This window comes from Pseudomonas sp. Leaf127, assembly GCF_001423155.1.
Lineage (GTDB): Bacteria > Pseudomonadota > Gammaproteobacteria > Pseudomonadales > Pseudomonadaceae > Aquipseudomonas > Aquipseudomonas ovata.
Window position 1 is genome coordinate 115,344 of record NZ_LMOA01000002.1, and the last position, 57,007, is coordinate 172,350.

At 62.9% G+C, this 57,007-nt stretch carries 48 protein-coding genes and 2 pseudogenes (2 of these 50 only partly in view); 31 read left to right on the forward strand and 19 right to left on the reverse strand.

The features are described from left to right. Positions 1–5,478, reverse strand: partial view of an NEL-type E3 ubiquitin ligase domain-containing protein gene (locus ASF84_RS04210; RefSeq protein ID WP_056835562.1) — the 5' portion only. It extends 90 nt beyond the left edge of the window; only the first 5,478 of its 5,568 coding nucleotides appear in the window; the start codon lies at positions 5,476–5,478; its stop codon lies off the left edge, out of view. Between the two features lie 218 nt (positions 5,479–5,696). On the opposite strand from ASF84_RS04210, the gene hrpA reads away from it, so the two are divergent. Both hrpA and ASF84_RS04220 read left to right on the forward strand, forming a co-directional pair. After that, on the forward strand, positions 5,697–9,608 hold the full coding sequence (gene hrpA / locus ASF84_RS04215) for an ATP-dependent RNA helicase HrpA (protein WP_056835564.1): 3,912 nt from the start codon (positions 5,697–5,699) through the stop codon (positions 9,606–9,608). A gap of 317 nt (positions 9,609–9,925) precedes the next feature. Further along, on the forward strand, positions 9,926–11,047 hold the full coding sequence (locus ASF84_RS04220) for a beta-ketoacyl-ACP synthase III (protein WP_056835565.1): 1,122 nt from the start codon (positions 9,926–9,928) through the stop codon (positions 11,045–11,047). A gap of 126 nt (positions 11,048–11,173) precedes the next feature. On the opposite strand, the gene ASF84_RS04225 is transcribed toward ASF84_RS04220, so the two are convergent. Then, complete coding sequence (locus ASF84_RS04225) at positions 11,174–12,451, reverse strand: putative porin (RefSeq protein ID WP_056835568.1); 1,278 nt, start codon at positions 12,449–12,451, stop codon at positions 11,174–11,176. A 281-nt stretch (positions 12,452–12,732) separates the two neighbouring features. Here ASF84_RS04225 and ASF84_RS04230 point away from each other — a divergent pair, with 281 nt between their 5' ends. Then, positions 12,733–13,857, forward strand: coding sequence for a GNAT family N-acetyltransferase (locus ASF84_RS04230; protein ID WP_056835570.1), 1,125 nt, complete (start codon positions 12,733–12,735; stop codon positions 13,855–13,857). Between the two features lie 981 nt (positions 13,858–14,838). Here the strand turns inward: ASF84_RS04230 and ASF84_RS04240 are convergent. The 4 genes from ASF84_RS04240 to ASF84_RS04255 all read right to left on the reverse strand — a co-directional run bounded on the left by ASF84_RS04240 (position 14,839) and on the right by ASF84_RS04255 (position 19,138). Continuing rightward, on the reverse strand, positions 14,839–16,671 hold the full coding sequence (locus ASF84_RS04240) for an ABC transporter ATP-binding protein (RefSeq protein WP_056835574.1): 1,833 nt from the start codon (positions 16,669–16,671) through the stop codon (positions 14,839–14,841). Positions 16,672–16,750: 79 nt separating this feature from the next. Continuing rightward, complete coding sequence (locus tag ASF84_RS04245) at positions 16,751–17,314, reverse strand: peptidylprolyl isomerase (RefSeq protein WP_056835576.1); 564 nt, start codon at positions 17,312–17,314, stop codon at positions 16,751–16,753. A gap of 94 nt (positions 17,315–17,408) precedes the next feature. Beyond that, positions 17,409–18,200 (reverse strand): alpha/beta fold hydrolase, encoded by a 792-nt coding sequence (locus ASF84_RS04250; protein ID WP_056835578.1) that lies wholly within the window; start codon positions 18,198–18,200, stop codon positions 17,409–17,411. A 14-nt stretch (positions 18,201–18,214) separates the two neighbouring features. After that, the gene (locus tag ASF84_RS04255) at positions 18,215–19,138 is read right to left on the reverse strand and encodes a LysR family transcriptional regulator (RefSeq protein WP_056835580.1); all 924 of its coding nucleotides are present in this window, start codon (positions 19,136–19,138) and stop codon (positions 18,215–18,217) included. Between the two features lie 60 nt (positions 19,139–19,198). On the opposite strand from ASF84_RS04255, the gene ASF84_RS04260 reads away from it, so the two are divergent. The 3 genes from ASF84_RS04260 to ASF84_RS04270 all read left to right on the forward strand — a co-directional run bounded on the left by ASF84_RS04260 (position 19,199) and on the right by ASF84_RS04270 (position 21,386). Further along, positions 19,199–19,522 carry a hypothetical protein gene (locus ASF84_RS04260; RefSeq protein WP_056835582.1) on the forward strand — a complete coding sequence of 108 codons (324 nt, stop codon included), beginning with the start codon at positions 19,199–19,201 and terminating at the stop codon, positions 19,520–19,522. Between the two features lie 116 nt (positions 19,523–19,638). After that, positions 19,639–20,238 (forward strand): FMN-dependent NADH-azoreductase, encoded by a 600-nt coding sequence (locus ASF84_RS04265; protein WP_056835584.1) that lies wholly within the window; start codon positions 19,639–19,641, stop codon positions 20,236–20,238. A gap of 272 nt (positions 20,239–20,510) precedes the next feature. Next, the gene (locus ASF84_RS04270) at positions 20,511–21,386 is read left to right on the forward strand and encodes a carboxylate/amino acid/amine transporter (protein ID WP_056835586.1); all 876 of its coding nucleotides are present in this window, start codon (positions 20,511–20,513) and stop codon (positions 21,384–21,386) included. Positions 21,387–21,410: 24 nt separating this feature from the next. Here the strand turns inward: ASF84_RS04270 and ASF84_RS04275 are convergent, their stop codons facing one another. Continuing rightward, positions 21,411–22,502 (reverse strand): NADH:flavin oxidoreductase/NADH oxidase, encoded by a 1,092-nt coding sequence (locus ASF84_RS04275; RefSeq protein WP_056835588.1) that lies wholly within the window; start codon positions 22,500–22,502, stop codon positions 21,411–21,413. A 79-nt stretch (positions 22,503–22,581) separates the two neighbouring features. On the opposite strand from ASF84_RS04275, the gene ASF84_RS04280 reads away from it, so the two are divergent. After that, the gene (locus ASF84_RS04280; RefSeq protein ID WP_082481318.1) at positions 22,582–22,890 is read left to right on the forward strand and encodes an ArsR/SmtB family transcription factor; all 309 of its coding nucleotides are present in this window, start codon (positions 22,582–22,584) and stop codon (positions 22,888–22,890) included. Positions 22,891–23,010: 120 nt separating this feature from the next. Here the strand turns inward: ASF84_RS04280 and ASF84_RS04285 are convergent, their stop codons facing one another. After that, positions 23,011–23,433, reverse strand: coding sequence for a hypothetical protein (locus ASF84_RS04285; RefSeq protein ID WP_056835592.1), 423 nt, complete (start codon positions 23,431–23,433; stop codon positions 23,011–23,013). A 240-nt stretch (positions 23,434–23,673) separates the two neighbouring features. Here ASF84_RS04285 and ASF84_RS04290 point away from each other — a divergent pair, with 240 nt between their 5' ends. Together ASF84_RS04290 and ASF84_RS04295 are read left to right on the forward strand one after the other, a co-directional pair. Further along, on the forward strand, positions 23,674–24,189 hold the full coding sequence (locus ASF84_RS04290; protein WP_056835593.1) for a hypothetical protein: 516 nt from the start codon (positions 23,674–23,676) through the stop codon (positions 24,187–24,189). Between the two features lie 229 nt (positions 24,190–24,418). Continuing rightward, positions 24,419–24,865, forward strand: a complete 447-nt coding sequence (locus ASF84_RS04295) for a hypothetical protein (protein WP_056835595.1) — start codon at positions 24,419–24,421, stop codon at positions 24,863–24,865. 103 nt (positions 24,866–24,968) lie between these two features. On the opposite strand, the gene ASF84_RS04300 is transcribed toward ASF84_RS04295, so the two are convergent. Continuing rightward, positions 24,969–26,309 (reverse strand): mechanosensitive ion channel family protein, encoded by a 1,341-nt coding sequence (locus tag ASF84_RS04300; protein ID WP_082481320.1) that lies wholly within the window; start codon positions 26,307–26,309, stop codon positions 24,969–24,971. Positions 26,310–26,572: 263 nt separating this feature from the next. Here ASF84_RS04300 and ggt point away from each other — a divergent pair, with 263 nt between their 5' ends. The 3 genes from ggt to ASF84_RS04315 all read left to right on the forward strand — a co-directional run bounded on the left by ggt (position 26,573) and on the right by ASF84_RS04315 (position 30,425). Then, on the forward strand, positions 26,573–28,342 hold the full coding sequence (gene ggt, locus ASF84_RS04305; RefSeq protein WP_236709363.1) for a gamma-glutamyltransferase: 1,770 nt from the start codon (positions 26,573–26,575) through the stop codon (positions 28,340–28,342). 155 nt (positions 28,343–28,497) lie between these two features. Continuing rightward, on the forward strand, positions 28,498–29,838 hold the full coding sequence (locus ASF84_RS04310) for a DEAD/DEAH box helicase (RefSeq protein ID WP_056835597.1): 1,341 nt from the start codon (positions 28,498–28,500) through the stop codon (positions 29,836–29,838). A 191-nt stretch (positions 29,839–30,029) separates the two neighbouring features. Beyond that, positions 30,030–30,425, forward strand: coding sequence for a transcriptional regulator (locus ASF84_RS04315; protein ID WP_156684147.1), 396 nt, complete (start codon positions 30,030–30,032; stop codon positions 30,423–30,425). A 43-nt stretch (positions 30,426–30,468) separates the two neighbouring features. Here ASF84_RS04315 and ASF84_RS04320 read toward each other — a convergent pair whose 3' ends face one another. From ASF84_RS04320 to ASF84_RS04330, 3 genes are all read right to left on the reverse strand, one after another. Next, positions 30,469–31,335 carry a DUF6279 family lipoprotein gene (locus tag ASF84_RS04320; protein WP_056835601.1) on the reverse strand — a complete coding sequence of 289 codons (867 nt, stop codon included), beginning with the start codon at positions 31,333–31,335 and terminating at the stop codon, positions 30,469–30,471. Between the two features lie 64 nt (positions 31,336–31,399). Beyond that, on the reverse strand, positions 31,400–32,128 hold the full coding sequence (locus tag ASF84_RS04325) for a TorF family putative porin (protein ID WP_056835603.1): 729 nt from the start codon (positions 32,126–32,128) through the stop codon (positions 31,400–31,402). Positions 32,129–32,293: 165 nt separating this feature from the next. Then, positions 32,294–32,803, reverse strand: coding sequence for a hypothetical protein (locus ASF84_RS04330; protein WP_056835679.1), 510 nt, complete (start codon positions 32,801–32,803; stop codon positions 32,294–32,296). A gap of 177 nt (positions 32,804–32,980) precedes the next feature. Between ASF84_RS04330 and ASF84_RS04335 the strand changes: the two genes are divergently transcribed. Then, positions 32,981–33,817 (forward strand): CvfB family protein, encoded by an 837-nt coding sequence (locus ASF84_RS04335; protein WP_056835605.1) that lies wholly within the window; start codon positions 32,981–32,983, stop codon positions 33,815–33,817. A 159-nt stretch (positions 33,818–33,976) separates the two neighbouring features. On the opposite strand, the gene ASF84_RS04340 is transcribed toward ASF84_RS04335, so the two are convergent. Then, positions 33,977–34,609 carry a DsbA family oxidoreductase gene (locus tag ASF84_RS04340; protein ID WP_056835607.1) on the reverse strand — a complete coding sequence of 211 codons (633 nt, stop codon included), beginning with the start codon at positions 34,607–34,609 and terminating at the stop codon, positions 33,977–33,979. A gap of 88 nt (positions 34,610–34,697) precedes the next feature. Then, complete coding sequence (locus tag ASF84_RS04345) at positions 34,698–35,072, reverse strand: hypothetical protein (protein WP_056835609.1); 375 nt, start codon at positions 35,070–35,072, stop codon at positions 34,698–34,700. A 209-nt stretch (positions 35,073–35,281) separates the two neighbouring features. Between ASF84_RS04345 and ASF84_RS04350 the strand changes: the two genes are divergently transcribed. The 10 genes from ASF84_RS04350 to ASF84_RS04395 all read left to right on the forward strand — a co-directional run bounded on the left by ASF84_RS04350 (position 35,282) and on the right by ASF84_RS04395 (position 42,575). After that, positions 35,282–35,470 carry a CsbD family protein gene (locus ASF84_RS04350; protein WP_056835612.1) on the forward strand — a complete coding sequence of 63 codons (189 nt, stop codon included), beginning with the start codon at positions 35,282–35,284 and terminating at the stop codon, positions 35,468–35,470. 196 nt (positions 35,471–35,666) lie between these two features. After that, complete coding sequence (locus ASF84_RS04355) at positions 35,667–36,608, forward strand: YihY/virulence factor BrkB family protein (RefSeq protein WP_056835614.1); 942 nt, start codon at positions 35,667–35,669, stop codon at positions 36,606–36,608. Between the two features lie 63 nt (positions 36,609–36,671). After that, a complete protein-coding gene (gene def / locus ASF84_RS04360; protein ID WP_056835617.1) occupies positions 36,672–37,211 on the forward strand; it encodes a peptide deformylase in 540 nt (179 codons plus the stop codon). Between the two features lie 6 nt (positions 37,212–37,217). Then, complete coding sequence (locus ASF84_RS04365; RefSeq protein WP_056835619.1) at positions 37,218–37,760, forward strand: GNAT family N-acetyltransferase; 543 nt, start codon at positions 37,218–37,220, stop codon at positions 37,758–37,760. A 135-nt stretch (positions 37,761–37,895) separates the two neighbouring features. After that, positions 37,896–38,345 carry a hypothetical protein gene (locus ASF84_RS04370; RefSeq protein WP_236709364.1) on the forward strand — a complete coding sequence of 150 codons (450 nt, stop codon included), beginning with the start codon at positions 37,896–37,898 and terminating at the stop codon, positions 38,343–38,345. A gap of 29 nt (positions 38,346–38,374) precedes the next feature. Next, positions 38,375–38,812 carry a nucleoside deaminase gene (locus tag ASF84_RS04375; RefSeq protein WP_056835623.1) on the forward strand — a complete coding sequence of 146 codons (438 nt, stop codon included), beginning with the start codon at positions 38,375–38,377 and terminating at the stop codon, positions 38,810–38,812. A 132-nt stretch (positions 38,813–38,944) separates the two neighbouring features. After that, positions 38,945–39,763, forward strand: a complete 819-nt coding sequence (locus ASF84_RS04380; protein ID WP_056835625.1) for an alpha/beta fold hydrolase — start codon at positions 38,945–38,947, stop codon at positions 39,761–39,763. Then, positions 39,753–40,913, forward strand: a complete 1,161-nt coding sequence (locus tag ASF84_RS04385; RefSeq protein ID WP_056835627.1) for a PAS domain-containing sensor histidine kinase — start codon at positions 39,753–39,755, stop codon at positions 40,911–40,913. Before ASF84_RS04380 ends, ASF84_RS04385 begins: the two co-directional genes overlap by 11 nt. Before the next feature lie 130 nt (positions 40,914–41,043). Then, positions 41,044–41,361: a hypothetical protein gene (locus ASF84_RS04390; RefSeq protein WP_056835629.1), complete on the forward strand. Its 318-nt coding sequence runs from the start codon at positions 41,044–41,046 to the stop codon at positions 41,359–41,361. A 38-nt stretch (positions 41,362–41,399) separates the two neighbouring features. Next, positions 41,400–42,575 carry a PQQ-dependent sugar dehydrogenase gene (locus ASF84_RS04395; RefSeq protein WP_056835631.1) on the forward strand — a complete coding sequence of 392 codons (1,176 nt, stop codon included), beginning with the start codon at positions 41,400–41,402 and terminating at the stop codon, positions 42,573–42,575. Positions 42,576–42,672: 97 nt separating this feature from the next. Here the strand turns inward: ASF84_RS04395 and ASF84_RS04400 are convergent, their stop codons facing one another. Next, positions 42,673–42,981 carry a PepSY domain-containing protein gene (locus ASF84_RS04400; RefSeq protein WP_056835633.1) on the reverse strand — a complete coding sequence of 103 codons (309 nt, stop codon included), beginning with the start codon at positions 42,979–42,981 and terminating at the stop codon, positions 42,673–42,675. 228 nt (positions 42,982–43,209) lie between these two features. On the opposite strand from ASF84_RS04400, the gene ASF84_RS04405 reads away from it, so the two are divergent. Beyond that, positions 43,210–45,372 carry a TonB-dependent siderophore receptor gene (locus ASF84_RS04405; RefSeq protein ID WP_056835635.1) on the forward strand — a complete coding sequence of 721 codons (2,163 nt, stop codon included), beginning with the start codon at positions 43,210–43,212 and terminating at the stop codon, positions 45,370–45,372. Positions 45,373–45,652: 280 nt separating this feature from the next. Continuing rightward, positions 45,653–46,882: pseudogene (locus ASF84_RS04410) on the forward strand (methyl-accepting chemotaxis protein); the annotation flags it as partial. Positions 46,883–47,082: 200 nt separating this feature from the next. On the opposite strand, the gene ASF84_RS04415 reads toward ASF84_RS04410, so the two are convergent. After that, entirely contained in the window at positions 47,083–49,230 is a 2,148-nt protein-coding gene (locus tag ASF84_RS04415; RefSeq protein WP_056835638.1) for a methyl-accepting chemotaxis protein, read from the reverse strand. Between the two features lie 485 nt (positions 49,231–49,715). On the opposite strand from ASF84_RS04415, the gene ASF84_RS04420 reads away from it, so the two are divergent. The 3 genes from ASF84_RS04420 to ASF84_RS04430 all read left to right on the forward strand — a co-directional run bounded on the left by ASF84_RS04420 (position 49,716) and on the right by ASF84_RS04430 (position 52,387). Continuing rightward, positions 49,716–51,035: an MFS transporter gene (locus ASF84_RS04420; protein ID WP_056835639.1), complete on the forward strand. Its 1,320-nt coding sequence runs from the start codon at positions 49,716–49,718 to the stop codon at positions 51,033–51,035. A 112-nt stretch (positions 51,036–51,147) separates the two neighbouring features. Then, positions 51,148–51,639 (forward strand): YybH family protein, encoded by a 492-nt coding sequence (locus tag ASF84_RS04425; protein WP_056835641.1) that lies wholly within the window; start codon positions 51,148–51,150, stop codon positions 51,637–51,639. Between the two features lie 544 nt (positions 51,640–52,183). After that, complete coding sequence (locus ASF84_RS04430; RefSeq protein WP_056835643.1) at positions 52,184–52,387, forward strand: helix-turn-helix domain-containing protein; 204 nt, start codon at positions 52,184–52,186, stop codon at positions 52,385–52,387. A gap of 74 nt (positions 52,388–52,461) precedes the next feature. Here ASF84_RS04430 and ASF84_RS04435 read toward each other — a convergent pair whose 3' ends face one another. Beyond that, positions 52,462–52,674 carry a hypothetical protein gene (locus tag ASF84_RS04435; RefSeq protein ID WP_056835645.1) on the reverse strand — a complete coding sequence of 71 codons (213 nt, stop codon included), beginning with the start codon at positions 52,672–52,674 and terminating at the stop codon, positions 52,462–52,464. Between ASF84_RS04435 and ASF84_RS04440 the strand changes: the two genes are divergently transcribed. Then, entirely contained in the window at positions 52,673–53,389 is a 717-nt protein-coding gene (locus ASF84_RS04440; RefSeq protein WP_056835647.1) for a hypothetical protein, read from the forward strand. The two genes, ASF84_RS04435 and ASF84_RS04440, sit on opposite strands and share 2 nt — an antisense overlap. A gap of 3 nt (positions 53,390–53,392) precedes the next feature. Here the strand turns inward: ASF84_RS04440 and ASF84_RS04445 are convergent, their stop codons facing one another. Continuing rightward, positions 53,393–54,484, reverse strand: coding sequence for a diguanylate cyclase (locus ASF84_RS04445; RefSeq protein WP_056835649.1), 1,092 nt, complete (start codon positions 54,482–54,484; stop codon positions 53,393–53,395). A 197-nt stretch (positions 54,485–54,681) separates the two neighbouring features. Next, entirely contained in the window at positions 54,682–55,263 is a 582-nt protein-coding gene (locus ASF84_RS04450; RefSeq protein WP_056835682.1) for a hypothetical protein, read from the reverse strand. A gap of 469 nt (positions 55,264–55,732) precedes the next feature. Here ASF84_RS04450 and ASF84_RS30070 point away from each other — a divergent pair. Both ASF84_RS30070 and ASF84_RS04455 read left to right on the forward strand, forming a co-directional pair. Then, positions 55,733–56,002, forward strand: a pseudogene (locus tag ASF84_RS30070) (PAS domain-containing protein); the annotation flags it as partial. Positions 56,003–56,254: 252 nt separating this feature from the next. Further along, positions 56,255–57,007 carry the 5' portion of a methyl-accepting chemotaxis protein gene (locus tag ASF84_RS04455; RefSeq protein WP_442963015.1) on the forward strand. The gene runs 279 nt beyond the window's last position, so 753 of the gene's 1,032 nt are visible here — the first part of the coding sequence; the start codon lies at positions 56,255–56,257; its stop codon lies beyond the right edge, outside the window.

Consider the following 57,007-nt stretch of genomic DNA (forward strand, 5'->3'; position numbering starts at 1 on the left):
CTGTCCGAAGGCCGGGTCATTGAGGCTTTCGACCGTTTCAGTCAGCACCATCAGGCTGTCGCGGTAGCCTTGCTCCAGGTGTTCGAAGCGCTCGGCGTAGTGCTCGCGCAGCCAGTCGGTCCAGAATCGCTGGCTGGCGGCAAACTGCAGGAACGCGTCGCCTTGCTCGCCGGCCATGACTTGCGTCAGAGCGCTGTCCAGCTCGCCCGGACGCAGCTCGGCGTGCACCTGATACAGCATATGCTGCGGGGGCACCGGCAGTTCCAGCCGTTGTGCCCAACGCAGGCGATAAGCCAGGCGCACTTCGGCCTCATCACGATCACCTGCCTGTGCACGGGCTATATCGTCCAGTGCCTGCAGGCGATACAGCCGGCGAGCCAGTTGCAGCAGCGGTGCGCTGCCAGGGTTGCCAGGCAGGTCGCGCAGCGCCTGGCCGGTGAAGACCATCACCTCCATCTGGTTGAACTCCAGGATGACGCCATCCGGGCATGTCTCGTCATGGCTGAGCAGGCGCAGTGGCTCCTCGGCCATTGCATCGAGGGTGGCCCGCAGTGCCGGGTCCTGGTCGGCCGCGTCCAGCACACGCCAGACGCGGTCGATCAGTTGGGTACGACTGCCGGGCTTGCGGTAGTCGGCGGTATGACGCAACTGGCCGACCATGTCCAGCAACTGGCGGCTGTCGGGGTGGCCGGCCAGCCGTTCCCAGGTCGCTGCGCGCACCGTGGCGATGGCGCTGTCCTCGCCTTGCCAGGGCCCGACCACCGGCGGCTCTGGGTCACGCGCCCTGGCCGCGCCATGGCGATGACCGGAGCCGTCAGATTCCGATCCGGAATCGGAGTCGGAGTCATGCGGTTCATGCCAGGAAATACTGCGGATGTCCTCCGACACGTCCATCAGGAACGAATAGGTGCGGTTATAGGCTTCCGAGACATGGGCACGCAGCATGTGCTCCTGTGACAGCGGGTTGCCCAGCAGGTTGATATCGCAGTGTTGATGATCGCTGCGTGGATTGGCCAGCAAGCTTTCAGGAATGTCCTGCAACCGGTTGTTGCTCAGGATCAGGGCCTCCAGTGGATCAGGCAGCAGATCCAGGATCCATTGCGGCCAGTGTTGCAGGTCGGTATTGCGCAGCGACAGCCAGCGCAGGCAACCGGTACGCAGGCCCGATACATCATGAATCTCGCCCAGCCGGTTGCCATCCAGTTCCAGCATTTCCAGTGCGGGCAGGCGGGCCAGGAAATCCACGGTCGACTGGTCTACGTTCAGGCCCTGGTCGATCAGGCCCAGCGTGTTGAGTTCGCGCAGCTCACTCAGGGCGCGAGGCAATTGCACCAAGGGCGTGACATGCCCGTTGAGCTGGAACATCGACAGCCGCGGAAAACGCCTGATCAGTTCGTCCAGTTGCTCGACGGTGGCATTGACCTGGTTGAGGTGCAATGCCCGCACACGGCTGCCCATGAAGGCCGGCAGGCGGCGAGGAAAGTCCGCCAGGTCGATCGACTCCAGCACCAGCGGGTCCAGGTCGGTGCCCAGCGAATAGGCATGCCAGTAGTCAAGCAGTGCCTCGCCAATGCGCTGGCGATCGGCAATGCGCTGCGCGTTCAATGGTCTGTTCGAGCTGGAAGCGCCTACCCAGCCCTCGATAGCCTCGACCAGGGCGTGGCGCTCTTCGAGCATTCTGTCCAGGTTTGGCTGCATCGAGGAGGGCATGTCCAGGGTGAAACGCAACGACATATCGCCCGCCTGCTCGCCCAGCCAGGCGCACAGCCGTGTGCCTTCGGACAGCGGGTTGCCACGCAGGTCGATATGGCTGCGATGCAGCAGGGCCGGCGGATTGTCCAGCACGGCCTGTGGCAAGGTACTGATCTGATTGTGAGCCAGTGATAGCTCACGGATCCGGGCCGGAACCAACTGATCGAGCCAGGCGGGCCAGCGATCCAGGCCGGTCCGCTCCAGCACCAGTCGGTCGACGTGCAGCCAGCTCAGGTCCAGCGACTGGAACGGGCTGAAACGGTTGCCGGACAGGTCCAGGCTGCGCAGGTGGGGCAGGCCTTGCAGGACATCCAGCTGCGCCTGGCTGAGCAACATGCCCTGATGGGGCAGGCCCAGTTCGGTCAGTTGCGGCAGGCTGCGCACCACCCGCTCCAGCAGGTCGGGAAAGCGTGACTGCAAACCGCTCGGCAGCGGGTTCTGGAGCATGGCGAGTGACTGCACGTTCGAGAACTGACGCAAGAAGCGCTCGAGCACCTCGCCGCTGGCCGTCGAGGTCTGCATGGCAGAACCGGCGGCATGAGCCGTCACGTTTTCAAGCCTCATGCGCGTGACTCGCTCGAAAAAGAACGCCGGCAGTTGCGCCGGAAAATCTTCCAGGGCCTGCGAGTGCAAGACCAGCAGGTAAGGGCTGCGTTGCAGTTCGGGCAGGCTGTTCATGCGCCAGTGGGTCCAGATCTCTTCGGCCATGCGCGTCCGGCTTTGCAGGCGCGCCGTATCCGCCTCGAGCCCGACAATGGCAGCGCTCTGTTCACTCCACCGCGCCAGGCTGGCGCGCAAGGCCATCTGTTCGTCCAGCAGGGTATTGAGGCGGGCGTCGATCTGCGCATGATCCAGGCCCAGCTTGAGCAACTGTTCATAAAGGTCTTCAGGGTAGAAATCTTCAAATTCCAGCAGGCGAATCTTGTCCACCAGGCTCTCGCGAGTAAAGGCCCAGTCCGGACGACCCCGGCCGCTCAGGGGATAACCGAGACGGCCGTCGGCCAGGCGCATGGGCGAGCGAAAGCCTGGTTTGACCGGCTGCATGCCCAATGCGCTACGCGCCTGGCGGCGCGGCAGCGGTCGTTGGCGAATCAAGGCCTGCAGGTCGGCACCCTGACTGACATGCGCCACCCCCAGTGCCTGGCGCTGGGCATCGGGCAAGGCGTGCAGGATGGCGGCGAACAGAGTGTCCCGACCGTCCAGGTGCAGGTTGTCGGCATCGCGGGGTTCATAACCGTCCGGGTATCTGACCAGCACCTTGCGAACAGGCGCTGTCTCGGCGCCGATGCTATCGCTCAAAAAGCCATGGAAATGCCCGTCGCGCACCTCCAGGCGTACATCGGCCGACCAGCCGGGCAAGTATTCCAGGCTGTGCAGCGCCAGCCTGTCGGTATCAGGGTTGGCCGCCACGCTCAGGTATAGACCTTCATAGGCCCGGGCCAGGCGTACCTGTTGACGATAAAGCCGTGCCTCTTCGGCCAGGCGCAGGGGCACGCCTGCGCCATCGATCAGGTGCGCGCGTTCCCCGGCGCTGGCCTGGGCCAGGATTTCCTCGGCCACAGGTTTCGGCAGCGGCGCCGGCAACTGCGCTTGCAAGGCCTGCACCGCAACATCGTCAGTGGTTTGCAGGGCCAGGTAGCGGCGCTGGAACCGCTCGCCATCATTGGCCAGTGCATGCGCGAGCCGGAACCGCTCGGCTGTGTCTGCCAGCAGGGCCGGTGGGCGCTGATGATCGTTTAACGCCTGGCGCAGCACCGAGTCGGGCAGGTCGCAGGTGGTAAGGATGTCGCGCATCAAGGCATCGGGATAAGTCTGGGCGTCATACCCCAGGCGACGTACCAGCGTCAGCCCCTGCATCTGCCCCGGCTGGTCGAGTTCATGCAGCCAGGCCCGGTCACCGTTGTGGCGCAGCGCCGGCCGGTAACCCCCGGCCTTGTGCGGATGCTCCAGCACATGCCCCAGGCCGCCGGCGCCTGGCTGCACTGAATAGTGCTGGCCATCGAGCACCAGCCAGCGCTTGCCCTGATAGGGCACCAGGCCCGACGCATCCGGCGTCAGCCCGGCCGGCAGCACGATGTCATGGGCAAAGGGCGTCAGGTCCGGCTTCCACAGGCGGGTACGGCCGTCGGGCAGGGTCACCGGCCTGAGCGGTCGCATCGGCTCCGGTGCCTCGATCGCGGGCAGTCGGCCGCCCTCGGCCAGGGCGCTGCCCAGTGCGGCGGTCATGGCCAGGTTTTCAATCACATCCACCAGATAGCCCAGTGCCTGGTCCTGCTCGCCCCGGGTCCAGCTTTCGATGCCTTCGAACACCTCATAGCCCAGCTGGGCGGCGGTGGCCGCCAGCATGATCTCGCCCAGCACCGGCACGGCGAAGGCCGCGACATTCAGGGTATTGAGGGCAAGATCGCGCCACCAGGCCAGGCGCTCGTCGACACTGCGCAGGTCCTGATCGGCGGTGGGCACGCCCTGCACGCGGGCATTGTCCTTGATGAAGGCCAACTTGCGCTTATACAACGTTTCGAACAGCGGCCCGCTCAGGCGGCTTTCGCTCAGGTGCAGGCGCGCCTGCGGGTCGGCAAATTGCTCCAGCCATTGCTGATGATTGCCGTCGGCCCGCAGTACCGTCGGGTAGAGCTGGCGATGCAGGGTATCGACGATGCGGCTGCGATGCCGGGCCGGAATGAAACGGCTGAAAAAGTCTGCATAGTCTTGGCTCAGCAGGCGTTGGCGTAGCGCATCATGAAAGGCCGCGGTCGATGGGTAGCCCCTGAGTGGCACCACCGGGTCGTCGGGTATATAGACCAGCACCGGTTCGACCACGGTGGCCAGGTCGCGGTCCTTGCCGATCAGCAAGATCCCGTCGAGCTCGACGTCCCACAGCCGCAAGGTGCTGCACACCAGGGGCTGGCCATCGAGGCTGGCCGCCGGCAGGTCTTGCACAAGGGCCAGCACGGCCTGGTAAGTGTCGGCATCGACACGTCGCTGCAGCCGCGCGATGTGCAGTTCCAGCAGCAGCGTCGAACGGGTGAACGCCTGCAGGTCTTCGGCACCTTGCGCGGTGAACACCTGATCGATGTGCGCCTGGTACTGGCCGCCCAGATCCAGCAGGCGCGCCAGGGCGGCAAACTCATGGGCGGCAATGGCCACCGGCGTGCCGCTGACGGTCGGCCCCAGGACCTGGTAGCTGTCGAACACCCCGGCCTTGAGTGCATCGCTTTCATCCATGGCCCCAGGCTCGGTGTCGGCGACCTGAAAGTTCTGCAGGGCCGCGTCCAGCAATGGTCGAATGGCCGCCTTCAATGCCCTGTTGGCCTCGATCAGCGGGTCCTTGGCCGCGCCCATGAACGAGGTGTCGGTGCGGGCATGGCTGGCGTGCAGCAGACAGGTCGTGCGTACATCGACCTCCAGGCCAAAGCGCGCCTTGATGCCGTTGACCAGGCGTGGCTCGGCAAACCCCTGCAAGGTGCCCAGCCGGTCCAGCAGGGGGGCAATGCGCTGTTGCAGGTCGTGGTGCCGTGCCGATTGCGCCTGCAGTCGGTCGACGACCTCGGGCAATGCCGTGCGCCCGGCTGCCAGCCAGGGCAAATCCATGGCCCGGCGACTGGCCAGGCGCAAGGCGGCGTGGGTGCTGGCCGGCGCCTGGCGCAGCCATTGCGGCACATGCGGATCGATCAGGTGTTGATGAAGGGCCGGCAGGGTATCGGCGGCATTGACAGTCATGTCCATATGAAAAAAAGCCTCATGGCGATTGAAAAGGCCGCGAAGCTTACCGGCGCGATACGGGCTTGCAGGCACTAACTATCTACCCGGCAGCGACGGCGAAAATGGGATTGAATCGGTGTGGGCGTACGCCCTGTGTCCGGGAACGCGTGGGGTTCTCCCCGAACCCTGCACAAATCTGCGACAATCCGGCCTTGTCCTTTCGACCTGACCTTGCGTACCTGATGACCGCCGAATCGCCCTCTATCGACCTGTTGCTGAAAAACCTCGACCACGCCATGAGCGGCGACCGTCATAAATTGCGCCGCCAGTTGCATGAGCTGCGCAAAAAACCTGACGAAGCAAAGCTGGCGTCGTGGCTTGAACGCTTCCAGGCATCGTGTGCAAAGGTCGAGGCGCGGCGCTTGAGTGTGCCGACCATCCGCTACGACGATCACCTGCCGATTGCCGCCAAGCGCGATGAGATCAAGGCCGCCTTGCTCAAGCACCAGGTGCTGATCATTGCCGGCGAGACCGGCTCGGGCAAGACCACCCAACTGCCCAAGATCTGCCTGGAAATCGGTCGCGGCCAATACGGCCTGATCGGCCACACCCAGCCGCGGCGGATTGCGGCGCGCAGCGTGGCCAGCCGGGTCGCCGAAGAGCTGGCCACGCCCCTGGGAGCACTGGTCGGCTACCAGGTTCGGTTCGAGGACCAGAGCGGCGATAACACGCTGATCAAGCTGATGACCGACGGCATTCTGCTGGCCGAGACCCAGAACGATCGCTTCCTGGAGCGCTACGACACCCTGATCGTCGACGAGGCCCACGAACGCAGCCTGAACATCGACTTTCTGCTCGGCTACCTCAAGACCCTGTTGCCGCGCCGTCCGGACCTGAAAGTCATCATCACCTCGGCGACCATTGACCTGCAGCGTTTCTCCGAGCATTTCAATGACGCGCCGATCATCGAAGTGTCGGGCCGTACCTTCCCGGTCGAAACCCTGTACCGCCCGCTGGCCAGCGAGCAGGACGAGGAGGGCAACAGCGTCGAGGAAGACCTCACCGTCGACCAGGCGATTTTGGCCACCCTCGATGAACTGGCGGCCATGGAGCGCAGCGAAGGCAAGCTGCCGGGCGATGTGCTGGTGTTTTTGCCTGGCGAGCGCGAGATTCGCGACGCCGCCGAGGTGCTGCGCAAGGCCCAGCTGCGGCACACCGAGATCCTGCCGTTGTATGCACGCCTGTCGCCGGCCGAGCAGCAGCGCATTTTCCAGTCGCACCCAGGGCGCCGCGTGGTGCTGGCCACCAACGTCGCCGAAACCTCGCTGACCGTGCCGGGCATTCGCTACGTGATCGACACCGGCACCGCGCGCATCAGCCGCTACAGCTACCGTGCCAAGGTCCAGCGCCTGCCCATCGAGGCGGTGTCCCAGGCCAGCGCCAACCAGCGCAAGGGGCGCTGTGGCCGGGTCGAGCCGGGCATCTGCATCCGCCTGTACAGCGAAGAGGATTTTCTCGGGCGCCCGGAATTCACCGACCCCGAAATCCTGCGCACCAACCTGGCGGCGGTCATCCTGCAGATGCTGCACCTGCGCCTGGGGGATATCAGCGACTTCCCGTTCATCGAGCCGCCGGACGGCAAGGCCATCAGCGACGGCTTCAACCTGTTGCAGGAGCTGTCGGCGGTCACCCGTGAAAACCAGTTGACCCCGCTGGGTCGCCAGCTGGCGCGACTGCCGGTGGACCCGCGCATGGGCCGCATGTTGCTGGAGGCTGCGCAACAAGGCAGCCTGCAGGAAGTGCTGATCATCGCCAGTGCGCTGTCGGTGCAGGATGTGCGCGAGCGTCCGCCCGAGCGTCAGCAGGCGGCCGACCAGGCGCATGCACAATGGAAGGACGCCGACTCGGATTTTGCCGGGCTGGTGAACCTCTGGCGCGGGTTCGAAGAGCAGCGCCAGGCGCTGACTTCAAGCCCGTTGCGCAACTGGTGCCGGCGTAACTTTCTCAATTACCTGCGCCTGCGCGAATGGCGCGATGCGCACCGGCAACTGAGCCTGATCTGCCGCGAACTGAAGCTGCCGGTCAATGCGGAACCGGCCGACTATGGCAAATTCCATAAAGCGATTTTGTCCGGTCTGCTCAGCCAGGTCGGCCAGAAGACCGAAGAAGGCGACTATCTGGGCGCCCGCCAGCGCCGTTTCTGGGTGCATCCCTCTTCTGGGCTGGGGCGCAAGCGTCCGCAGTGGGTGATGGCCGCCGAACTGGTCGAGACCACCAAGCTGTATGCGCGCATGGTGGCCAAGATCGACGTCGACTGGATCGAGCCGTTGGCCGGGCACTTGATCAAGAAGAATCACTTCGAACCGCACTGGGAGAAAAAGCGCGGCCAGGTCGTGGCCTTCGAGCAGATCACCCTGTACGGGCTGATCATCGTCGGTCGTCGTCCGGTGCACTATGGCCCGGTGGACCCGGTGGTGTCGCGCGAGATGTTCATCCGCGAAGGCCTGGTGCGCGGCGATATCCTGTCGCGGGCCAAATGCCTGAGTGCCAACACACGCCTGCTTGAAGAACTCGACGAGCTGGAAGCCAAGGCCCGGCGCCGCGACATCCTGGCCGACGAAGAAACCCTGTACGGCTTTTATGACGCACGGCTGCCGGCCGAGGTGCATCAGACTGCAACCTTCGACAGCTGGTACCGGGTGCACAGCCAGAAAGACCCGCAACTGTTGATCATGCGCGAAGAAGACGTGCTGGCCCGCGAGGCCAGCGAAGTCACCGCTGCACAATACCCCGACACCTTGCGCCTGGGTGAACTGACCCTGCCGCTGACCTATCACTTCGAGCCCAACCACCCGCGCGATGGCGTGACCTTGCGGGTGCCGGCGCCGCTGTTGCAGTCGCTGCCGGCCGAGCGCCTGGAGTGGCTGGTGCCGGGCCTGCTGGAAACCAAGTGCATTGCCCTGGTGCGCAACCTGCCCAAGGCCACCCGCAAGAACTTCGTGCCGGTGCCGGACTTTGTCCGCGCCGCCCTGCAGCGCATCACCTTTGCCGAGGGCTCGCTGCCCCAGGCACTGGGCCGTGAACTGTTGCGCATGACCGGCGCACGGGTCACGGACGAGGCCTGGAGCGAGGCCGCGGCCGAGCTTGAAGGGCACCTGAAAATGAACCTGGAGGTGGTCGACGGCAACGGCAAGTTCCTGGGTGAAGGCCGCGACCTGGACGCGCTGACCGCCCGCTTTGCCGAAGCCGGGCAAGCCGCGCTGGCCATGCCGCACAGCGCCAAGGGGCAGCAGCCGGTGGAGGCCAAGGGCTTTGCACCCGTGGCGCAGCAGACCCAGCAGAAAATCGCCGGACTGTCGCTGACCGTCTACCCGGCGCTGGTCGAGGAAGGCGGTACGGTCAAGGAGGGGCGTTTCCCGACCCAGGCCGAAGCCGAGTACCAGCACCGCCGCGCCTTGCAGCGCCTGCTGTTGCAGCAACTGGCCGACACCGCGAAATTCTTGCGCGGCAAGTTGCCGGGGCAGACCGAGCTGGCGCTGTTGTACCGTGACCTGGGCCGGGTCGATGCGCTGATCGAAGATATTCTGCTGGCCAGCCTCGACAGTTGCGTCCTCGAAGGCGAAGACACGCTGCCGCGCGATGGCGCCGGGCTGTTGTCGCTGGCCGAGCGCAAGCGCGGCGAATGGGCCGAGCATGCCGAGCGCCTGGCGCGCCTGACCCTGGACATTCTCAAGCTGTGGCACGGCCTGCAAAAGAGCTTCAAGGGCAAGATCGACCTGGCCCGAGCAGTGGCCCTCAACGACATCAAGGGGCAACTGGGCAAGCTGGTGTACCCGGGCTTTGTGCGCGAAACGCCGGGGCAGTGGCTCAAGGAACTGCCGCGCTATCTCAAGGCCGTGGAGCTGCGCCTGGAAAAACTGCCCGGCCAGTTGCAGAAGGACCGGGTCTGGAGCATTGAGCTGGGCGAGCTGTGGGCCCAGTACCAGGCCCGTGCCGCCAAGCACGCCCAGGAAGGCAAGCGTGACCCGGAACTGGTGACCTGGCGCTGGTGGCTGGAAGAGTACCGCGTCTCGCTGTTCGCCCAACAACTGGGGACCCGCATGCCGGTGTCCGACAAGCGGCTGAGCAAGCAGTGGAGTCAGGTGCAAGGCTGATAGTACCGACACTGCGGCTGTCCTTGGAGAGTGCAATGCGGTCTCTGGATTGTGCCTCACCCGTAGGAGCGCGCTTGCCCGCGACCGAGTGCGCAGCGCTCGCAAAATCTCCAAAACGCCGAAAATCTGCAGCGAATGACCGAAAAATTTGTGAAACGCTGAAATTTTACGACTGCTGCGCAGCCGGTCGCGGGCAAGCGCGCTCCTACAGCACGCGGGTGTGTTCGGGCTGCGATAGCACCCGCTTGCGGCGATATGTCAAACTTTGCGCCTTGCCTGGCCTATAGGCCCCTACCTTCAACAAGAGAGAAACGACCGTGCACAACGTCGTCATCAGCGGCACCGGCCTTTATACCCCGGCCCAGAGCATCTCCAACGAAGAGCTGGTGCAGTCCTTCAATGCCTGGGTCGCACAGTTCAACCACGAAAACGCCGCGGCCATCGAGCGTGGCGAGGTTCAGGCGCAGGCCGCGTCCGATGCTGCTTTCATCGAGAAGGCGTCCGGCATCAAGAGCCGCTTCGTGATGGACAAGCAAGGCATCCTCGACCCGCAGCGCATGAAGCCGTCGCTGCCCGAGCGCAGCAACGACGAGCGCTCGATCCTCTGCGAAATGGGCGTGGCCGCCGCCGAGCAGGCCCTGCTGCGTGCCGGCAAGACCGCCGCCGACATCGACGGCGTGATCGTGGCCTGCTCCAACCTGCAGCGCGCGTACCCGGCCATCTCGATCGAGATCCAGGCAGCATTGGGCATCCAGGGCTACGGCTTCGACATGAACGTGGCCTGTTCGTCGGCCACCTTCGGCATCCAGACCGCCTGCAACAGCGTGCAACTGGGCCAGGCCCGTGCCGTGCTGGTGATCAACCCGGAGATCTGCACCGCTCACCTGAACTTCCGCGACCGCGACAGCCATTTCATCTTTGGCGATGCCGCCACTGCCGTGGTGGTCGAACGGGCCGACCTGGCGACATCGGCACATCAGTTCGAGATTCTCGGCACGCGCTTGTCGACGCAATTCTCCAATAACATCCGCAATAATTTCGGCTTCCTCAACCGCACCGCTGATCAAGGCGTCGATGCGCAGGACAAGCTGTTCGTGCAGGAAGGCCGCAAGGTGTTCCGTGAGGTATGTCCGATGGTCGCCGAACTGGTGGGCAGCCATCTGCAGGACAGCGGCTTGAACGTCAGCGACGTGCAACGCTTCTGGCTGCACCAGGCCAACCTGAGCATGAACCACCTGATCGTCAAGAAATTGCTGGGCCGCGAAGCGACGCTCGATGAAGCGCCGGTGATCCTCGACACCTATGCCAACACCAGTTCGGCAGGCTCGGTGATCGCGTTTCACAAGTACCAGGATGACCTGCCAGCCGGCGCACTGGGTGTGCTCAGCTCGTTCGGTGCCGGGTATTCGATTGGTTGTGTGATTCTGCGCAAGCGCTGATCCACAGACCCTAAAAGCAGGCTCATGAAAAAGAGCCTGCCGGTATCGCCGGATGATGGGGAGCGATACCTGCAAGCTCTTTTCTTGAAGCGGACGCTGAACGGGTCAGCGTCCTTGTAGCGCAGTTTAGAACTTGACCTCGGCATCCAGTTGCAGGATGTCGACGTCCTTGTTGCGACCGGCACGGCTGGCGAAGTCGGCTTCGGCCATCAGGTAGGTCGCGCCCAGGGCGAAGTTCTTGTCGATTTCATAACCGACTTTGAACTTGTGGCCACGGGAACCGGTGGTGCCGTTGGCGAAGTCCGAATCGGTGAAGGCACCGACCACGGCGTTACGCTGCACGTCGCGGTAGTTGTAGTCCAGGCTGAACCCGAACGCCTTGGTCTTGGCACCGGCCAGCCAGGCGGTGTCGTGGCCGTCGGTGGACTCATCGTTGACCACGTACTGACCATAAAAGGCCAGTGGAACGGCCAGGCCGGTCAGGTCGATCTGGCCAAAACCTTCGTACAGGCGGAACTCGGTGGTGGTGTTGCCGTTGACCGACAGGGCGCAAGGGGTGGTGCTGGCGGTGGCGCCGCAGGTGCTGTCCTTGTCGTTATCGTAGCCGTAGACGCTACCGCCCAGGGTCACTTTCAGGTCATCGATCGGCGCAAAGCGGGCGCCCACCTGGCCGGCGTACAGGCGCAGGTCATTCTTGAATTCCACGCCGTTACCGTCGACGTTGTCCTTGAGCGTGTAGTGACCGGCGCTGGCGAACAGCTCGGTCTTGCCGGCCAGTGGCAGCTTGTAGGCCAGGGCCAGACCTTCCGGGTTGATGTCGCTGTCCCAGATCACGTCGCCCATGCTGACCCACGGCTGGTTCATCTTGCCGCCGATGAGCGACAGGCCCTTGATGGCGGTCGGGTGGTAGTCGATGTAGGCCAGGTCCAGCCAGATCGATTTCTTCGAAAAGTAGCCGTCCAGGTCCTGGTTGGTGGAGCGTGCGTCGTTGCCGCCACCGGTGGCGATACGGATGCCGCTGTCGACCTGCGGGTTGATTTCGGTGTAGGCACCCAGGCGTGCACGAACGCGCTGGCGATCCTTGTCACGGCCACCGTTGTCGGCTTCGCCGTCGATGTCGATGTTTTCCTGGCGGATACGCACATCGCCCTTGATCTGGGTCTTGGCTGCCCAGGCGACTTTTTTCTCGAAATCGCTCTGCGTCGACGACTTGGTGGCAGCGGCAGCTTGCTGCTCCTTGGCCAGGTCGGCTTGCAGTTCGGCATGTTGAGCTGTGCTGATCGAGCCGTTGGCCTTGAGCATGTCGAGCAGTTTGGCATCGACTGCGGCGCTGGCCGGTACGCTCATGGCCAGTGCGAAGCCGCCACACAGGGCTGCTGCAGTACGAATGGAAACAGGACGCATAATTCTCTCCAAGATGAGTACGCAGGTTCGTGTCGACCCGCTGAACATCCCTGACGGGATAACTGCAAGAGGGGTATGTAACCCCCGGTTCTAAAAACAGGCGCCAGTATTGCTGCCAGTCATTACAAAAAAGTGGCAATGTAGTGGCGTGTCCGTGACAATCCTGTTTCATCTTGAAGGCTCAAGAGGCTTGAGATAGAGCGGTCGGCCTATTGGGGTGGTGTATAAACCTGACTGATCGGTGATACTCGGGCCTGCCTGACCACCGGGGGAGAAGCTGAATGTCCGTGCAAGTCGTCGACAGCCTGAGCGCCGTGACAGCCGTCCAGTGGGACGCGCTGTTACCCGATGCCCAACCCTTTTTGCGCCATGCTTTTCTCAGCGCACTGGAAGACAGCGCCAGCCTGGGGCCGCGTTCGGGCTGGCGTGCCGAACATGTGCTGAATATCGAGCAGGGCGAGTTGATTGCCGCCTTGCCGGCGTACCGCAAGGGCCATTCGTATGGCGAATACGTGTTCGACCATGCCTGGGCCGATGCCTGTCGCCGGGCCGGCATTGCCTATTACCCCAAGCTGCTGGTGGCCGTGCCCTTCAGCCCGGTCAGCGGTGCGCGGGTGCTGGCGCACACCCCGGAGGCCGGCCTGGCGCTGCTGGAGGGTTTGCCGAACTACCTGCTCAGTCAGGGCCTGTCCAGCGCCCATGTGAACTTCACCGATTCGCACGCCGACGCCCTGCTGGCCGAACAGCCTGGCTGGCTGCAGCGCTATGGCTGCCAGTACCACTGGCATAACCGCGGTTACCGGGACTTCCAGGACTTTCTCGAGGCCTTGAGTTCGCGCAAGCGCAAGCAGATGCGCAAGGAGCGCGAGCAGGTGGCCGGGCAGGGCATCGAGTTCGATTGGCTCGACGGAGCGCAGATGAGTGAGGTGCTCTGGGATTTCGTCTATGCCTGCTACAGCAACACCTATGAAATTCGCGGCCAGGCGCCGTACCTGACCCGTGAGTTCTTCAGCTTGCTGGGCGAGCGCATGCCCGAGGCGATCCGCGTGGTCATTGCCCGCCAGGGCAGCCGCCCGGTGGCAATGGCTTTCAGCCTGGTGGGCGGCGGCAGTTTTTATGGGCGTTATTGGGGCTGCCTGGCCGAGTACGACCGGCTGCACTTCGAAACCTGTTTCTACCAGGGCATGGACTACGCCATCGCCCACGGCCTGCAACGCTTCGACGCCGGCGCCCAGGGTGAGCACAAGCTGATTCGCGGTTTCGAGCCCCAGATCACCCATTCCTGGCACTACCTGCTGCACCCGGGGCTCAAGGACGCCGTGGCGGACTTTCTCGAACAGGAGCGCGTGGGCGTGCTGGCCTATGCCGAAGAAGCGCGGGGGGCATTGCCGTATCGGCAGGCTTGACTTGTGGTCCGGCTCTGGCAAATGGGTACAGGCAGGAAGAGGTTTTGAAAAAGCTGGCAGGGATCGCTCTGGTTGCGGTCGGGATGACAGGCTGTGTCGCCGGGCATTATCAGCTCACGCTGTGCTTGACGCGGTCGAAGGCGAGAGCCAACTGCAAGACAGTTACTTCAATGGCTATTACTGGGCTTTCTACGATGGCGAGTGTACCGATACTGAGGAAACAGGCGTTCTAGGCGTTCGAACCGATGAGGAAACCAAACGCTTTTTGCTTGAACCGGATCGGCGCATATTCGTGGGGGACGATCACTTCGGGAAGCCTCAAAAAAACGGATGGACACCGCTCCAACGTTCTCTGCCTCAACATAGGAAGCTTCGTGCCTTCCCAAGGCGTCACCTATCAGATTCGCCAGAGGTTGGAGCCGGACACGTGCAGGGTGAGCATCACCGACACCCGCACAGGCGAAGCGCCTGAGAGCTTTCGCCGTGAGCCGATCACTCAGGGTTGCCAGTAATCACCAAGCAGGGGGCTGGCGCGTTCTCCTTCATACACAAAATAAGTTACTGATTTAACTGGATATAAAATTCATTTTGTAGGAGCGCGCTCGCCCGCGACCGAGTGCGCAGCGCTCGCAAAAGTCTGCGAAACGCCACAAATTTACGACTGCTGCGCAGCCGGTCGCCGGCAAGCGGGCTCCTACCTGGCCCCATGTTTGCTGCGCGACAGTGCTCCGCCTTGGGGTGGTGTCAGTGATACCGGGTGGGCTCTGCCGGAATGCCGGACCACCGCGACCGAGTGCGCAGCGCTCGCAAAATCTSSTAAACGCCACAATTTTACGACTGCTAACGCAGCCGGTCGCCGGCAAGCGGGCTCCTACAGGGCGTGAATTTTAAATCCTTTGAAATCAGTAAGTTATTTTGTGTTGATAGGCGCTGCTTCGGTGGCGAACAGCGCTCACGTAGCGTTGTAGCCATCGTGCCAAATCAATCCACCCCCACAAAACCGCCGGTCTGGTGCTGCCACAGCCGTGCATACAGCCCGCCGTGGGCCAGCAGTTCGCTGTGGCTGCCCATTTCGACGATGCGGCCTTTGTCCAGCACCACCAGCCGGTCCATGCGCGCGATGGTCGACAGGCGGTGGGCGATGGCGATCACGGTCTTGCCTTGCATGAGGGTCTCCAGGCTTTCCTGAATCGCGGCCTCGACCTCCGAGTCCAGCGCCGAGGTGGCCTCGTCCATGATCAGGATCGGCGCATCCTTGAGCAGCACCCGGGTGATCGCGATGCGCTGGCGCTGGCCGCCCGACAGCTTGACCCCGCGCTCGCCGACATGCGCATCGAAGCCGGTGCGACCCTCGGCGTCCGACAACAGCGGGATGAACTCATCGGCCTTGGCACGGTGCACCGCCTCCCACAGCTGCGCCTCGCTGGCGCCGGGGTTGCCATACAGCAGGTTGTCACGGATCGAGCGGTGCAGCAGCGAGGTGTCCTGGGTGATCATGCCGATCTGCGCGCGCAGGCTTTCCTGGGTGACGCCAGACACATCCTGGCCGTCGATCAGGATGCGCCCGCCCTGTACGTCGTACAGGCGCAGCAGCAGGTTGACCAGGGTCGACTTGCCGGCACCGGACGGGCCGATCAGGCCGATCTTCTCGCCGGGGCGAATGTCGAGGTCCAGGTGCTGGATGATGCCCCGGTCATTGCCGTAGTGAAAATTCACCTTGTCGAACGTCACGCCGCCCTGGGTGATGGCCAGTGCCTGGGCGTCGGGCCGGTCGGTGACCGCCACTGGCTGGGCGATGCTCTGCAGGCCGTCCTGCACGGTGCCGATGTTTTCGAAGATACCGTTGACCACCCACATGATCCAGCCCGACATGTTGACGATGCGGATCACCAGGCCCGTGGCCAGGGCAATGGCACCCATCGAAATCAGCGACTGGGTCCACAGCCACAGCGCAAGGCCCGTGGTGCCGACGATCAGCAGGCCGTTCATGCTGGTGACCACCACATCCATGGCCGTCACCACACGCCCGGCCAGTTGGGTCTTCTCGGTCTGCTCGGTGATGGCCTCGCGGGCGTACTGCTGTTCATGGTTGGTATGAGCGAACAGCTTGAGGGTGATGATGTTGGTGTAGCCGTCGACGATCCTGCCCATCAGCCGCGAGCGCGCATCGGAGGCGTCCACCGAGCGTTGCTTGACCCGTGGCACGAAGTACATGAGCGTCAGGATATAGGCACCGATCCACGCCACCAGCGGGATCACCAGCCGCCAGTCGGCCTCGGCGAACAGCACCAGGGCGCTGACCGAATAGATCAGCACATGCCACAGGGCATCCATCGCCTGTACGGCCGACTCACGCAGCGAATTGCCGGTCTGCATGATGCGCTGGGCAATGCGCCCGGCAAAATCGCTCTGGAAAAAGTTGAGGCTCTGCTTGAGCACATAGCGGTGGCTCTGCCAGCGAATCAGGCTGGTCATGCCGGGGGCGATGGTCTGGTGCACCAGCAGGTCGTGCAGGCCGACGAAGATCGGGCGCAGCAGCAGGGTGACCACCACCATCCAGATCAGCTCGGTTTTATGCGTGCTGAAAAACTCGGCCGGCGGGGTGACTTGCGCCAGGTCGATGATGCGGCTCAGGTAGCTGAACAGCGCGACCTCGATCAGCGCCACGATCAGGCCGACCACCATCAAGGTCACAAAGCAGGGCCACACCTGGCGCAGGTAATGCAGATAGAAGGGCAGGACCCGATTGGGCGGTGCAGCACCGGGCGCGTCGCGGAAAATGTCGATCAACCGCTCGAAACGACGAAAAAGCATGCGTATGACGCTCTTGCAGGGGGTGGGAAAGGTTCCCGTCGGCCAGCCCGGCGAAGGCCGCAGGGCTGGCCGGCCCCGATCAGTCCACGCGTTTGGCGGACTTGATCAGGATCGGGTCGACAGGCACGTTCTGCATGCCTTTCTGGGTCTTGGTGCTGGCATTGACGATCTGGTCGACCACGTCCATGCCCTTGGTCACCTTGCCGAACACGGCGTAACCGTAGTCACGCACGCCGTTGTCGAGCATGGCGTTGTCGTTGGTGTTGATGAAGAACTGGCTGGTGGCTGAGTTCACCGCCGAGGTGCGGGCCATGGCAATGGTGCCGCGCACGTTCTTCAGGCCGTTGGCGGCTTCGTTCTTGATCGCATCCTTGGTGGGCTTCTGGTCCATGTTCTGGGTAAAGCCGCCGCCCTGGACCATGAAGCCCGGGATCACGCGGTGGAAGATCGTGTTCTTGTAGAACCCGCTGTCGACATAGCCGAGAAAGTTCTGGGTGCTGATCGGCGCCTTGTCATCGGCCAGTTCCAGTTCGATCTGGCCGAAGCTGGTGTCGAGCACGACATGCGTGCCCTTGGCAGGCTCGGCGGCCATCAGGTGGGCCGAGAACAACAGGGTGCTGGCAAGGGCGAGGGTCTTGAACATGGGGCAGTGAATCCTTCAGTGGTGGTATCGACTGGCCGGCAAGCAAATCACGTTTGGCCCGGCTTGCCCAGCCCGATGCAGTCGACGGGATGTGTCAGACCCTGTGTGCGGCGATGAATTCAAGTACGGTGCGGTTGAAGGCTTCGGGCTGGTCGAGCGGGGTGGCATGCCGGGAGTGGTCGATGACCACCAGGCGCGCATCAGACATCAGTTTCACGTAGGCCTGCTTGACCGCCACCGGGGTGTAGTCGCGGTCGGCACTGATCACCAGCACCGGGCAGGTGATGCGTGACAGCCGCTCCTGCACGCTCCAGCCGACAATGGCATCGAAACTGGCGAGGTACGCGCGTTTGTCATTACGCGCCCAGCGCTCGGCGATCTTGCGCCGCAGGTCGGCCTGCCCGGGTTGCGGAAACAATAATTTGCCCAGGGCCTGCCCCAGGGTCTGCATGCTCATGACCCGGGCCAGGCTCCAGCGCTTGAACCATTGCCACACATCGTTGGCGCCACGCACCTTGACCTGCGGCCCGCTGTTGACGATGCACAGGCTCTTGAGCAGGTGCGGTTGATCGACCGCCAGTTGAAAGCCGACCATGGCGCCCATCGACAGGCCGACCAGGTGCACCGGTCCCAGGTGCAGGTGGTCGATCAGCGCTTCGACATCGGCGCTGAACATCCGCATGCTGTAGCGCTCGCGCGGTTTGTCCGAGCGGCCATGGCCGCGCAGGTCCAGGGTGATGACCCGGTAGCCGGCGGCCCTGAACGCCGGGACCTGGTATTCCCAATCCAGGCCGCTGGAGCCCAGACCGTGCAGCAGCAACAGCGGGGCGCCCTGGCCATAGTCTTCGTAGTGCAGCGAACAGCCGTCATGTTCGAAAAAAGCCATGCGTCCATCTCCTGTCAGGCTTGCGGTGGTGCCGCAAACGGCGCGGCCAGCGGCGCGGTGTCGAAGGTGCGGATCAGTTCGATCAGGATCTGCGTCGCCGGACCCAGTGGTTTGTCCTTGCTGGAGTAAAGATAGAAGGTCGGGCTGCGGGTGCCGCCTTTATCGAGCGGCAAGGGCTTGAGCACCCCTTCACGCAGCTCGCGTTCGATCATGTGCCGGGGTAGCCAGGCAAAGCCCAGGCCGCTGCTGACGAAGGTGGCGGCAGTGCCCAGGCTGCCCACGGTCCAGCGCTGCTCGGCGCCCAGCCAGCCGACATCCTTGGGTTGCTGGCGGCCCGAATCGCGGATCACCACCTGCAACTGCGACTCCAGGTCCTGGAAGGTCAGTTCGCGGTTGGCCTGATGCAGGGCATGCTCGGGGTGGGCCACGGCGACGAACTCCACCGGGCTCATTTCCGTGCCCAGGTGCCCGGCAATGCTGAAACTGCTGATCGCCAGGTCGGCCACGCCTTCAAGCAGCACTTCCTCGACGCCGGACAGCACCTCCTCGCGCAGGCGTACCCGGCAACCACGGCTCTGCGGCATGAAAGCGGTCAGCGCACGGACAATGCGCGCCGTAGGGTAGGCGGCGTCCACCACCAGGCGCACCTCGGCCTCCCAGCCCTGTTCCATGTAATGGGCCAGGTCTTCGAGCTGGCTGGCCTGCTTGACCAGTTGCCGCGAGCGGCGCAGCAACACCCCGCCGGCGTCGGTGAGCACCGCCTTGCGACCGTCGATGCGCAACAGCGGCACGCCGAGTTGCTCCTGCATGCGCGCCACGGTGTAGCTCACCGATGACTGCGAGCGGTGCATGGCTTCGGCGGCCTGGGCAAAACCACCGTGGTCGACCACCGCTTGCAGGGTGCGCCATTGATCGAGGGTGACACGGGGGGCTTTCATCGACGCAATCTCCGGGAGTGTCTATCGTCCAGTTCAGACATCTCGCCTGGAGACTGCCCGATGAACCGATTCTGTTGTATATGGCTGGCGCTGTTGCCGGTCACCGCCCTGGCGTACCCGATCGAGGTGCAGAAAAGCACACCGGGTGTGCAGATCGACTACACCCGCCACGCCACCTTTGACGACACCGGTACGATCACCCTGAACAACTACGGCCAGGTCGATGCGCGCTGCACGGTGCAATTCAATAACGGCCCGGAAGCGCCACGCACCCGACGGGTGCAGGTCAAGGCCGGGCAAAGCGTGAACGTGGTGTCAAAGTTTTCCCGCAGCATCATCAAGCTGCGGGTCAGGCTGGACTGTGAGCCGGCTGCAGAAGGGTAGATCAATAGAACGGATTGTTCGATAGGTTTGAGCCGGTTTTTAAGCTTTTTTATCGATCAATCCCTGCTTAAGATCCACTCCATCAACTCGACACTTATGCAAATGGAGCCCTTCACATGTCCCGTGTACTGATCATCGAAAGCAGCGCCCGCCAACAGGATTCGGTGTCCCGCCAGCTGACCCGGCAGTTCATCGAGCAGTGGAAGGCCAGCCATCCAGCCGACGCCATCACCGTGCGCGACCTGGCCGTTAACCCGGTTCCGCACCTGGACGCCACCCTGCTGGGCGGCTGGATGAAGCCTGAGGATCAACGCAGCGACACTGAACAGGCCGCCCTGGAGCGCTCCAATGTACTGACCGACGAACTGCTGGCCGCCGACGTCGTGGTCCTGGCCGCACCCATGTACAACTTCGCCATCCCCAGCACCCTCAAGGCCTGGCTGGACCATGTGCTGCGGGCCGGCGTGACCTTCAAATACGGCGAGACCGGCCCGCAAGGCCTGCTGACCGACAAGCGCGCCTTTGTCCTTACCGCCCGCGGCGGCCTGTACACCGGCAGCAGCCTGGACCACCAGGAACCCTACCTGCGTCAGGTGCTGGGGTTCGTCGGCATCCATGACGTCACCTTCATCCATGCCGAAGGCCTGAACATGGGCGGCGAGTTCAGCGAAAAAGGCCTGAGCCAGGCCCTGGCCCGCGTGGCCGAAGTGGCGTGATGAATCCCTGATTGACCGCAACGACTTCCCTTTGGTACCTGTGCTCCTGGGTACGTGGCCCGATCGACCCCAGTGATGGTGGTTGCTCGGGCTTTTTCTTTTGAGGGGGGCTGCAGGTCTGGTTAGGCTTGATGGGCTTCAGCCGGGAATGGCGTTGTGCCCTTCGCGGTTGGAACCTCTCCCACAGGTCAGCAGGCCAAGGCCGAGGCGAGGTTTCATGGACAGCCTGTTGCCCAGCCGCTAAGGTCGCGTCCGTTCATCCGGGGGCAATCATGATCTATCTACTTATCGTCACGCTGATCCAGGCGTTTTCCTTCAGCCTGATCGGCGTCTACCTGGCCGGGCATGTCGACAGCTACATTGCCGTGCTGATCCGCGTGCTGCTGGCCGGGCTGGTGTTCATTCCGCTGACGCGCTGGCGCCAGGTGGAACCCGGTTTCATGCGCGGCATGCTGCTGATCGGCGCCTTGCAGTTTGGCATCACCTACGTGTGCCTGTACCTGAGCTTCCGGGTGCTGACGGTGCCGGAGGTGCTGCTGTTCACCATCCTGACGCCGCTGCACGTGACCCTGATCGAAGACGCGATGAATCGTCGCTTCAATCCCTGGGCATTACTGGCGGCGGCGGTGGCGGTGCTGGGGGCGGGGGTGATTCGCTACGACGGGCTGGACGGCGATTACCTGGGCGGCTTTTTGCTGCTGCAACTGGCCAACTTCACCTATGCGGCCGGGCAGGTGCTGTACAAGCATCTGGTAGCACGCTACCCCAGCGACCTGCCGCATTACCGGCGTTTCGGCTATTTCTATCTCGGGGCGTTGGCGGTGGTGCTGCCGGCGTGCCTGGCGTTCGGCAACTTCAGTCACCTGCCGGCTGCACCCCAGCAATGGTTGGTGCTGGTGTTTCTGGGCCTGTGTTCCACCGCGCTGGGGATGTATTGGTGGAACAAGGGCGCGTGCCTGGTGCACGGCGGCACCCTGGCGGTGATGAACAACCTGCATGTGCCGCTGGGGCTGCTGGTGAACCTGTTGATCTGGAACGGCCACGAGGACTACACCCGGCTGTTGATCGGCGGCACCGTCATTGTTGCGTCGGTGTGGATCAGCCGTCTGGGGATGCGCCGCGCGCCAGTGGCGTCGCGGCTGTCCTGATCAGGCAGGCGAGGGCAGACGCACTCAGCGATAGCGTTCCAGCCAGTGCGCGTAAGGCGCCGGCAGGGTCCAGGAGGCTTTGTCGACACCCAGCTCCTTGGCCGCAAAGTAGGCCCAGTGCGGGTCGGCCAGGTGCGCCCGGCCTACCGACACCAGGTCGAGCTGGCCGGCCTGCACGGCTTCATTGGCCAGTTGCGGCGTACCGAAGCCCCAGGCCGAGGTCACCGCAATACCGGCTTCACGACGTACTCGCTCGGCCACCGGGCCCATGAACGCAGGACCCCACGGGATGTTGGTTTCAGCGATGGTGAAACCGACGCTGACACTGAGCAGGTCCAGGCCGCCGGCCTTGAAGCGCCGCGCCAGTTCAATGGACTCGGCAAGGGTCTGCTCGTCACGGCCATCGTATTCGATGACGCCGAAACGGGCGGTCAGCGGCAGGTTTTCCGGCCAGACTTCACGCACGGCGGCCAGGGTTTCCAGCAGGAAACGACTGCGGTTGTCGAAGCTGCCGCCGTAGGCATCCGTGCGCTGGTTGCTGTGCTCAGAGAAAAAGCTTTGTCCCAGGTAACCGTGGGCGAAGTGCAGCTCGATCCATTCAAAACCCACGTCGCGGGCGCGACGGGCGGCATCGACGAAGTCCTGCTTGACCTGGGCGATGTCGTCCAGGGTCATGGCGCGCGGCACCTTCGGCAGGTGGTGGCCGAAAGCGATGGCCGAAGGGGCAATGGTCTGCCAGCCGCGTGGATCGGTGTCGGCAATATGATCATCGCCTTCCCAAGGGCGATGGGCGCTGGCCTTGCGGCCGGCGTGAGCAATCTGGATGCCCGGCACCGAGCCGGCCGCCTTGATGGCCTTGACCGCCGGGATGAACGCCTGGGCCTGCGCGTCGGTCCAGATGCCAGCGCAACCGGGAGTGATGCGGCCTTCAGGCGCCACGGCTGTCGCTTCCACGACCACCAGGCCTGCGCCACCGCGGGCCATGCTGGCCAGGTGCACATGGTGCCAATCATTGACCACGCCTTCTTCAGCGCTGTACTGGCACATCGGCGGAATGGCGATGCGATTGCGCAAGGTCACGTCTTTGAGCTTGAAGGGTTCGAATAATGCGGACATGCAAAAACTCCGGGAGGCGGGTTGGTTCTGTTGTTCGATAGTATTCGAAATATGGCGAAGATTGAACCCCCCCGTTATCATGTCGCCCATGAGAACCTTCAAACACCCCGCCATTCAGGACTTTGTCCTCGAACGCCTGCTCTACGCCCTGAGCGATCCAGTGCGCATGGACATCGTTCGCCACCTCGCCCGTGTCGACGAAGCCAGCTGTGGCGAACTGGACGGCGGCCGGCCCAAATCCAGCATGTCGCATCATTTCCGGGTATTGCGTGATGCCGGCCTGGTGCACACGCGCAATATCGGCACCACGCACATGAATTCATTGCGCAAGGCTGAGTTGAGCGAGCGGTTTCCGGGGTTGCTGGAGGCAATTCTGCGGCAGAAGTGAACAGCGGGATATTTCATCGAGGCGCGTGTGCGAAATGCTCTGGACAGTGAGGTCAAGGTGATGCCGGCCCAAGGCCGGTTGGCATCACCTTGCGTGCGACGTGGGATGTTGCGCCTGTAATCAGCCCCCGCCGGCCGAACCACCGCCGCCGGCACCGCCTGCGCCGCCACCCGAACCTGCGCCGCCGCCGGAGCCACCACCGCCCGCAGCACCGCCGCTGGCCCCGCCGGCCCCGCCATTGGGTGCACCACCGGCACCGGTCGCGCCACCGGGACCTGCCTTGCCGGCATCGGTCGCGTTGCCCGCGCCGGTCCCGGTGCTGTTGCTGCCACTGCTGGTGCCGTCGGTGTTGCCGCCATTATCGGTGGTCGAGCCGGGGTTGAGTGTGCCCTGCGAGCCAGTGCTCGGGCTGTCCATGCTGCCTGAAGACCCGGTGCCCGTACCGGTGCCAGTGCCGTTCATGTCAGTGGCAGCAAAGCTCATCGGGGTAAAAACGCCCAGGCATAACACCAGGGCCAGTTGTTGAGGACGAATCATTTTCATGGTGAACCTCCTTTTGTTATCACCTAGGATTCGGCCACCCTGTGTCCGTGGGGTGCCATGCGCACGACGAATGGTCGTGAAATGCCTGGGTCGTTCTCGCGCATTGCTCGCACAGGTATGCGTCAATGCCGTACGGAACCCGCCTGAGCACTGGAACCCATCCGCGCACGCAGACGCCATCACCCGCTGTGGGATATCACCTTTCATCCAGCAAGGAGCAGGACCATCAAATTCAAGACTGTGCTGTGCGTTGCCGTCTGCTCGATCGCGGGGCTGTTCCTGTCCGGCTGCATCAATGAAATCCGGCTGGCCCATCAGCAGGCCATCGATCCGGTGCAGGTCACCTTCCGGGTGGTAGACCAGCAGGGCCGGCCCATTCCCGGCACCGTGGCCAAGGTGATCCAGCAACTGGACGTGGGCACCGAGCTGTTCTGCCTGAGCCTGCCGGGCGCAAGAGGCTGCACCAAATACAAGAATATTCATATCTTCAAGGGCAAGGTCGGTGACAACGGCGAACAGAGCGTGACCGTCGAATACGCCAGTCCCTTGATCATCCGCGTGGCCACTGCCTGTCGCGACAACAGCCCCAAATCGAACCGGCAGTATTTTCATCGCGTGGTTTCGCGAGAGGATTTTTCCAGAGGGCAGGTCCTGATCCTGGGCTATGGCCAGGACCCGGACAAGGAAACGTCCGTGACCAGCATGCCGTGTCATTTCCAGGAAACGCCGCTGCAGGAGTGGGACGACTTTTTCTGATGGCCAGGCGTCCGAGTGAGCTTGCCAGCAAGCCCGGCCGGGTTTCGCAAACGCTTTGCCTGAGCAAAAGGTGACAGGCGCCGGAACCAACCCCCGCGTGCGCACTCCATCACACCCTCAAGGACAGCACTTTCAGACCATCAGGAGTCAGGCCATCAAACTCAAAGCCATGGTGTACACCGTTGCCTGTGCAACAGTAGGGTTGTCCCTGTCAGGGTGCATCGGTGAAATGAGGGAGGCCCGCCGGCAAGCCATCGAACCCCTCGATATCACCCTGCGCGTCGTGGACGACGACGGCCGGCCGATTCCCGGCACCGTGGCCCAGGTGACCCAGAACCTTAACGTGGGCGAGCGGTTTTTCTGCATCAGCCTGATGGGTGGAAACTGTGCGAAGTACAAGCGCATCAATATTTTCAAAGGCGAAGTCGGCGACGATGGCGAACAGACCTTCAAGGTCGGTTACAGCAGCAACCTGACCCTGGTGGTGGCCAAGTCGTGCCCTGACCCGGCAGGGCACCGTGAGTATTTCATTCGCCATGTGAAGTCGGAGGAATTCTCCAGGGAGCCGGTGGTGATCATGAAACGTGGCTGGAATCCGTCCAAAGGCATGTATGTCAGCGACTTGCCGTGCGCAACCACCACGCCGCCCTTGAGACACTGGAGCAGTGCTTACTGAGGCACACTGCCCGGATGACGCTTGAGACCGCAATCCAGACGTTCCGCTTCAGGATCTGTGGCACCTGACTCCCGCGCGCCTGGCCAATCCGTTTTTTGCGGATTCAAGCATTACGCACCAGGTGCGGCGCCTCGGCTGCCGGTTCTGCCCCCACCGCCGGTCCCGGCAACGCCAGCGCACCCGCCGCCGGTTCGCGCCCGGCCAGGCCCTGGCGCATGTCGGCGCCGCTGGGTTGTTGATACAGGCTCAGGCCGAACTCCGGCAGCACCGCCAGCAGGTAGTCGAAGATATCGCCCTGGATCCGCTCATAATCGGCCCACACGATGGTGCGGCTGAAGCAGTAGATTTCCAGCGGCACGCCGTGTTCGGTGGCAGCCATCTGGCGGACCATGCAGGTCATGTCCTGGTGCACTTCGGGGTGGTTTTTCAGGTAGGCCAGGGCATAGGCGCGGAAGGTGCCGATGTTGGTCATGCGCCGGCGGTTGGCCGACAGGGTCGAGACATTGCCCTGGGCGTGGTTCCAGGCCTTGAGCTCGGCCTGCTTGCGTGCCATGTAGTCGGTGAGCAGGCGCACGCCGGAGAATTTCTCTTCCTCTTCATCATCGAGAAAGCGAATGCCGCTGGTGTCGATGAACAGGCTGCGCTTGATGCGCCGTCCGCCCGATTGCTGCATGCCGCGGTAGTTGCGAAACGACTCGGACATCAGGCGCCAGGTCGGGATCGAGACGATGGTCTTGTCGAAGTTCTGCACCTTGACGGTGTGCAGGGTAATGTCGACTACATCGCCGTCGGCCCCTACCTGCGGCACCTCGATCCAGTCGCCGACGCGCAGCATGTCGTTGCTGGTCAGTTGCACGCTGGCCACGAACGACAGCAGGGTGTCCTTGTAGACCAACAGGATCACCGCCGACATGGCACCCAGACCCGACAGCAACAGCAGCGGCGAGCGGTCGATCAGGGTGGCGATGATGATGATCGTGGCGAAGATATACAGAATCATCTTGGCCAGTTGCACATAGCCCTTGATCGAGCGGGTGCGGGCATGCACGGTGCGGGCGTAGATGTCCAGCAGGGCATTGAGCGACGCGCCGATGGCCAGGGTCATGAACAGGATGGTGAACGCCAGGGCGATATTGCCGATCACGTTCCTGCCGGCAGCGCTCAACCCCGGCACCAGCACCAGGCCGAACTGGATCACCAGCGACGGCATCATCTGCGCCAGGCGATGGAAGACCTTGTTGTGGCGCAGGTCGGCAATCCATTGCAGTGCCGGTTTGCGGCCCAGTGCCTTCATGCTGTAGATCAGCATGAACCGCGCCAGGCGCCCCACCAGCAAGGCGGTGATCAACAGCAGGGCCAGCGACAGGCCGGTGTGGATCAAGGGGTGCTTGTCGAGCATGTCCCACAAGGATTGCAGGCGCAGCGTCAGGGTTTGAATCTCCATTGCGGCCACAGGGCTCCGATCAGGAAAGAGGGTGAGGATTAGAACATTCCTGGTGCTGCGATGACAGGCGCGGGCCCACGGTGTCATGTAACTGTCATGGATGCGGCAAGGCGCCGGCTTGGTCTTTTGCAATGGACTGGGTAGGGTGGGCTTGCGCCCGTCTGGATGATCCACGTCGGCGCTGCCGCCCAGGCAGCCGCTGTCACTGCATTAGGAACTGTATGTTGTTCACTGTTCGGCTTGCCCGTGTTTTCGCACCGCTGATGGCGATAGTGACCTTGCCCTGCGCCCTGGCGGATGACCACAGCCCCGACGCCTTGCCCTTGCCGCCTGAAATCGCCACCGGCTACCGGCCGGGCATGACGGCCGTGCAGGCCTCGAAACACATGGCCGCCGCTGCCAACCCGCTGGCCACTGCCGCCGGCCAGCAGATGCTGCGCGCTGGCGGCAGCGCCATTGATGCGGCGGTGGCCATGCAGGCGGTGCTGACTCTGGTCGAGCCGCAATCGAGCGGCATTGGCGGCGGTGCGTTCCTGATGTACTGGGACGGCCAGCGGGTGCAAGCCTTCGACGGCCGGGAAACCGCCCCCGCCGGCGCGGATGAAAACCTGTTCCTGAAGGCCGATGGCACGCCCATGGCGTTCAACCCGGCGCGCATCGGCGGGCGCTCGGTGGGCGTGCCCGGTGTGTTGCGAGCCTTGAAACTGGCGCATGAGCAACACGGCAAGCTGCCCTGGCGCGATCTGTTCGAGCCGGCCATCCGCCTGAGCCGGGAAGGGTTTGCGCTGTCGCCGCGCTTGCAGGCGCAAGTGGCCGCCAGCGACTTCATCAAGGACTCACCCGAGATGGCACGCTACTTTCTCGACGCCGACGGCACCGCCAAACCGGTGGGCAGCCTGCTGCAGAACCCGGCCCTGGCCGACACCTTAGAGACCATCGCCAACGACGGTCCGCAGGCGTTCTATGGCGGGGCGCTGGCCCAGGCCATCGTCGACAAGGTCAACCATCATCGCAATCCGGGCTCGCTGAGCCTTGCCGACCTTGCGTCCTATAAGGCCAAAGAGCGCACCCCGGTGTGCGCCGACTACAAGCGCTGGAAGGTCTGCGGCATGCCGCCGCCGTCTTCGGGGGGCGTGGCGGTGTTGCAGACGCTGGGGATGCTGGAGGCCTTGCAGCGCCAGTCGCCACAGCTTGATCTGGCCGCCATGGCGCCGACTGCCAGCCAGTCGCCGGCCGGTCAAGCGCCTGCCGTCGAGGCGGTGCACCTGCTGGCCGAGGCGCAGCGCCTGGCGTTTGCCGACCGCACCCTGTACCTGGCCGACAGCGATTTCGTGCCGGTCAACGTACAAGGGCTGCTGGACCCCGGCTACCTGGCCGCACGTGCGGCGTTGATCAGCCCGCACAGCATGGGCCGCGCCCAGGCAGGCATACCGCCGGGCCCGAAGGTGGCGCTGGCAGCGGACCGCTCGCCCTTGCGGACCTCGACCTCGCACCTGACGGCGGTCGATGACCAGGGCGGTGCCATTGCCATGACCACCTCGGTGGAAGCCAGCTTCGGGTCGCACCTCATGGTCAATGGCTTTTTGCTGAACAACCAGTTGACCGATTTCTCGTTCATCCCGCGTGAAGACGGCAAGCCGGTGGCCAATCGCGTGCAGCCCGGCAAGCGCCCGCTGTCGTCGATGGCGCCGACGCTGGTGTTCGACAGGGCCAGCGGCGAACTGTTGGCCACGGTCGGCTCGCCCGGCGGCTCGCAGATCATCGAATACGTCAACAAGACCCTGATCGCCCTGCTGGACTGGCAGCTTGACCCGCAGGCCGCCGTCAACCTGCCCAACTTCGGCAGCCGCAATGCCGGCACCGAAGTGGAGGCCGGCCTGGTCGGCGCGGACGTGATCAGGCAATTGAAGGCGCGTGGTCATGAGATCAGGCCGCTGACCATGACCAGCGGCACCCAAGTGATCCTGCGCACGGCCAATGGCTGGACAGGCGCGGCCGACCCGCGCCGGGAGGGCAGTGCCGCGGGCGATTGAGCCCTGGCCGCGGTTGAAATCCTGGTCGTTTCATGGCCTGCCGGACAGCGGGCCCGGCAATAAAATCCGCCTGCGGCGTTAAAGACGCTCGGTTCCGAGGCGCGAAACCGTTACGATACGCGACTGTATTTTTGTATTCCGTCGAGGTAGCACCCGTGTTTTCCGAATTAGCCCTGCACGAACGCCTGCTCAAAGCTGTGGCCGAGTTGAAGTTTGTCGAGCCTACGCCTGTGCAGGCAGCGGCCATTCCCCTGGCCTTGCAAGGGCACGATCTGCGGGTGACGGCGCAGACCGGCAGCGGCAAGACCGCCGCGTTCGTGCTGCCGATCCTCAATCGCCTGATCGGGCCTGCCCGTGTGCGGGTCGACATTCGTGCGCTGATCCTGCTGCCGACCCGTGAGCTGGCCCAGCAGACCCTCAAGGAAGTCGAGCGCTTCTCGCAGTTCACCTTCGTCAAGGCCGGCCTGATCACCGGCGGTGAAGACTTCAAGGTCCAGGCCGCCATGCTGCGCAAGGTGCCGGACATCCTGATCGGCACGCCGGGGCGCATGCTCGAACACCTCAATGCCGGCAACCTGGACCTGAAACTGGTCGAAGTGCTGGTGCTCGACGAAGCCGACCGCATGCTCGACATGGGCTTTGCCGAAGACGTCGAGCGCCTGTCGCAGGAATGCGCCCAGCGCCAGCAGACCCTGCTGTTCTCGGCCACCACCGGCGGCGCCGGCCTGCGTGAAATGGCGCAGAAAGTGCTCAAGGACCCGCAGCACCTGCAGCTCAACCGCGTCAGCGAACTGGCCACCGGTACGCGCCAGCAGATCGTCACCGCCGACCATAACGTGCACAAGGAGCAGATCATCAACTGGCTGGTCGCCAACGAGACCTACCAGAAGGCGATCATTTTCACCAACACCAAGGCCATGGCCGACCGCCTGTACGGACGCCTGATCGCGCAGGACCTCAAGGCCTTCGTGCTGCACGGCGACAAGGACCAGAAGGACCGCAAGGCCTCCATCGAGCGTTTCAAGCAGGGCGGGGCCAAGATCCTGGTGGCCACCGACGTTGCAGCCCGTGGCCTGGACATCGATGGCCTGGACCTGGTGATCAACTTCGACATGCCACGCAGCGGCGACGACTACGTGCACCGCATCGGCCGTACCGGTCGTGCCGGTGGCGAAGGCCTGGCCATCTCGCTGATCTGCCACGGCGACTGGAACCTGATGTCGAGCATTGAGCGCTACCTCAAGCAGACCTTCGAGCGCCGCGTCATCAAGGAAGTCAAAGGCACCTACGGCGGACCCAAGAAGGTCAAGGCCTCGGGCAAGGCCGTGGGCGTCAAGAAGAAAAAAACCGATGCCAAGGGCGACAAGAAAAAGACCACCGCCAAGGGCCCGAACAAGCGCAAGACGGTCAACCGTCCAAAGCCTGATTCGCTGGTCAGCGAAGACGGCATGGCCCCGCTGAAAAAGCGCAAGTCGCCGGCCCCTGCTGCCGAGTGATGCCTTGAACGGGCAGGGGGCGCTGCACTGACGGCGGCCCCTGCCACACACTTTCCCCGCTGTTCGCCGACACCCTGTCCATTGCCATCCGGCAACCCGCCTGAACGCCTCGCACTGCCTTGGGTCACACCCATGAGGCCACCTTTGACTGCGCGTCATACGGCCACTCATTCATGCGGGACGGAGGATGCATCATGAAATACGATTGGGACCTGATCGAACGTCTGCTCCACGAAGTCCAGAACGGGGCTGGCGAGACCTTTACGCCACGCCAGTACGCGACCGAGCACGCCGAGGCCAAGATGGCCCAGGGCGAGCCGCCGGCCAGTCTCGATGAACTCAAGGCGCAGGCCGCCGACCTTGAGGCCCTGCTGGTCAAGCGTGGCTACATCGAGCCACGTCCGCAGGAAGAAGGCGGCACCGGTTCCAACTTCATCCTGACCCCGCGCGGCTCCAGCCTGCTGGCGATGATCGACAGCAGCATCCCCGGCAACAACCACCCGCGCCAGGTGCTGGACGAACAGAACGGCGACCCGCTGGAGCCTGTGCGCTTCGACCACATCGCGGCCAAACCCCAGGTGGCGTGAAATCACCCCGCGGTGAATTCAGTCGCTAAAATTATTGCGTGCCTTAGGAGCGCGCCGCCTTGAGGCAATCGAGGTCGTTGAAGTCGTTGCGCATGTCATCGATGCGCCGCAGCAGCCGCTGGCGCTGGTCGGGGCTGCTCTGGGCGTAGACATCCACCACCAGATTGATCGCGGCCTGTTCGGTGCGCTCGTAGGCTTCGCGGTAGTCCTGGGTCCAGAAGGTCTGGCGGTCTTGTAGCAGGGCGGTGATGCGCGTGGCAAAGTCGCTCTGCTGGCGTTGCTGCACGGCGGTCAGGAAGCGGTTCTGCCAACTGGCGCGGTTGGCCAGCCAGGCCTGGTTCTGTTCGCCCAGTGAGGCCGACCACTGTTGCACTCGGGCCTTCTGCGCCGGGTTCAGCGAACCCAGCCAGGGCGACAGGCGTTTTTCCATGCGCTCGGCGCGTTCGGCAATCTGTTTGTCCAGCGACTGGTTCAGGTACTGCTTCTGGCGCTTGGCCTGGTCACGCTCGAACGCGGCCTGCATGTCCTGCACCTGGCGGTCGTCCAGGCGGCCCAGCAGTTCCACGGCCGAAGGCGTGACCTGCTGCGCAATGCGTGCAATGGCCTGCTCGGCCTCACGGGTGCGGGCGGTGAGGCCGGCGGCGGTGACCTTGTCATCGCGCACCATCTGCTCCAGGCCGTCGAGCCAGCTCAGGTAGCCGGGTAACTGGGTGCTGCAATGCCATTGCAGGTGCTGCTTGAGGCGCTCATCCAGCCAGTCCTTCTGCTCGCCCTTGACCTTCAGGTAGTCGTTGAGCGACCAGGGAATGATCATGTCCAGATTGCGGTAGGCAAGGCCCACCTGGCTGCAGCCGGTCAGCAAGGACACGGCAAGCAACAGCGTCACAACGACTTTCGACAGGTACTGCATGACCGCTCCTTGATCTGCTGGCGTTGCAATAGAGGCCAGCTTACACAAGGCAGTTCCATGGCGTTCAGAACAGTGTGCGCACAGCCTTGATGGTGAAGGTCTGCTCGCAGCGCGGGTTGTGCCCGCTGTAGACGTTGCAGCTGTCGCTGGACAGGCTCGAGCCGCTGTAGATCAGGTTCATGTCGATGCCCAGCCAGGGGCGCGAGAGTTTCAGCGACCAGTCATTGAAGCCGCCGATCAGGCTGCCGTCGCTGGCGATCTGGGTGGTGTCGAACTGATGCGTGGCGTACTGCATGCGCACGTTCATGCCCAGCCGCTCCAGGCTGCCCAGGTCGACGAACAGCGTGCTGTTGCGCACGCCAATGTCATCGCTGAAGGCCGCGCCCAGCCGGCTGTCGAGCACACGCAGGCCGGCATAGACCTCGTGGCTGTCGATCTGGCTGGTCTCGGGGTAGCTGTAGCGGATCATGCCCAGTTCGTAACCCAGGGTCTGGTCGAAAGGCTTCTTGAAGCCCAGGTACGAATCCAGCTCCAGGTCGCTTTCAGGCACCAGGCCCATGTTGGGTGACCACTGGCCCATGTACAGGCCGCTGGCGTGGGTCAGGTCCAGGCCGCCATGAAAGGCGTCGGAGCCACCGGTCGGGGACACCAGGCCCTGGGCCATGGTGCGTGTCGGCGTGGTGCCGACTTTCAGGCTGAAATCGCCCAGGCTGCGTTCCAGGACCTGGGCCGCCGCCGGCTGACTCAGCAGCAGGGCGCCCAGCAAGGGCGCAAGATGTCTAAACACGAGCATGGCTCACTCCTGGGGTGGACAAGGAGTGTGGAAAGAGAGGGCACACGTCATAAGGTGCAAGCTGCAAGCCTTGGGCCAGAGCGTTGCCAGCATACCGGTGAAACATTCAAGGGTTTGACCGTTCGTCGATCCGCCGGCAAATCCGTGGTGCAGGCAGCCGCAGAATCAGTGCGCGGCGGTCATCTCGGGGGCAGGCGTTACCAGGCTATCAATCACCACCAAGGCTTGCTCGAACGAGGGGTAGCCGCTCTTGGCCACGTCCAGCTCGGCGTACTCGGCACGCCAGTGGGCGGCCTGCTTGTCATCGCGGCCGGTCAGTTGTTGCGAGAGCAGGGCAATGGCCAGCGGGTGACGATGGTCGGCAGCGGTTTGCAGCCGCTCGATAATCGCGTCAGGCTCGGCCTGCTGGCGAATCAGCAGCACGGCCTGGTAGAACTCGGCCTCGCCCGAGGCGTCGGTCAGGGCGGCGCGACGCAACATGGCCTCGGCCAGTTCGTAGTTTTCGCGGTCGGCCTGGCTGATCAGCAGCTTGGCCTGGAGCATGTCGTTCTGATAGAGCAGTTGCCCGGCCCGGCAGTTGTCGCCGGGTGCGGCGTGCAAAGCGCCGTATTCGCAGGACGGCGATGCGCAGCCGCTCAGTCCGATCAAGGCGCCCAACACCATCCAGTTTTTCATCGCACAGCCCGCCAAGGAGATGACCGCAAGGTCGTATGACCTTCGCTTCCTGATTACCTGACATCAGATTAGCAGCCCATGCGCGAAAGTAGCCAGCGCGTCGCCATCTGTAGGCCGGATGAAAATCGTCCGGTAAAACCGGTTAGAATGCGCGTCACGCAATCAGGGTATCGGCACATGGCTTTAATCGGGCGCTTCAACAGCTTGCAAATCGTCAAGCACACCAACTTCGGCCTGTATCTGGACGGCGGCGCGGACGGCGAGATCCTCCTGCCCAACCGCTATATCCCGAAGGACACGCCCACCGAGGTCGATGACTGGCTGAACGTCTTCATCTACCTCGACAGCGACGACAAGCTGATCGCCACCACCCTCAAGCCCAAGATCCAGGTCGGCGGCTTTGCCAGCCTCAAGGCGGTGCAGGTCAACAACATCGGCGTGTTCCTCGACTGGGGCCTGCCCAAGGACCTGCTGTTGCCGTTCTCCGAAGAAAAGCGCCAGATGGAAGCCGGTGAATACTGTGTGGTCCATGCCTATCTGGACAAGCACACCCGGCGCATCACCGCCACCTCGCGCCTGGATCGTTACCTGGACAAGACCCCGGCCAACTACAGCGCCGGCCAGGCGGTCGACCTGCTGGTGGTCGAAGCCACCGACATGGGCTTCAAGGCGATCATCGACAACCGTCACTGGGGCCTGATCCACAAGAACGAAGTGTTCAAGTTCCTGCGCCCTGGCATGCAGGAAAAAGGCTTCATCAAGCAAGTGCGCAGCGACGGCAAGATCAGCCTGAGCCTGCAACCGGTGGGCAGCGAAGCGGCCGACGGGCTGTCGGGGCAGATCCTGGCCCGCCTGCGCGACAACCAGGGCGTGCTGCCGGTCAACGACAAGAGCGACCCGAAGGTCATCAGCGACCTGTTCGGCGTCAGCAAGGGCAATTTCAAGAAAGCCATCGGCGGCCTGTACAAACAGGGACTGATCGTCATCCACCCGGACCGCATCGAACTGGCCTGAGCGCGCGCCTCAAAAATGAATGCATATTGAATTCACCCCCGTAGGAGCGCGCTTGCCCGCGACCGGCTGCGTTAGCAGTCGTAAATTTTCAGCGGCCACACAATTTTTGCGAGCGCTGCGCACTCGGTCGCGGGCAAGCGCGCTCCTACGTCCCAGGACTCACCCCAACAAGGCATCAAACGCCTGGGTCAAACGTTGCAGGGGCAGGGTGCCGTTGAGCACCTGCGCCTCTGTCAGCGGCTGGTCGGCCCGGCGCAGCAGCAGCGCCGGCACGGCCCGCAAGCCCAACTGGTCGGCCAGGCCTTCGTCAGCCAGTACGCTGGCGCAGTACTGTCCTTGCACCAGGGCCGCTTGCAGCGCCTGGGCATCCAGCCCCGCCATGCTCGCCACCTGCAACAGAACCTGCACGTCACCGATGTCCTGACCCTGCTCGAAAAACGCCTGGAACACTGCCCGGTGAAATGCTTCGAAACGGCCATAGGCGCGTGCGAAAGCCGCCGCTTGCAAGGCCTTGCGGCTGTGCGGTTGCACCGGCGGGATCTTCATCCGCAATTGACGCTTGTCGGCCATGGGCAGCACCGCCCGTGACCAGGTCATGCGCAGGTGTTCAGCGCACGGGTCGGGCGTTGCCAACGGTTCCGGACGCAGCTCGAACGCGTGCCAGCACCATTGGATCAAGGGGCCATAAAGGGTCTGGAGCTGTTCGAGCACCGGCAATTGCAGGTAGCTGAAAGGGCAGACGTAGTCACTCCAGAGATCGACCCTGAGAGTGGTGGGTGTACCCGTGTTCATTGGTAAGGCTCCTTGATGGCTCCTTACGAGTGACTGCCCGGTTCAGGGAAAAGTCCGGTTATTTGCAAACGAGGGTGCCCAGTGGTGTTCAGGCCTGGAGAAACACCGCAAATCCAAGGTTGCTGCCTTCAGGGCGCAAGTCTTTCAAAAAGCCGTCACGGTCAGCGCTCAGCTCCAGGCTGATGGTCGCCTTGCGCTTGCCGGCATTGCGCACTTCAACCCCTGCGATGCGCGCACGCAAAAACGAGGTTGGCACCTTCACATGCAGCAATTGTTCAGGTTCGGGGATGTGCAGCAACAGGTTGAGCCATTCAAGGCTTTTCAACTGGCTGACAGGCAGGTCGAACCACCAGATATTGCGCCGCGGGTCCAACAGGGCGAAATAGCTGTTGTCGGCATTGAGCACCGGGTTTTCCAGTTGCTGGTTGCGACGATCAATGGCCTGTTTCTTGTCGAGCTTCATAAGGTTTTCCGGAAATTCATTGAATCTGTGCGGGCTCAAGCACCCGGCGCTGGCGGGTATTGTGGCATAAAGCCCAGGACCGGCGGATGAATGGAAAACCGCTTGAGCAAATAATTGAAACTCTGCGCCGCCGCTTCGGGTCCATCATTTTGTCGGGTTCATCACGACATCCTTACTTTAGTCAGGGGCCGATGGCCCAGGAGAGTCTCATGAGCAGCACCAGCGATAAGATCAAAGGCATGGCCAATGAAGCGGTCGGCAATATCAAGCAAGGTGTCGGCAAGGTGACTGATAACGACAAACTGCGTGCTGAAGGCAAGGCTCAGGAAATCAAGGGTGAAGGCCAGCAGGTCAAGGGTGAAGTCAAGGATCAGGTCAAGAAGGGCCTGGATCACTGAGTCTGATACACCTGTAATGCCCGACCGTCATGACGGCCTGCAGGCGCCATGACGGTCATGCTTGCTGAAACCTTTTGCTGTTATTCAAGTCCATGTGTGCGCACGATCAGGATGCCTGTACAAAGGCCTTGATCAACACCACACCCATCGTCGTGAAGACGTAAAGTACCTGGGTACATTCGCGAAAGGAGACGCCATGAATTTCGCCCATATGCGTAACTTGTCATTCGGCAAGGTGATGGTTCGCACCGTCAGTGAATTCATTGACGACGAGATGTCGACCTATGCGTCTGCCCTGGCCTATCAGGCCCTGTTTTCACTCTTTCCCTTCCTGTTGTTCCTGATCGCCCTGATCGGCTTTTTGCACTTGCCCGACTTTTTTTCCTGGCTGCGCCTGCAGTCCGAACTGGTGTTGCCGCCCCAGGCCCTGGAGCAGGTCAACCCGGTCATCGACCAGTTGCAGCAATCGAAGGGCGGACTGTTGTCGGTGGGTATCGTCATTGCCTTGTGGACCGCCTCGGCCGGTGTGCGCCTGATGATGAGCGCCATGAACGCCGCCTATGACGTGGTCGAAGGCCGCCCCATCTGGAAACGCCTCCCGCTGTCGATCTTCTACACCATTGGCCTGGCCGGCATGCTGCTGGCCGCCGCCGCCCTGATGGTCATCGGGCCCCAGGTCATGAACTGGTTTGCCGCGCACCTGGGCATCGAAGAGTTCATCGTCACACTGTGGACCATCCTGCGCTGGCCGCTGATCATTTTGCTGATGATGATCGCCGTGGCCGTCATGTACTACGTCATGCCCGACGTCAAACAGGAGTTTCGCTTCATCACCCCAGGCTCGGTACTGGCCGTGGTGGTGTGGATCATCGCCTCGCTGGGCTTTGCCTTCTACGTCAAGACCTTTGCCGACTACAACGCGATGTACGGCAGCATCGGGGCCATCATTGTGCTGTTGCTGTATTTCTACATTTCGGCCGCGGTGCTGCTGCTGGGCGCCGAGATGAATGCGGTGATCGAACACATGTCCCAGGAAGGCAAGGACAGCGGCGAGAAAGTGCCCGGCGACGGTGCCGTCGAAGCCTCCGGCCCCGAAAAGACAGGTGTTGGCGGTGCGCACACAGCCCCGCATGCCTGACGGACTGCGCGGGCCGCGAAATAATGTGGCAGGATGGCCCTTTGTCTTACCGGGTGTTGCCTGATGATTCGCGAGATTCTGAAAATGGGCGATCCGCGCTTGCTGCGTATCGCCCCGCCGGTGCCTGAACACCTGTTCGGCAGCCAGGAACTGCAAACCCTGATCGATGACATGTTCGACACCATGCACAGCGTCGGCGGTGTCGGCCTGGCAGCGCCGCAGATCGGTGTTGATCTGCAACTGGTGATCTTCGGCTTCGAGCACAGCGAGCGTTATCCGCAGGCCGAGGCGGTGCCACGCACCATTCTGCTCAATCCCCTGATCACCCCGTTGACGCCCACCCTGGAAGGCGGGTGGGAAGGTTGCCTGTCAGTGCCGGGCCTGCGTGGTTTTGTCGAGCGCCCTCAACGCATTCGCTACGAAGGTTTCGACTCCCAAGGCCAGCCGATCCAGCGCATGGCCGAAGGGTTTCATGCCCGGGTGGTGCAACATGAGTGTGATCACCTGATCGGCCGGCTGTACCCGTCGCGCATCACCGATTACAGCAAGTTCGGCTTTACCGAAGTGCTGTTTCCGGGCATGGACCCGAACGCTGACGATTGAGCCCTCATGACCCTGAACACCCCTTTGATCCTGGCGACTGAACGCCTGTGGTTGCGTGGCTTCCAGCCTGACGACCTGCCCGGATTGTCTGCCCTGCTGGCCGACCCGCAGGTCATGCGCCACTCGGTGCGCGGGGTCATGACCACAGCGGCCAGTGGCCAATTCCTGCACCACTGCCGTGAGGCCCTGCTACGTGATGGCTTTGCACCGCTGGCCATGATCGAGCAGACCGGCGAGCGGCTGGTGGGGTTTTGCGGGCTGAGCCTTGAGACGTTCGAAAACATGCCCGAGGTCATGCTCGGTTACCGCTTGCAACCGGCCTTCTGGAACCAGGGGCTGGCCACCGAGGCGGTGCGTGCAGTCCTGGCGCATGCCTTTGACACCCTGGAACTGGGCTCGGTCGTGGCGGTGGTCGAGCCCGACAACCGCGCTTCGGTGCAGGTGCTGCACAAGGTGGGTTTCAGTGACGCGTTGACGGGTATGTATTACGGCATTGGCGTGCGCATCTACCGGATGAATCGTGAAAAGTGGCTAAATGCTAGCTCCTGAGAGCGGCATATCAGCGCTGTATGCGACCTGCTGCATGTCAATCGACCCCATTGACTGCTAGTTTCAAGGCTGTAGCCAGTCAATCTGCCGGGAGGGGTGATGAAAGACTGCAATGCAGGGCTCACCCCCGGCGTCATGGTCTTGCTGGTAGCCCTGGGCAGCCCGCTGTCGACGCAAACGTACGCCGCTGAAGTGGATGACACGGCCCTGGCCTTCGTGCAGGAGCGCAGGCTGGGTGACGGTCTGGGCTGGCTGGGCTACCAGATGGCTTCGCGTACCGTGACGTTCAGCCAACTGGTCGAACGCCTGGGCAAGACCCAGGCCCAGGCCCTGGTGCAAGGTGAGCTCAAACGTGTGCAACCGCAGTACCAGGCGCAATGGGAGCGTAACCTGGCCAGCGCCTATGCCCACTCGTTCAGCGTCGACGAATTGCGCCAGCTCAATCAGGGGCAGGGCTCGCCGACCTTGAAGAACCGCTTTAAAGTGCGTAATAACGAAGTCGGCCAGGAAATGAAGAACACCTCTTCACAGCTCTTGTCCGAGTTCGTGGCCCAGGCGCTGAACAATGCGCTGAAGTCCCCCTGAGGCCCTTTTTTTCGCAAACGAGAGAACCCATGGACCCATTCATGCAAGCTGCCATTGACGAGGCACAACAAGGCCTGGCCGAGGGCGGCATTCCCATCGGTTCGGTGATCGTGCACAACGGGCAGATCATCGGCCGCGGCCACAACCGGCGGATCCAGGAAGGCAGTGCCATCAAGCACGGCGAAATGGACGCCCTGGAAAATGCCGGCCGCCAGCCTGCCAGCGTCTACCGCGAGGCCACGCTGTACACCACCTTGTCGCCGTGCTCGATGTGCAGCGGCGCCATCCTGCTGTACGGCATTCGCAAGGTCATCGTCGGTGAAAACCAGACCTTCATGGGCGAAGAGCAACTGCTGCGCAGCCGCGGCGTGCAGGTCGATGTACTGGGCGATGCCACCTGCGAGCACATGATGCGCGACTTCATCGCCGCTCAGCCGCAGTTGTGGAATGAGGACATCGGCGAATAAGCCTTCCGGAGCCGGGCATGAGGCAAGGCGTCATGTATTTTGCGCTGCCTGGCCGTGCGAACGATGATAATCTCGTGGCTTTGTCATCGCTGCGCATCTTCGGGCATGCGCGGTCCTGGAGGAACGCCAGCAATGCCGGTGCAGCAACGCAATAATGTAAAGGTGCTTGGCAGCGGGCCGGTGACCTTGGTCTTCGGTCACGGCTTTGGCTGCGACCAGCGCATGTGGCGGTTCATGCTGCCGGCCTTTGTCGACCGTTACCGCGTGGTCCTGTATGACCTGGTGGGCAGCGGCAGCTCTGACCTGTCGATGTACTTTCAGCATAGATATGAGCGCCTGGACGGCTATGCCCGGGACTTGCTGGAAATCATTCATGAATTCGGCCAGGGGCCTGTGGTGCTGGTCGGGCACTCGGTCAGTGCGATGATCGGGGTGCTGGCCGATCGCATGGAGCCTGGGTGCATCAGTGGCCATATCATGGTCGGCCCATCGCCGTGCTACATCGACGGCGACGGCTACGTGGGCGGTTTCAGCGCGGCTGACATCGACTCATTGCTCGACACCCTCGACAGCAACTACCTGGGATGGTCCAGGTCCATGGCGCCGTCGATCATGGGCGCGCCTGACCAGCCTGAACTGGGGGATGAACTGGTCAACAGTTTCTGCCGCACCGACCCCGATATCGCCCGGCATTTTGCGCGCGTGACGTTCATGTCCGACAACCGCAAGGACGTGCAGGGCCTGACCACCCCGACCTTGATCCTGCAATGCACGGATGACCTGATCGCACCGCTTGAAGTGGGTGACTATCTGCATGCCGCCATACCAGGCAGCACCTTGAGCCTGATCGAAAATACCGGTCATTGCCCACACATGAGTGCCCCCCGTGCCTGTATCGAAGCCATCGAGCAGTTCTTGCAGCCTTATGGACAAGTCCCGGATGCCCTCTGAGCAACCGGCCAGCCAGGCGCTGTACGACCAGGCGCCCTGTGGCTTGTTGCTGACCCAGGGCAACGGTTGCATCGAGCAGGTCAACGGCACCTTTTGCCGCTGGCTGGGGCGTGAGCGCGACACGCTCGTGGGCCTGCGCTTCCAGAACCTGCTGACCATGGGCGGCAAGATCTTCAGCCAGACCCACTGGTTTCCGGTCTTGCAGATGCAAGGCTCGGTGCTGGAGGTCAAGCTCGACTTATTGCATGCCGATGGCCGCCTGGTGCCGATGATGCTCAATGCGGTGCGTCGCCAGCACGACGGCGTCTTCTACCACGAACTGGCGCTGTTCGTGGCCGAGGAACGCAACCAGTACGAGCGTCAGTTGCTGGAAGCCCGGCAACTGGCCGAAGAGCTGCTGCAGCAACAATTGGCCGCCCAGAAAGAGCTCAGCCTGGCGCAGAGCCGCCTGCGCCTGGCGCATGCCGAGGCCCAGATTCGTGCGACCTTTGCCGAACAGATGATCGGCATCGTCAGTCACGACCTGCGCAACCCGCTGTCGGCGATCAAGATGGCCGCCGATCTGCTGCAGCGTGGTCCGCTGGATACACGGCAAAGCCGGGTGGCCGGGCATATCTCCCAGTCGGTTGATCGCGCCGGGCGCCTGATCGCCGATCTGCTCGACTTTACCCAGGCGCGAGTCGGTCAGGGGCTTACGGTCAACCCGCAGCCGATTGATCTGCATGCGGTGACCGAGCATTGCGTCGAAGAGCTGCGCCTGGCGTTTCCCGATCGCCAGCTGGTGCATCGGGTCATGGGCGAGGGCGCGTGCAACGCCGACACCGATCGCTTGTTCCAGGTGATCGGCAACCTGGTGGGCAACGCCTTCAGCTATGGCGATCCGCAAGGCATCGTCACCGTCACTTCCGCCTTCGACACCAAGGGCAGTTATCTGTCGGTGCATAACCTGGGCGAGGTGATCGCGCCGGAGCGCTTCGAGCAACTGTTCGAGCCACTGGTGCGCGGCGTGGCGCATGACACCAGCCGCAGCGTGGGCCTGGGGCTGTTTATCGTGCGTGAAATCATGCGTGCTCACCTGGGTGATATCACTGTGCAGTCCAGCGCTGAACATGGCACTACCTTTACCGCCCGGCTGCCACGCGTCCTTTAGAGCGGCTGGCCGACCAGCCTTGTTACAAACTCTCCAGCGCAAACCTTGCCTGCACGCCACCACTGCCCGAACCTGCACGAACAATCGTCCTCAAAGACCTGAGCCTCTACCTTTATAGGGCAGGAAAATGATGAACCGTTTCGTGCAATGCCTGGCCATGGCCCTGATGCTGGCCGGTGCCACCTTGTTCAGCGCCCCGTCGATGGCCGGCGCCGAGCGCGGCGCCAACAGCAACCCTTACAACAGCCCCATCAAGCGCGCCAACCCCAACAGCCGCCAGGGCACCGCGCCCGCCACTCCTCAGGTGCGCACCCCAAACACAGTGCCCACACCGCGTGCGCCCACGCTGGAAAATGGCGGCATCGGCAACGGCTATCCGACACGCCAGCAAGCCCCCGTGCGGCCTGCACCTGACACTCGCCCGAGCACGCCTGCACGCGGCAACTGATTTTTACCGACCTCTACGTCATGAATAAGGAATCGTCCATGCTGAGAAAAACCCTGATCGCAACACTCTGTGCCACTGCATTTGCCGGCGCGCCGCTGATGGCTTCGGCTGCCGAGGGGCCCAAGCCCAAGGAGTACAAAAGCGAGCTGGGCACCGTGACGGTTACCGAAGTGGCCAGCGGCCTGGATCATCCCTGGGCACTGGCGTTTTTGCCGGACAGCAAGGGCATCCTGGTCACCGAGCGCTCTGGCGACCTGCGCCTGGTAAGCGCCGACGGCAAGCTGTCCGGTGCGCTTTCCGGGGCGCCACAAGTCTGGGCCAAGGGGCAGGGCGGCTTGCTCGACGTGGTGCTGTCACCGGATTTTGCCAATGACCGTATGGTGTACCTGGCCTACGCCGAAGGCGATGGCAAGACTGCGGCCGAAGGCGACAAGGCCGGCACAGCCGTGGGGCGCGGGCGGTTGTCGGCCGACATGACCCGCCTGGAAGACTTCAACGTGATTTTCCGCCAGCAACCCAAGCTGTCGGTGGGCAATCACTTTGGTGCGCGCCTGGTGTTCGACCGCCAGGGCTACCTGTTCGTGACCCTGGGCGAGAACAATGACCGCCCCACCGCGCAGGACCTGGACAAGCTGCAAGGCAAGGTGGTGCGTATCTTCCCCGACGGCAAGGTGCCGGACGACAACCCCTTTGTCGGGCGTGAAGGCGTAGCCCCGGAAATCTGGAGCTTTGGCCACCGCAACCCGCAGGGCGCGGCGCTCAATCCCTGGAGCGGTACAGTCTGGCTCAATGAACACGGCCCCAAGGGCGGCGACGAGATCAATATCGTCGAGCGGGCGCAGAACTTCGGCTGGCCGCTGGCAACCCATGGCATCAACTATTCGGGCCAGCCGATTCCGGAAGCCAAAGGCAAGCGGGTCGAAGGCACCAAGGCGCCGTTTCATGTCTGGGAAGTGTCGCCGGGTGTCAGCGGCATGGCGTTCTACGATGACGGTCGTTTCAAGGCCTGGGACCATAACGTCTTTATCGGGGCGTTGAAGAGCGAAGATTTGATTCGTCTGCAGTTCGAAGGCGACAGGATTGTGCACGAAGAGCGCTTGCTGGGTGAGCGCAAGGAACGCATTCGCGATGTCAGGCAGGGCCCGGATGGGTACTTATATGTATTGACGGACGACAACAGCGGCAAGTTGCTGAAAGTAGGGCTCAAGGAATAAAGGCAGGAAGCGGTTCGCCGCCCGGCCGCTCCTACCATTTCGTAGGAGCGGCTTCAGCCGCGAACCGCTTCAGCCGTGAATACCTGTTATTCAGCGATTAACGATCTTCTTTATCGACCAGCACGGTGCCGTCTTTGGCATTGACGTGGTAATCCCATTCCTTGCCACTGGCATCCCGCAGTTCAATCTCATAGACATATTGGCCGCTGGCATTCTTGTCCAGCTCGGTGTCATGAATCGTAAAGCCAGGCTTGGCTTTCAGGGCCTGTTCATTGAACTTCTGCAGGTCACCGACGGTGCCGGCTTTTTGCAGGCCTGCTATTTCATCAGGACGTACATCCGCCTGAGCCATACCGGCAGCAGACGTCAGGGCAAGAGCAGCAAACAGGGCAGGCATCAATTTCATGAGGGTCTTCCTTTATAGGTCAGGGAATCTGTGTGTATAGAGACACGTTCAACTGAGGAGTTCAGTTGTTTCGTTGGGGCCAGATTAATCATCCCAACTTAATTCACCCTTAAAACCTGAATCCCTGCGGCCGTGTTCGTTTTTATTGAATGCGCGCCGGTAACGCTTGTAAAAGCGCCGCCGGAAACGTAAAAGATGGCCCCCGCCGATTTCAGGAGTCACCCGTTGATGAATACGCCGCACCGATTGCCCTGGTCCCTGTTGCCCCTGGGCATGGCCGTCGCCGCCCCGTTGTGGGCGGCAGAACCGGTCAGGCTCGACGCCACGCAGATCAGCGGCGCGGCCAGCCAGCCTGCGGCCGGGGGTTATCAGGCCAGCCACGCCGCGGTGGCCGGTTTCGGTGAGACGCCGCTGCTCGACACCCCGGCGTCGGTCGCGGTGTTTACCCAGGCGCAGCTCCTGGATCGGCAGGCAAGGCTGCTCAGCGAAGTGCTGCGCAACGACGCCTCGGTGGGCGAGGCCTACGCGCCGGTGGGTTACTACGAAAACTTCCTGGTGCGCGGTTTCTCGCTCAATGCCGGCAACAGCTACCGCATCAACGGCCGTAGCATCGCCGGCGAGCAGAACGTGGCGCTGGAAAACAAGCAGCAGGTCGAACTGCTCAAGGGGGTCTCCGGCCTGCAAGGCGGGGTGGCCGAGCCTGGCGGCGTTATCAATTACCAGACCAAGCGCGCCGAAGACGTGCGGTCGGTCACCGTCGCGACCAACGAACACGGCGAACGCTACATGGCCACCGACGTGGGCGGCTGGTTCGGCAGCGAACGCCAGTTCGGCCTGCGCGCCAACCTGGCCCATGAAGACATCCGCTCCTACGTCGAGCATGCCGACGGTGAGCGCGACTTTGCTTCCCTGGCCTTCGACTGGGCCATCAATGAGCGCGCCACTTTGCAACTGGACGCCGAATACCAGACCCGCGAGCAACGCTCGGTGCCGGGTTACCAACTGCTGGGGGGGAACCAGTTGCCCCATGACGCCTCGCCACGCAAGCGCTTGGGTCACCAGGACTGGTCGAACCCGGTGGGCATCGACTCGCTGAACCTGGGCGGGCGTTTTGAATACCGTTTCAATGATGCCTGGACCGGCAGCCTTAGCGCTTCGCGCAGCCGCGTGGTGATCGATGACTACAGCTCGTTTGCCTGGGGCTGCTACGGCGCGGCCAGTTGCGCCGACACCGCCGTGCCGAACCACTTCAGCCCCGAAGGCGACTACGACATCTATGACTTTCGCAGCCCCGACGACACCCGGCGCAACGACGAAATCGAAGCCGCGCTCAGCGGGCGCTTTGCTACCGGTACGCTCAGCCATGAGCTGAGCGTCGGCACCAGCGCGTTCCGGCGCACGGTCGACACCCGTGGCACCTTCAATGAGTGGGTCGGTTCCGGCAACATCGACCAGACCCCGGACACCTTCGTGCCGGCCGACCTGGCCCTGCCGCACACCGAGCGCCGCCTGGACAGCCGCCAGTACGGGGTGTTCTTCACCGACCGGATTCGTTTCGACGAGCACTGGCAAGTGGTGGCCGGCGGGCGCCAGGTGTACGTCGATGAACAGGCCTGGAGCGAAACCGGCGCTGACATCCGCCACACCCGGCGCTCGCTGTTCCTGCCGCAGGCGGCGCTGATCTACAAGCCGCTGGACGACCTGTCGCTGTACGCCAGCTACAGCAAGGGCCTGTCGCTGGGGGGCACGGCGGCCTGGTTCACCCACAATGCTGGTGAAATCCTGGCACCGACCGTATCGCGCCAGCTGGAAGCCGGCATCAAGTACGACCTGAACCGCATGAGCCTGACCGCCGCGCTGTTCCAGATTCGCAAGGCTTATCAGTATTCGCAGCCCCAGGACGACGGCACCTTCACCTATGTGCAACAGGGTGAGCAGAAGAACCTGGGCCTGGAGCTGGGCGCCAATGGCTGGCTGACCGAGCGCCTGCAGGTCTCGGCCAGTGCCGCCGCGATTCGTGCACGGGTCGAAGGCAGCGGCACCGAGGCCTATGAAGGCCACCAGGCTCTCAACGTACCCAAGTACCGCGCCAGCCTGCAGGCCGACTACCGCCTGCCGGTCCCGGGCCTGGCCCTGCTGGGCGGCGTGCAGTACAGCGCCAGCAAATACGCCGACCGGCAGGGCGAGGTGCAGGTCAATGACTACGCCCTGTTCAACGTCGGCGGGCGCTACAGCACCCGACTGGGCGGTTACGACACGGTGTGGCGACTCACCGTCGATAACCTGTTCGACAAACGCTACTGGCGCGACGTCGGCGAATACCTGGGCGACGACTACCTGTTCCCCGGCGCCCCGCGCACGGCACGCCTGTCGGCCTCGATGAATTTCTAGTCCGGTTCTACAGATACATGTAGGCGCGGCTTCAGCCGCGAAGGGCAGAACGCGGATGGGAGGCTAAAGCGGATCACTGCCCGGCGGGTCCTGTAGGAGCGCGCTTGCCCGCGACCGGCTGCGTTAGCAGTCGTAAATTTGTGGCGTTTCATAGATTTTGAATACGTTCACAATCGTAAATTTGTGGCATAGCCAATAAAATCAATAAGTTATTGTGCCCTTGATGAGGGCAGTTTGAGCCGCGAAGGACGCAACGCAGGTTGGCGGCGTGTGCTGCAAGGGGCGCGAGGCCTTTATCGCGGCCGGTGCGGATCCGGTGGCCGGCGACCTGGCGGTCAAGGGCGTGGACCGTGCTGCCAGCGAACAGATGAGCGCGCTGGTAGAAACCCTGCGCCAGCACAGCCAGGCGCAATCGCAACAGATCAGCGACGCCGCCGGCCGCACCATCCTCAGTGGTGCACTGATCATGCTGCTCTCGGCGCTGCTGGTCGGGCTGTTTACTTTGTGGCGGGTCAACCGCAGCATTGTCGCCCCGGTGCGCCTGCTGATTGACTATGTCGCGCAATTGAGCGAAGGCCGCTTCAGCGAACGGGTCGATGTCCGTCGCCAGGACGAACTGGGGCGTCTGGCCGTGGCCGCCAATCTGCTGCGCGATTTTCTGTCACAGACCTTCGTCAGCCTGCGCGGTGGGACGACCGACCTGGACAGCGCCAGCGTCGAACTCAAGACCATCGCCGGCATCATGGCCAAGGGCATCGGCGAGCAATTCGAACGCACCGACCAGGTGGCGACGGCCATGCACGAAATGTCCGCCACCGCCCTGGAGGTAGCCCGTCATGCGGCACAAGCGGCCAATGCCGCCGACGAAGCCGACCATTGCGCGCGTGAAGGCGAGCAGGTCATGGGCGCGACCATCACCGCGATCAACCGCATGCGCACTGAAATCGGCAACACCGCGACGGTCATCGGCCGCCTTGAAAGCGACAGCGGACGCATCGGCAAGGTGCTGGACGTGATTCGCGGCATTGCCGAGCAGACCAATCTGCTGGCCCTGAACGCGGCCATCGAGGCCGCCCGCGCCGGTGATGCCGGACGCGGGTTTGCCGTGGTGGCCGATGAAGTCAGGACCCTGGCACAACGCACCGCCGCGTCCACCGCCGAGATCAATCAGATCATCCATTCGGTGCAGACCGGTGCCGTCGATGCGGCGCAGGCTATCGAGAGCGGCCAGGCCCGCAGCCAGGAAAGCGTCGAGCAGGTGGCACTGGCCAGTCATTCCCTGCAGCGCATCACCACGGCCGTGGAATCGATCCGCGACATGAACCGCCAGATTGCCACGGCGGCCGAAGAACAGACTTCGGTGGCCGAAGACATTGCCCGCAACCTGACCCAGATCAGCGCCATCGCCACGGTCAACCAGGACAACATCCAGCGCACCCAGGTGGCCAGCGACGACCTGCACGATCTGTCGCTGGGCCTGAACAACGTCATCGCCGGCCTGACGCCCTGACACAACCTGTGTCGCACATGGCGCGGGGGTAGGAGCCCGCTTGCCGGCGACCGGCTGCATTAGCAGTCGTAACGTTGCAGCATTTCCGAGATTTTGCGAGCGCTACGCACTCGGTCGCGGTGGTCCGGCATTCCGGCAAGCGCGCTCCTACCGGACCCCATGTTTGCTGTGCGGCAGCGTGCCGCCTTGCGCTGTGTCACTCACCCTACCTTGCTCACCTCGAACTGCCCCACCAGTTTCTGCAGTTTATTGGCGTTCAGGCGCACGATCTCGGCGCTGTTCTGCAGGCCGTTCACGGTCTGGCGCATTTCGCCGCTGGCCAGGTCGACCCGTTCGATGGTCTTGCCGTAATCCATGCTGCGTTCGCTCAGTTGCTGAATGATGGTGATCATGCTTTCCACCTCTTCATGCAGCTGGGCGTTTTCAGTGGAGGCATCGACGCTGGTGCGCAAGTGGTTGTCGACGTCCTGCACACCGCTTTCCATGAACGCCACCGCCTCGCGGGTCTCGCTTTGCAGGCCTTCGACCATCTGGCGGATCTCGTCGGCGGCACCGGCGGTGCGCACGGCCAGCGAACGCACTTCATCGGCCACCACCGCAAAGCCCCGGCCATGTTCACCGGCCCGTGCCGCCTCGATGGCGGCATTGAGCGCCAGCAGGTTGGTCTGGTTGGTGATATTGGTGATCAGGCTGATGATCGTACCGATCTGGCCCATGCGCGCATCCAGCGACTGCACGCTGGCGGCCGAACGTTCGACCACATCGCGAATCGACTGAGTGCCTACCCGCGCGGCCTCGAACTGCTCGCGGGCGCGGCGCACTACATCGTCCATGGCCAGCCGGGTCTGTTCGGCCGTCATCGAGGCCTGCTGAATCTCTCCCAGTTGCCCCTCGACGATGCGCATCATGCGGTTGACGGCCTCGGTGACCTCGACCGAGGTGTGGCTGGCCTGCTGGCTGCTGCCGAGCATCTGCGCATTGGTCTTGCCCATGCTGTGTGACGCCTGGATCACCTGGCCGACCACGGCATCGAGGCGGTCGATAAAACTGTTGATCCAGCGGCCCATGTCGCCGGTTTCATCGTTGGCCATGCGCGAGGTGTCCAGGCGCTGGCGCAGGTTGCCTTCGCCTTCGGCGATGGTGCGGATCACCTCGGTCATGTCGCCCAGGCGTCCGGCCAGGCGCCTGGGGCCCAAGGCGCAGAACAACCACGCCGTGGCCACCATGGCCAACACTTGCAGGCCATCAATCAGCCAGGGGCTCAATCCGCTGTAGTGGTGCAAGCCATAATTGAAGGCGAACAATCCGCCCAGCGTGGCCAGATACGGCTTCATCAGCCCGTAGCTGAGCGAGCGGCGCCGATAGACTTCCTCAAGGTCCGCCTCGCACATCATGCCCCAGCGGTCCGGCGAGCCGGGCAACTGGAACGTCACGCCCTTGCCGATCACCGGAATGTGCCGGTAATCGGCGTAACCTGGGTAGGTGACGAACAGGTTCGAGCCCATGCGAATGGTTTCGCGCACGCCGGGGTGCAACTGGCCGGTGGCCGGGTCGATGAAGCGCAGCTCCAGTTCGGTGTGCTGGCTGACCCGCACCGTGCCCCAGTCGGTGCGCACACCGCTCTTGAGGTTGTCGCCGTGGGTAAAGGTGCTGTCTTCGAAGCGGCTGCGCGACAGCGCCGTACCCGGCGCGATGCCCGGCTCGAACACCGCCTTGGCCATGAACAGGTAGTTATCGCCGGACTCGGGGTACACATGCCCGGCCTCGCGCTGGATCAGGTCACCCAGCACGTCATTGGGCACCCGGCCGCACAGGCAGCCCAGCACGCGGCCATCACGCAGCAGCGGCTGATAGAACATCAATGTCACTTCATCATGAAAGCGCGACGACGACGGGCCGATCTTCAGGGTCAGCGAATCGGTGTACGGGCCATGCAGAAACGGCTGGTGCAGACCGCAGGCCAGCGCTTCGTCCTGTTCATGGCGGCTGTTGCGCCCGCTCCAGGTCGAACACAGCACCGTGCCGTGCGGGTCGACGACAAACAATTCGGAAAAGTCCCGCGCCTGGCTGAGCTTGGCCTGCAGCAAGCCGGCATCGAGGCGTTCCAGTGCCGGGCCACCCAGTTGTGCGCCCAGTTCCACAAGGTGATCCCAGTATTCCTGCGCCCAGTGTTGCAGCAGGCGTACGCGCGTGTCGGCGATGGATTCGAACGTACGCTCCATCACCGGGTACAACGCACGGTTGAGGCGGCACGAGCGGCCCAGGGCCAGCTTGCCGTTTTTGCCCAGCCAGGGCAGCCAATGGTGTTCAGCAGGAGAGAGGTGCATGGATTCACTGTGCAGGGTCATGCCGATTCCTTTTCAGCCAAACATCAGATAGCCATCACTACGCAAACTCCGCGCCAGACGCTTTATGTCAAAAGGATTGCGGTTGTGTGATGACTCATGAGTGGTCGCGCACAGCCGTAAACGCGGGCTCTTGACCGTTCGTCGGGTTCACTCCGGTGGTTACGGTCAAGGTTGCACACGAAGTGCACCCGATTGCGTTTATCTGAAAGCCATGCGCAGGCATGTTCATTTATGGTGCGGGTTTTTGGCGGGCGCCTTGAAAGCGGGCATGTGCGATGCCGGTCGCGTCCGGTAATCGTCAGTCGATGTCGCTTTCAGGAATGCAAAAAATATTCTTGCGGGGAAATAGATGCCTTTCGCCCTTTTGTGGTGCGTTTTTTTAACCGGTTTTGCCGCAAGGTGAAGGTGGTAGGGCAGGGCAGCTTTGCTATTCTTCGCGCCTCGCGAGCGCCAGGCGCTTTTACTGTCATGTTTCGGGGTACCCAATGACGGCCATTGCACGACCACGTCCCCAACCGTTTTCCCGCGCCGATTACCGGACCCTGGGCCTGGCGGCGCTGGGTGGCGCCCTGGAAATCTACGATTTCATCATCTTCGTCTTCTTTGCCCTGACCCTGAGCCAGCTGTTCTTCCCGCCGGAAATGCCCGAGTGGCTGCGCTTGCTGCAAAGCTTCGGCATCTTCGTCACCGGTTACCTGGCCAGGCCGCTGGGCGGCATCCTGATGGCGCACTTTGCCGACCGGCTGGGGCGCAAGCGCGTGTTCAGCCTGAGCATCCTGATGATGGCCTTGCCCTGTTTGCTGATCGGCCTGATGCCGACCTACGCGCAGATCGGCTACTGGGCGCCCTTGCTGTTGCTGGGGCTGCGCATCCTGCAGGGCGCGGCGGTGGGCGGCGAGGTGCCCAGCGCCTGGGTCTTCGTGGCCGAACACGCCCCCCAAGGCCATCGCGGCTATGCGCTGGGTGTGCTGCAGGCCGGCCTGACCTTCGGCTACCTGCTCGGGGCCCTGACCGCCACCTGGCTGGCGCGGGTCTACACCCCGGCCGAAATCCTCGATTACGCCTGGCGCATTCCGTTCCTGCTGGGCGGTGTGTTTGGCGTGGTGGGGGTCTGGCTGCGCCGCTGGCTGAGTGAAACCCCGGTGTTCATGGCCCTGCACGCCCAGCGTCAGGACATCAAGGGCCTGCCGCGCCTGCCTTTGGGCCAGGTGCTGCGCGAGCACCGCCAGGCACTGCTGCCGGCGGCCTTGCTGACCTGCGTGCTGACCTCGGCGGTGGTGGTGCTGGTGGTCATCACCCCGACGGTCATGCAACAACGCTTCGGCTTCAGCGCCAGCCACACCTTTGCCCTCAGTGCGCTGGGCATCGTGTTCCTGAACATCGGCTGCGTGCTGGCCGGCCTGCTGGTCGACCGCCTGGGCGCCTGGCGCTGTGTCGGGCTCTACAGCCTGCTGTTGCCGCTGGGCATCGGCCTGCTGTATGCCAGCCTGATCGAACAGTGGCAGTGGCTGACACCCGGTCTTGCCTATGCCCTGGCCGGCCTGGGCTGCGGCATCGTCGGGGTCGTACCGTCAGTGATGGTGGGGTTGTTTCCGGCGCGTATCAGGGTCTCGGGCATTTCGTTCACCTACAACATTGCCTACGCGCTGTGGGCCAGCCTGACGCCGCTGCTGTTGATCGGCCTGATGCCCTGGAGCCCATGGGTGGCGGTGGGGTACTGCCTGGTGATGGGCCTGGTCGGGATGCTGACGGCGGCGGTGTTCGGCGCCCGGCAGCCGTTGGCCATCGAGACGCACACGGCCTGACCCATGACACGCGCCCATGACCGTCGCCGGATGGCCGGCCGTCCTGGGCGAGGGCAGGCGAACTACGCTTTATGGACCTGCAACCGAGCCGAGTATCGGCAGGAGCTTTTCCATGAACACTCAACGCAATGACAGCGCCATTGCCGGGCAGATCGGCGCACTGCTCAAGCGCTGGTCCGAGGCCGTCCGTGAACGGGATACGGACGCGATCATGGCCTGTTACCACAGCGATGTGATCGCCTTCGACGCGATCAACCAACTGCAATTCAAGGGGCTTGACGCCTATCGCCAGCACTGGGCGGCCTGCCTGGACATGTGCCCGGGCGCCATGGTGTTCGAACAGCACGACCTGGTGGTTCACGGTGAAGGCGAGACCGCCTTTGCCCATTGGCTGAACCGGTGTGGCGTCGAGGGCGACAAGGACCACCCGCAAGGCTGCTGGATGCGCGGCAGCGCCGGCTACCGGCTGACCGACGCCGGCTGGAAGATCATCCACGAGCACTTCTCGGCGCCTTTCGACATGATCAGCAGCAAGGCGCTGCTGGACCTGCAGCCTGACGAGCATCGGCCCCTGGAGGCGGGCCATCAAGGCCGGCGCCACTGAAATCCGGTCACCGAGCCGTTCCATGGCGACCGTTGCGGCACGCTGCGTGATCCGTTCGGCAACCTGCGGTTCATCGCTACCCGCGTGCAGGACCTCGATCCTGAGCAGATCAAGGCCGGTGCCAGGGAGCGGTTCGCGGCGCCTTCGTGACCTGACGCAATGGATCCAAATGTAACAGTGGATTGTAATTTCATGGGCGCAAGTTTATCTTGCGCCCAGCGCCTTATTAACGCGTGAAAAGTCAATGGCCTATTAAAAACATGCACTTAGCGTGCATCAAGGGCGCTTGTTCGGAATTCGGATATTGAAGTGTTAAGAGAAGTCCGAGTTGTATGTAGGAATTGTCCGAGTTGATAAATAATCAGCGCGTGGATTCGTCTGGCGTGAAGAATGTGCGCAGTGAATAACGGCAAGTGCTCAGGGGAGGGAGCGCTCGATTTATCGTCGGTGCCGTGCGCCAGATAATTGAAAGCCATAAATAGCAAGTGTAGGGAAAACTCCTACATGTTAAGTCGATGATGTTGCAGTTATCAGGGGAAACATCATGTGTGTGACAAGCCGGGAGCGGCAGGTGCTGGGGTTGCTGCTGCAGGGCAGGACCAACAAGGAAATCGCTGAACAGCTCAGGATCAGCGGCTATACAGTGCGTGATCATGTGTCGTCGCTGTTGCGAAAGAGCCAGGTCAAAACGCGCGCACAACTGCTCGCCCAATACATGCGCGATATGTTGATGCCGCCGTTTGTTTGACCCCCTACATCTGTCGGATTGTACGGTGGCCCAATAACGACATAATGCGCCTGTTGCCGATGTGTGGAGGCGGCTTATGTAAGGCCGCTCGGTGAGTGTGTGGCGGTGCAATAATAACAGTCAGCAAGGATGTCCGCGTCCGGGCACGACAGTGCGATGGATGAGGGGGCATTGATCAGCATTAACACAAAGAAAGTCGCGATGCCGACAAGCTTTTTCCGGTGTTCAGGGACACCGCGCGCCAAGGTGTCGTGAACTTTAATTTTTCTGACAAGGAGTTTTTCCATGGCAAGAAGTCTTGAATACTATGCAACGATCGCCACACAGCCGGAGGCGGTGCCTGGCGACGATGACTGCCTTGTGGCGTTTCGCACGGTGTGGCAACGCCAGGCAAAACTGTCGCCGGCAAAGCTGGGCACCTTGCATGATCGGCTGCTGGGCCCCAAGGGTATTTTCGTGTTGCTGGGGCGCCAGCTTGAACGGCTCGGCCGCCAGGCCCCCCTGCTCGATGAAGTGACCGCCTTGGGCGTGACCGAGCGCCGCGCCCAGGCGGAAAAGGCCCTGGTCTATGCGCTGGCCTATCACAACCGCCGCAGCGCCACCCTGAACCCGTACCGCACGGCCAGTCGCGAGCGCCTGTGCTGGATGATCTACGACAAGCATGCGCCGTTCGTGCTGGTAGAGCGCTACGTGGCCTTGCTGGCCCTGCACCAGCGTGACGGCGCCTTCTTTGCGCGCCTGATCGAGACCACCCGCGGCAGTGTCGAGCGGCGCATCCTGTTCAGCGGCCTGCTGGAACATCATGACGCCTTGCTGCCGATCGAACGCAGCGTCTATCCGGCCGATTACCGCGCGGCACAGCAAAGCCACCTGGACCATGAAGAGGCACTCTACGGCCAGTTGAACCTCGACCAGCCGATCTGGCTGCTGCTTGAAACCATCGGGCCGAAAAAGCTGGTTCGAAAGGTGGCCGCGCAATTGGCGCAACGCCAGGCGCAATAGGCCCTACGCGCTGGCCGGCATCCTTTGTTCATGATCGGTCTCCCACGAGGCGCCGACCACCCGGTTACGCCCGGTGCTCTTGGCCCTATACAGCGCCTTGTCGGCCGCATTCAGCCACAGCGCGGCCTCGGTGATATGGCTTTCGAGCGGCGCAATGCCAATGCTCAGGCTGACCTTGAGGCCGGGCCACTGTGCATCGCAATAGTCGTCCACGACCTGGCGCAGGCGTTCCAGTACATCGACGGCCTGATGCAGGTGAGTGCCGGGCAGGATCACGCAGAACTCATCGCCACCATAGCGGCCGGCCAGGTCGGTTTCGCGAATATTGTCGCGCAGGGTCTGGCTGAAGGTCTTGAGCACCGCGTCACCCACCAGGTGCCCATACTCGTCGTTGATGGCCTTGAAGTGATCGATATCGATCAGCGCCACGCAGCACGGCCGATGCACGGCGCGCGCCTTGCTGAACTCCAGTTGCAGCAGGTCTTTCCACGACCCGTGGTTGATCAGCCCGGTCAGGCTGTCGGTGCGGCTGAGTTGGCGCAGGATACGCTTGTGCTCGCTGAGCTTGAGCGCGACCTTGTAGCCCATCCAGCCGATAAAGATCGGGTAGACCACCAGCAGCGGCAGGCAGGCGTAGGTTTCAAGCATAGTGCTGGCAAACTGGATTGGCGGCGACAGCACCAACAGGCATAACAGCAGGCCGCAGGCATTGGCCAGCAACCCTTGAAGCATCAGGCGCAGGCCGTTGGCGGCAATGTTCTGCATGGCCATCATTGCCAGAATGGCCACGCTGGGCAGCACGCTGATGCCCATCAGCCCCACCCAGATGCCGCCGGCCAACGAGTCACAGAGCATGTTGCGCAGTTCGGCCCGGTAAGGGTTGGCGCTGCGCCGTGCCCATTGCCAGGCCAGGTGCGGCCAGACAAAGGCGTGCAGCACCAGCAAGGCCCAGACCCAGTGGGTCGACGGCAGCGGATACAGCGCTGTGGCCACACACACTGAACCGACGCCCAGCCCGATTGTGCGCGGCAGATAGATACGCCGCGCAAATGACACTCCCTTGCCCTGGTGAAGCTCCGCTCTGATCGTTCCCATAATGCCTACCGGATGCTTCGTACTGCCCGGTCAGAAAAAGACTGCTTGACCGACAGAGGCAGTTTCACCTGAGGTCAAGGCCAGGGGAAGATCACAAGGCCATTATTCTGGAGCTATCAGACCAGACGCCGGTCCCGGCGACACAAATTCATCAATTGTTCACCTCTTCTGGCTTGAAAACAGCTCTGAAACAGGAATTACCGACCGATGATGGCCTTTACGGCGGCCTCGTGGGCCTTGGGGTCCCTGGCGCTGGAAATCACATTCAATACCGCTGAGCGCTTGCCCGAGGCGGCGAGCAGGGTGGTGCTCAGCACATTGGCGCCGCCGAGGGTGGCCGACGCATCCAGCTGGCGCACGCCCAGACCGTTCTTCTTGGTCAGGCGCTGTTCGCCCAAGCGCTGCACATTCTGGTAACTGCTGCCCTGCTGGGTGAGCGCGGCCGCCGACAGCTCGTCGAGCACCTGGGCGTCATCGTCGCTGGCCTCGACCCCGACGGGAATCGGCGTTTCAGTGACGATCAGCACGCGCTTCTCGGCCTGCTGGGTATACATCGCACCGCTCACGCCTTCGGCCCGCGCCTTGGCATCGACTTCCGGCATCTCGTCCTTCACATAGCCGGCCGGCAGGGTAAAAGCCAGCTTGCCGCCCAGCAGCGATACTTGCAGGCTGGCCGCTGCCGCCTGGGCAGGCTTGGTGCGCGTGTCGGCCTGCACGGTTGCAGGTGCCAGAGGTGCGCTCAGCAACAGGGCCAGCAGTGCGAATCTGAAGGGCGGCATGAACATCGGAAAAGGCCTTGATCGGTTGCGCAGAGAAGGCGGTCAGTGTGCCTCAATGACGCCGGATCTGTCGCCTGCGGATCTGCGCCAGGCGTGTTCAGGACACTCGTGAAAGCACACATGTGCTCTGCCTGAATGCGACGTCACGGACAGCGTGAAAAACTTGATCGGATTCTCAAATGTAAAAAATTTTCATCTTTAGGGAACTTTTAGAAAAGGCCCGAGAATCCGCTTGCATCGCCCTCTCGCTTGCCCAATGATGCCGCTGTGCCACCCCCACAACCACGACTTGCTTGCCGCAGGTTCTTCGCTACGCTTGCCCTCAGATACAGCCCGGTGATAACCCGCGTTTTATTAGAAAGAGCCATGTAAGGCGTCGCTCACAACCGTGCCCGGTGTGCTAAACCTTCAAGCGTGCCCGGACACTTGCAGTTCCATCAGGATGAGGTTGCAGTCGATGCGTTTGAACATGCCCGTCACCCAGAACGAAAGAACCTTTCCTGCCCACGAGCGGCTGATCTCCACCACCGACCTGAACAGCCACGTCACCTACTGCAACGACGCCTTCGCCGCCATCAGCGGCTTTACCCGCGAAGAACTGGTCGGCCAGCCGCACAACCTGGTGCGCCACCCGGACATGCCGCCCTCGGTATTCGCCCACATGTGGGAAACCATCAAGCAAGGCAAGCCGTGGATGGGTGTGGTCAAGAACCGCTCCAAGAACGGCGACTTCTACTGGGTCAGCGCCTACGTCACCGCCGTGTATGAAAACGGCCGCATCGTCGGCTACGAGTCGGTGCGCTCGCTGCCCACCCGTGACCAGGTGCGCCGCGCCGAAGCGTTGTACGCGCGCCTGCGCGCCGACAAGCCGGCCGTCTCGATCGCCAGCAGCGCGGCGTACCACCTGGTGCGGCAACTGCCCATGATCTTCGCCGCCATCGCGCTGGTGGCGGGCAACTACCTGCTCGATGACACCCCGTTCCTGGCACTGATGCTAGTGGTGCTGCTCGGCCTGGGCGTGTACCTCGAAGCCCGCCAACGGCGCGGCCTGCAGAAAACCCTCGACGAACACCCCAAGGCCTTTACCAGTGCCCTGGTGGCCCTGACCTACAGCGACAACCGTGGTCCGCAGGCGCAACTGGACCTGGCCATGCTCAGCGGCGAAGCGCGCCTGCAAACGGCGCTGACCCGTCTGGTCGACACCGGTGAAAGCGTCAAGCAACGCGCCGGGCAATCGGCGCAACTGTCGATCCAGCAAGCCCGCTCGCTGGACCAGCAGCGCAACGAAACCGATCAGTCGGCCACCGCGATCAACCAGATGGCCGCCACCATCCAGGAAGTAACGCACAACGTGCAGAACACCGCACACGCCGCCCAGGAGGCCGACAAACTGGCGCTGCAAGGCCGCAACCTGGCCGATGAAAGCCTGCTGGCCATCCGGCACATGGCCAATAGCGTCACTGAAATCGGCAACGCCGTCGGTGAGCTGGCCAGCGCCACCCAATCAATCGGCAGTGTGGTCGACGTCATCACCTCCATCGCCCAGCAAACCAACCTGCTGGCCCTCAACGCCGCCATCGAAGCCGCCCGTGCCGGCGAACAGGGCAGGGGCTTTGCCGTGGTCGCCGACGAAGTCCGCAGCCTGGCCTCGCGCACCCAGTCATCCACCGAAGAAATCCAGAAAATCATCACCTCCCTGCGCGACGGCGCCGACCGCGCCGTGGCCACCGCCAACCGCGGCGGG

Excerpts from the sequence above, each read along its gene's own strand:
- ASF84_RS04450 (WP_056835682.1), bottom strand. The coding sequence starts at position 55,263 with ATGCCGCCCTTCAGATTCGCACTGCTGGCCCTGTTGCTGAGCGCACCT.
- ASF84_RS04355 (WP_056835614.1), top strand. The coding sequence starts at position 35,667 with ATGAATTTCGCCCATATGCGTAACTTGTCATTCGGCAAGGTGATGGTT.
- ASF84_RS04295 (WP_056835595.1), top strand. The coding sequence starts at position 24,419 with ATGAGGGAGGCCCGCCGGCAAGCCATCGAACCCCTCGATATCACCCTG.
- ASF84_RS04445 (WP_056835649.1), bottom strand. The coding sequence starts at position 54,484 with ATGGGAACGATCAGAGCGGAGCTTCACCAGGGCAAGGGAGTGTCATTT.
- ASF84_RS04270 (WP_056835586.1), top strand. The coding sequence starts at position 20,511 with ATGATCTATCTACTTATCGTCACGCTGATCCAGGCGTTTTCCTTCAGC.
- ASF84_RS04430 (WP_056835643.1), top strand. The coding sequence starts at position 52,184 with ATGTGTGTGACAAGCCGGGAGCGGCAGGTGCTGGGGTTGCTGCTGCAG.
- ASF84_RS04345 (WP_056835609.1), bottom strand. The coding sequence starts at position 35,072 with ATGAAGCTCGACAAGAAACAGGCCATTGATCGTCGCAACCAGCAACTG.
- ASF84_RS04415 (WP_056835638.1), bottom strand. The coding sequence starts at position 49,230 with ATGACCCTGCACAGTGAATCCATGCACCTCTCTCCTGCTGAACACCAT.
- ASF84_RS04240 (WP_056835574.1), bottom strand. The coding sequence starts at position 16,671 with ATGCTTTTTCGTCGTTTCGAGCGGTTGATCGACATTTTCCGCGACGCG.
- hrpA (WP_056835564.1), top strand. The coding sequence starts at position 5,697 with ATGACCGCCGAATCGCCCTCTATCGACCTGTTGCTGAAAAACCTCGAC.
- ggt (WP_236709363.1), top strand. The coding sequence starts at position 26,573 with ATGGCGATAGTGACCTTGCCCTGCGCCCTGGCGGATGACCACAGCCCC.
- ASF84_RS04375 (WP_056835623.1), top strand. The coding sequence starts at position 38,375 with ATGGACCCATTCATGCAAGCTGCCATTGACGAGGCACAACAAGGCCTG.
- ASF84_RS04320 (WP_056835601.1), bottom strand. The coding sequence starts at position 31,335 with ATGCAGTACCTGTCGAAAGTCGTTGTGACGCTGTTGCTTGCCGTGTCC.
- ASF84_RS04285 (WP_056835592.1), bottom strand. The coding sequence starts at position 23,433 with ATGAAAATGATTCGTCCTCAACAACTGGCCCTGGTGTTATGCCTGGGC.
- ASF84_RS04325 (WP_056835603.1), bottom strand. The coding sequence starts at position 32,128 with ATGCTCGTGTTTAGACATCTTGCGCCCTTGCTGGGCGCCCTGCTGCTG.
- ASF84_RS04265 (WP_056835584.1), top strand. The coding sequence starts at position 19,639 with ATGTCCCGTGTACTGATCATCGAAAGCAGCGCCCGCCAACAGGATTCG.
- ASF84_RS04340 (WP_056835607.1), bottom strand. The coding sequence starts at position 34,609 with ATGAACACGGGTACACCCACCACTCTCAGGGTCGATCTCTGGAGTGAC.
- ASF84_RS04225 (WP_056835568.1), bottom strand. The coding sequence starts at position 12,451 with ATGCGTCCTGTTTCCATTCGTACTGCAGCAGCCCTGTGTGGCGGCTTC.
- ASF84_RS04330 (WP_056835679.1), bottom strand. The coding sequence starts at position 32,803 with ATGAAAAACTGGATGGTGTTGGGCGCCTTGATCGGACTGAGCGGCTGC.
- ASF84_RS04350 (WP_056835612.1), top strand. The coding sequence starts at position 35,282 with ATGAGCAGCACCAGCGATAAGATCAAAGGCATGGCCAATGAAGCGGTC.
- ASF84_RS04255 (WP_056835580.1), bottom strand. The coding sequence starts at position 19,138 with ATGAAAGCCCCCCGTGTCACCCTCGATCAATGGCGCACCCTGCAAGCG.
- ASF84_RS04250 (WP_056835578.1), bottom strand. The coding sequence starts at position 18,200 with ATGGCTTTTTTCGAACATGACGGCTGTTCGCTGCACTACGAAGACTAT.
- ASF84_RS04435 (WP_056835645.1), bottom strand. The coding sequence starts at position 52,674 with ATGGAAAAACTCCTTGTCAGAAAAATTAAAGTTCACGACACCTTGGCG.
- ASF84_RS04335 (WP_056835605.1), top strand. The coding sequence starts at position 32,981 with ATGGCTTTAATCGGGCGCTTCAACAGCTTGCAAATCGTCAAGCACACC.
- ASF84_RS04400 (WP_056835633.1), bottom strand. The coding sequence starts at position 42,981 with ATGAAATTGATGCCTGCCCTGTTTGCTGCTCTTGCCCTGACGTCTGCT.
- ASF84_RS04440 (WP_056835647.1), top strand. The coding sequence starts at position 52,673 with ATGGCAAGAAGTCTTGAATACTATGCAACGATCGCCACACAGCCGGAG.
- ASF84_RS04300 (WP_082481320.1), bottom strand. The coding sequence starts at position 26,309 with ATGGAGATTCAAACCCTGACGCTGCGCCTGCAATCCTTGTGGGACATG.
- ASF84_RS04245 (WP_056835576.1), bottom strand. The coding sequence starts at position 17,314 with ATGTTCAAGACCCTCGCCCTTGCCAGCACCCTGTTGTTCTCGGCCCAC.
- def (WP_056835617.1), top strand. The coding sequence starts at position 36,672 with ATGATTCGCGAGATTCTGAAAATGGGCGATCCGCGCTTGCTGCGTATC.
- ASF84_RS04260 (WP_056835582.1), top strand. The coding sequence starts at position 19,199 with ATGAACCGATTCTGTTGTATATGGCTGGCGCTGTTGCCGGTCACCGCC.
- ASF84_RS04370 (WP_236709364.1), top strand. The coding sequence starts at position 37,896 with ATGGTCTTGCTGGTAGCCCTGGGCAGCCCGCTGTCGACGCAAACGTAC.
- ASF84_RS04380 (WP_056835625.1), top strand. The coding sequence starts at position 38,945 with ATGCCGGTGCAGCAACGCAATAATGTAAAGGTGCTTGGCAGCGGGCCG.
- ASF84_RS04405 (WP_056835635.1), top strand. The coding sequence starts at position 43,210 with ATGAATACGCCGCACCGATTGCCCTGGTCCCTGTTGCCCCTGGGCATG.
- ASF84_RS04365 (WP_056835619.1), top strand. The coding sequence starts at position 37,218 with ATGACCCTGAACACCCCTTTGATCCTGGCGACTGAACGCCTGTGGTTG.
- ASF84_RS04395 (WP_056835631.1), top strand. The coding sequence starts at position 41,400 with ATGCTGAGAAAAACCCTGATCGCAACACTCTGTGCCACTGCATTTGCC.
- ASF84_RS04420 (WP_056835639.1), top strand. The coding sequence starts at position 49,716 with ATGACGGCCATTGCACGACCACGTCCCCAACCGTTTTCCCGCGCCGAT.
- ASF84_RS04390 (WP_056835629.1), top strand. The coding sequence starts at position 41,044 with ATGAACCGTTTCGTGCAATGCCTGGCCATGGCCCTGATGCTGGCCGGT.
- ASF84_RS04385 (WP_056835627.1), top strand. The coding sequence starts at position 39,753 with ATGCCCTCTGAGCAACCGGCCAGCCAGGCGCTGTACGACCAGGCGCCC.
- ASF84_RS04425 (WP_056835641.1), top strand. The coding sequence starts at position 51,148 with ATGAACACTCAACGCAATGACAGCGCCATTGCCGGGCAGATCGGCGCA.
- ASF84_RS04280 (WP_082481318.1), top strand. The coding sequence starts at position 22,582 with ATGTCGCCCATGAGAACCTTCAAACACCCCGCCATTCAGGACTTTGTC.
- ASF84_RS04275 (WP_056835588.1), bottom strand. The coding sequence starts at position 22,502 with ATGTCCGCATTATTCGAACCCTTCAAGCTCAAAGACGTGACCTTGCGC.
- ASF84_RS04230 (WP_056835570.1), top strand. The coding sequence starts at position 12,733 with ATGTCCGTGCAAGTCGTCGACAGCCTGAGCGCCGTGACAGCCGTCCAG.